This window comes from Achromobacter sp. Marseille-Q0513, from assembly GCF_018195695.1.
Classification (GTDB): domain Bacteria; phylum Pseudomonadota; class Gammaproteobacteria; order Burkholderiales; family Burkholderiaceae_B; genus Achromobacter.
On the sequence record NZ_JAGTJY010000017.1, the window covers coordinates 1 to 54,458 of the forward strand.

General features: G+C 67.7%; 58 protein-coding genes. 36 read left to right on the forward strand and 22 right to left on the reverse strand.

Going from position 1 to position 54,458, the window contains the following annotated elements:
* The coding region (locus KDH83_RS06075) for an SPOR domain-containing protein (RefSeq protein WP_212313534.1) at window positions 1-423 on the forward strand (423 nt) is incomplete at its 5' end.
* 81 nt (window positions 424-504) lie between these two features.
* Here KDH83_RS06075 and KDH83_RS06080 read toward each other — a convergent pair.
* Both KDH83_RS06080 and rsmI read right to left on the reverse strand, forming a co-directional pair.
* Window positions 505-1,089: a methylated-DNA--[protein]-cysteine S-methyltransferase gene (locus KDH83_RS06080; RefSeq protein ID WP_212313536.1), complete on the reverse strand. Its 585-nt coding sequence runs from the start codon at window positions 1,087-1,089 to the stop codon at window positions 505-507.
* Between the two features lie 23 nt (window positions 1,090-1,112).
* Window positions 1,113-2,051: a 16S rRNA (cytidine(1402)-2'-O)-methyltransferase gene (gene rsmI, locus KDH83_RS06085; RefSeq protein ID WP_212313538.1), complete on the reverse strand. Its 939-nt coding sequence runs from the start codon at window positions 2,049-2,051 to the stop codon at window positions 1,113-1,115.
* Window positions 2,052-2,121: 70 nt separating this feature from the next.
* On the opposite strand from rsmI, the gene KDH83_RS06090 reads away from it, so the two are divergent.
* The 4 genes from KDH83_RS06090 to KDH83_RS06105 all read left to right on the forward strand — a co-directional run bounded on the left by KDH83_RS06090 (window position 2,122) and on the right by KDH83_RS06105 (window position 4,558).
* Window positions 2,122-2,598, forward strand: a complete 477-nt coding sequence (locus KDH83_RS06090; RefSeq protein WP_212313540.1) for a YraN family protein — start codon at window positions 2,122-2,124, stop codon at window positions 2,596-2,598.
* Window positions 2,599-2,696: 98 nt separating this feature from the next.
* On the forward strand, window positions 2,697-3,290 hold the full coding sequence (locus KDH83_RS06095) for a phosphoheptose isomerase (RefSeq protein ID WP_199770942.1): 594 nt from the start codon (window positions 2,697-2,699) through the stop codon (window positions 3,288-3,290).
* Complete coding sequence (locus KDH83_RS06100; RefSeq protein ID WP_212313542.1) at window positions 3,287-4,039, forward strand: BON domain-containing protein; 753 nt, start codon at window positions 3,287-3,289, stop codon at window positions 4,037-4,039. Before KDH83_RS06095 ends, KDH83_RS06100 begins: the two co-directional genes overlap by 4 nt.
* 24 nt (window positions 4,040-4,063) lie before the next feature.
* Entirely contained in the window at window positions 4,064-4,558 is a 495-nt protein-coding gene (locus tag KDH83_RS06105; protein ID WP_212313545.1) for a TlpA disulfide reductase family protein, read from the forward strand.
* 85 nt (window positions 4,559-4,643) lie between these two features.
* On the opposite strand, the gene KDH83_RS06110 is transcribed toward KDH83_RS06105, so the two are convergent.
* A complete protein-coding gene (locus tag KDH83_RS06110; RefSeq protein WP_212313547.1) occupies window positions 4,644-5,435 on the reverse strand; it encodes a MetQ/NlpA family ABC transporter substrate-binding protein in 792 nt (263 codons plus the stop codon).
* A gap of 312 nt (window positions 5,436-5,747) precedes the next feature.
* On the opposite strand from KDH83_RS06110, the gene argB reads away from it, so the two are divergent.
* The 3 genes from argB to slmA all read left to right on the forward strand — a co-directional run bounded on the left by argB (window position 5,748) and on the right by slmA (window position 8,222).
* Complete coding sequence (gene argB, locus KDH83_RS06115; protein ID WP_006216311.1) at window positions 5,748-6,650, forward strand: acetylglutamate kinase; 903 nt, start codon at window positions 5,748-5,750, stop codon at window positions 6,648-6,650.
* Between the two features lie 196 nt (window positions 6,651-6,846).
* On the forward strand, window positions 6,847-7,593 hold the full coding sequence (locus KDH83_RS06120) for a pyrimidine 5'-nucleotidase (RefSeq protein ID WP_212313549.1): 747 nt from the start codon (window positions 6,847-6,849) through the stop codon (window positions 7,591-7,593).
* Between the two features lie 53 nt (window positions 7,594-7,646).
* Window positions 7,647-8,222: a nucleoid occlusion factor SlmA gene (gene slmA, locus KDH83_RS06125; RefSeq protein ID WP_212313551.1), complete on the forward strand. Its 576-nt coding sequence runs from the start codon at window positions 7,647-7,649 to the stop codon at window positions 8,220-8,222.
* A 24-nt stretch (window positions 8,223-8,246) separates the two neighbouring features.
* On the opposite strand, the gene KDH83_RS06130 is transcribed toward slmA, so the two are convergent.
* The gene (locus KDH83_RS06130; protein ID WP_212313553.1) at window positions 8,247-8,420 is read right to left on the reverse strand and encodes a hypothetical protein; all 174 of its coding nucleotides are present in this window, start codon (window positions 8,418-8,420) and stop codon (window positions 8,247-8,249) included.
* An 83-nt stretch (window positions 8,421-8,503) separates the two neighbouring features.
* Here KDH83_RS06130 and KDH83_RS06135 point away from each other — a divergent pair, with 83 nt between their 5' ends.
* From KDH83_RS06135 to KDH83_RS06150, 4 genes are all read left to right on the forward strand, one after another.
* A complete protein-coding gene (locus KDH83_RS06135) occupies window positions 8,504-9,991 on the forward strand; it encodes a DASS family sodium-coupled anion symporter (RefSeq protein ID WP_212313555.1) in 1,488 nt (495 codons plus the stop codon).
* Window positions 9,992-10,003: 12 nt separating this feature from the next.
* On the forward strand, window positions 10,004-11,056 hold the full coding sequence (locus KDH83_RS06140; RefSeq protein ID WP_212313557.1) for an Ldh family oxidoreductase: 1,053 nt from the start codon (window positions 10,004-10,006) through the stop codon (window positions 11,054-11,056).
* Between the two features lie 248 nt (window positions 11,057-11,304).
* Window positions 11,305-11,601 (forward strand): type II toxin-antitoxin system MqsR family toxin, encoded by a 297-nt coding sequence (locus KDH83_RS06145; RefSeq protein WP_212313559.1) that lies wholly within the window; start codon window positions 11,305-11,307, stop codon window positions 11,599-11,601.
* A gap of 2 nt (window positions 11,602-11,603) precedes the next feature.
* A complete protein-coding gene (locus KDH83_RS06150) occupies window positions 11,604-12,005 on the forward strand; it encodes a type II toxin-antitoxin system MqsA family antitoxin (protein WP_212313561.1) in 402 nt (133 codons plus the stop codon).
* Between the two features lie 12 nt (window positions 12,006-12,017).
* On the opposite strand, the gene rodA is transcribed toward KDH83_RS06150, so the two are convergent.
* From rodA to KDH83_RS06175, 5 genes are all read right to left on the reverse strand, one after another.
* Window positions 12,018-13,154 carry a rod shape-determining protein RodA gene (gene rodA, locus KDH83_RS06155; protein ID WP_212313563.1) on the reverse strand — a complete coding sequence of 379 codons (1,137 nt, stop codon included), beginning with the start codon at window positions 13,152-13,154 and terminating at the stop codon, window positions 12,018-12,020.
* Window positions 13,151-15,079: a penicillin-binding protein 2 gene (gene mrdA, locus KDH83_RS06160; RefSeq protein ID WP_212313565.1), complete on the reverse strand. Its 1,929-nt coding sequence runs from the start codon at window positions 15,077-15,079 to the stop codon at window positions 13,151-13,153. Before mrdA ends, rodA begins: the two co-directional genes overlap by 4 nt.
* Window positions 15,080-15,098: 19 nt before the next feature.
* Window positions 15,099-15,659 carry a rod shape-determining protein MreD gene (gene mreD / locus KDH83_RS06165; protein ID WP_212313567.1) on the reverse strand — a complete coding sequence of 187 codons (561 nt, stop codon included), beginning with the start codon at window positions 15,657-15,659 and terminating at the stop codon, window positions 15,099-15,101.
* The gene (gene mreC / locus KDH83_RS06170; protein ID WP_103271510.1) at window positions 15,646-16,530 is read right to left on the reverse strand and encodes a rod shape-determining protein MreC; all 885 of its coding nucleotides are present in this window, start codon (window positions 16,528-16,530) and stop codon (window positions 15,646-15,648) included. The genes mreD and mreC overlap by 14 nt, the downstream gene beginning before the upstream one ends.
* 84 nt (window positions 16,531-16,614) lie before the next feature.
* Window positions 16,615-17,658, reverse strand: a complete 1,044-nt coding sequence (locus KDH83_RS06175) for a rod shape-determining protein (RefSeq protein ID WP_006216320.1) — start codon at window positions 17,656-17,658, stop codon at window positions 16,615-16,617.
* A 228-nt stretch (window positions 17,659-17,886) separates the two neighbouring features.
* Here KDH83_RS06175 and gatC point away from each other — a divergent pair, with 228 nt between their 5' ends.
* The 5 genes from gatC (at window position 17,887) to KDH83_RS32475 (ending at window position 22,481) form a co-directional block, all read left to right on the forward strand.
* Window positions 17,887-18,195, forward strand: a complete 309-nt coding sequence (gatC, locus tag KDH83_RS06180) for an Asp-tRNA(Asn)/Glu-tRNA(Gln) amidotransferase subunit GatC (RefSeq protein ID WP_103271511.1) — start codon at window positions 17,887-17,889, stop codon at window positions 18,193-18,195.
* Between the two features lie 3 nt (window positions 18,196-18,198).
* Window positions 18,199-19,734, forward strand: a complete 1,536-nt coding sequence (gene gatA / locus KDH83_RS06185; protein ID WP_212313569.1) for an Asp-tRNA(Asn)/Glu-tRNA(Gln) amidotransferase subunit GatA — start codon at window positions 18,199-18,201, stop codon at window positions 19,732-19,734.
* Window positions 19,735-19,873: 139 nt separating this feature from the next.
* Window positions 19,874-21,331 carry an Asp-tRNA(Asn)/Glu-tRNA(Gln) amidotransferase subunit GatB gene (gene gatB, locus KDH83_RS06190; protein WP_212313571.1) on the forward strand — a complete coding sequence of 486 codons (1,458 nt, stop codon included), beginning with the start codon at window positions 19,874-19,876 and terminating at the stop codon, window positions 21,329-21,331.
* A 104-nt stretch (window positions 21,332-21,435) separates the two neighbouring features.
* Window positions 21,436-21,687 carry a hypothetical protein gene (locus KDH83_RS06195; protein ID WP_212313573.1) on the forward strand — a complete coding sequence of 84 codons (252 nt, stop codon included), beginning with the start codon at window positions 21,436-21,438 and terminating at the stop codon, window positions 21,685-21,687.
* Window positions 21,684-22,481, forward strand: a complete 798-nt coding sequence (locus KDH83_RS32475) for a type II toxin-antitoxin system VapC family toxin (RefSeq protein WP_249204885.1) — start codon at window positions 21,684-21,686, stop codon at window positions 22,479-22,481. Before KDH83_RS06195 ends, KDH83_RS32475 begins: the two co-directional genes overlap by 4 nt.
* A gap of 151 nt (window positions 22,482-22,632) precedes the next feature.
* Here the strand turns inward: KDH83_RS32475 and pyrE are convergent, their stop codons facing one another.
* Window positions 22,633-23,316 (reverse strand): orotate phosphoribosyltransferase, encoded by a 684-nt coding sequence (gene pyrE / locus KDH83_RS06210; protein ID WP_212313575.1) that lies wholly within the window; start codon window positions 23,314-23,316, stop codon window positions 22,633-22,635.
* A 300-nt stretch (window positions 23,317-23,616) separates the two neighbouring features.
* Here pyrE and KDH83_RS06215 point away from each other — a divergent pair, with 300 nt between their 5' ends.
* Window positions 23,617-24,405, forward strand: a complete 789-nt coding sequence (locus KDH83_RS06215; protein WP_212313577.1) for an exodeoxyribonuclease III — start codon at window positions 23,617-23,619, stop codon at window positions 24,403-24,405.
* A gap of 493 nt (window positions 24,406-24,898) precedes the next feature.
* Window positions 24,899-26,245, forward strand: coding sequence for an NADP-specific glutamate dehydrogenase (gene gdhA, locus KDH83_RS06220; RefSeq protein WP_212313579.1), 1,347 nt, complete (start codon window positions 24,899-24,901; stop codon window positions 26,243-26,245).
* A 230-nt stretch (window positions 26,246-26,475) separates the two neighbouring features.
* On the opposite strand, the gene KDH83_RS06225 is transcribed toward gdhA, so the two are convergent.
* From KDH83_RS06225 to KDH83_RS06235, 3 genes are read right to left on the reverse strand one after another with little or no spacing between them, the layout of a single operon-like run.
* Window positions 26,476-26,967 (reverse strand): copper chaperone PCu(A)C, encoded by a 492-nt coding sequence (locus KDH83_RS06225; protein ID WP_212313581.1) that lies wholly within the window; start codon window positions 26,965-26,967, stop codon window positions 26,476-26,478.
* 19 nt (window positions 26,968-26,986) lie between these two features.
* On the reverse strand, window positions 26,987-27,886 hold the full coding sequence (locus tag KDH83_RS06230; protein WP_103271521.1) for a LysR family transcriptional regulator ArgP: 900 nt from the start codon (window positions 27,884-27,886) through the stop codon (window positions 26,987-26,989).
* A gap of 36 nt (window positions 27,887-27,922) precedes the next feature.
* On the reverse strand, window positions 27,923-28,084 hold the full coding sequence (locus tag KDH83_RS06235) for a hypothetical protein (protein ID WP_212313583.1): 162 nt from the start codon (window positions 28,082-28,084) through the stop codon (window positions 27,923-27,925).
* A gap of 132 nt (window positions 28,085-28,216) precedes the next feature.
* Here KDH83_RS06235 and KDH83_RS06240 point away from each other — a divergent pair, with 132 nt between their 5' ends.
* The 6 genes from KDH83_RS06240 to KDH83_RS06265 all read left to right on the forward strand — a co-directional run bounded on the left by KDH83_RS06240 (window position 28,217) and on the right by KDH83_RS06265 (window position 34,618).
* Window positions 28,217-28,849 carry a LysE family transporter gene (locus KDH83_RS06240; RefSeq protein WP_212313585.1) on the forward strand — a complete coding sequence of 211 codons (633 nt, stop codon included), beginning with the start codon at window positions 28,217-28,219 and terminating at the stop codon, window positions 28,847-28,849.
* A 73-nt stretch (window positions 28,850-28,922) separates the two neighbouring features.
* Complete coding sequence (locus KDH83_RS06245) at window positions 28,923-29,261, forward strand: antibiotic biosynthesis monooxygenase (protein WP_212313587.1); 339 nt, start codon at window positions 28,923-28,925, stop codon at window positions 29,259-29,261.
* A 252-nt stretch (window positions 29,262-29,513) separates the two neighbouring features.
* Entirely contained in the window at window positions 29,514-30,677 is a 1,164-nt protein-coding gene (locus tag KDH83_RS06250; RefSeq protein ID WP_212313589.1) for an ABC transporter substrate-binding protein, read from the forward strand.
* A 398-nt stretch (window positions 30,678-31,075) separates the two neighbouring features.
* The gene (locus KDH83_RS06255) at window positions 31,076-31,948 is read left to right on the forward strand and encodes a branched-chain amino acid ABC transporter permease (protein WP_212313591.1); all 873 of its coding nucleotides are present in this window, start codon (window positions 31,076-31,078) and stop codon (window positions 31,946-31,948) included.
* A 5-nt stretch (window positions 31,949-31,953) separates the two neighbouring features.
* Window positions 31,954-33,876, forward strand: a complete 1,923-nt coding sequence (locus KDH83_RS06260) for a branched-chain amino acid ABC transporter ATP-binding protein/permease (RefSeq protein ID WP_212313593.1) — start codon at window positions 31,954-31,956, stop codon at window positions 33,874-33,876.
* Window positions 33,877-33,895: 19 nt separating this feature from the next.
* Window positions 33,896-34,618, forward strand: coding sequence for an ABC transporter ATP-binding protein (locus KDH83_RS06265; protein ID WP_103271527.1), 723 nt, complete (start codon window positions 33,896-33,898; stop codon window positions 34,616-34,618).
* 289 nt (window positions 34,619-34,907) lie between these two features.
* Here the strand turns inward: KDH83_RS06265 and KDH83_RS06270 are convergent, their stop codons facing one another.
* The 3 genes from KDH83_RS06270 to KDH83_RS06280 all read right to left on the reverse strand — a co-directional run bounded on the left by KDH83_RS06270 (window position 34,908) and on the right by KDH83_RS06280 (window position 36,872).
* Window positions 34,908-35,333, reverse strand: a complete 426-nt coding sequence (locus KDH83_RS06270; protein ID WP_103276239.1) for an organic hydroperoxide resistance protein — start codon at window positions 35,331-35,333, stop codon at window positions 34,908-34,910.
* A 195-nt stretch (window positions 35,334-35,528) separates the two neighbouring features.
* Window positions 35,529-36,005: a MarR family transcriptional regulator gene (locus tag KDH83_RS06275; RefSeq protein WP_103271528.1), complete on the reverse strand. Its 477-nt coding sequence runs from the start codon at window positions 36,003-36,005 to the stop codon at window positions 35,529-35,531.
* Window positions 36,006-36,164: 159 nt separating this feature from the next.
* A complete protein-coding gene (locus tag KDH83_RS06280) occupies window positions 36,165-36,872 on the reverse strand; it encodes a Crp/Fnr family transcriptional regulator (RefSeq protein WP_212313596.1) in 708 nt (235 codons plus the stop codon).
* 164 nt (window positions 36,873-37,036) lie between these two features.
* Between KDH83_RS06280 and KDH83_RS06285 the strand changes: the two genes are divergently transcribed.
* From KDH83_RS06285 to KDH83_RS06315, 7 genes are all read left to right on the forward strand, one after another.
* A complete protein-coding gene (locus KDH83_RS06285) occupies window positions 37,037-39,013 on the forward strand; it encodes an AMP-binding protein (RefSeq protein WP_212313597.1) in 1,977 nt (658 codons plus the stop codon).
* 11 nt (window positions 39,014-39,024) lie between these two features.
* Window positions 39,025-39,822, forward strand: coding sequence for an ABC transporter ATP-binding protein (locus KDH83_RS06290; RefSeq protein ID WP_212313598.1), 798 nt, complete (start codon window positions 39,025-39,027; stop codon window positions 39,820-39,822).
* 11 nt (window positions 39,823-39,833) lie between these two features.
* Window positions 39,834-40,763, forward strand: coding sequence for a branched-chain amino acid ABC transporter permease (locus KDH83_RS06295; RefSeq protein WP_103271532.1), 930 nt, complete (start codon window positions 39,834-39,836; stop codon window positions 40,761-40,763).
* Window positions 40,764-40,787: 24 nt separating this feature from the next.
* Window positions 40,788-41,852, forward strand: a complete 1,065-nt coding sequence (locus tag KDH83_RS06300) for a branched-chain amino acid ABC transporter permease (RefSeq protein ID WP_212313599.1) — start codon at window positions 40,788-40,790, stop codon at window positions 41,850-41,852.
* Between the two features lie 164 nt (window positions 41,853-42,016).
* Window positions 42,017-43,357, forward strand: coding sequence for an ABC transporter substrate-binding protein (locus KDH83_RS06305; protein ID WP_212313600.1), 1,341 nt, complete (start codon window positions 42,017-42,019; stop codon window positions 43,355-43,357).
* 268 nt (window positions 43,358-43,625) lie between these two features.
* On the forward strand, window positions 43,626-44,471 hold the full coding sequence (locus KDH83_RS06310; protein ID WP_103271535.1) for an ABC transporter ATP-binding protein: 846 nt from the start codon (window positions 43,626-43,628) through the stop codon (window positions 44,469-44,471).
* 86 nt (window positions 44,472-44,557) lie between these two features.
* A complete protein-coding gene (locus KDH83_RS06315; protein ID WP_212313601.1) occupies window positions 44,558-45,826 on the forward strand; it encodes an AMP-binding protein in 1,269 nt (422 codons plus the stop codon).
* Window positions 45,827-45,861: 35 nt separating this feature from the next.
* Here the strand turns inward: KDH83_RS06315 and KDH83_RS06320 are convergent, their stop codons facing one another.
* The 5 genes from KDH83_RS06320 to KDH83_RS06340 are packed head-to-tail and all read right to left on the reverse strand — an operon-like array spanning window position 45,862 to window position 49,164.
* Entirely contained in the window at window positions 45,862-46,677 is an 816-nt protein-coding gene (locus tag KDH83_RS06320; protein ID WP_212313602.1) for a sulfite exporter TauE/SafE family protein, read from the reverse strand.
* Between the two features lie 14 nt (window positions 46,678-46,691).
* Window positions 46,692-47,930, reverse strand: a complete 1,239-nt coding sequence (locus KDH83_RS06325) for an FAD/NAD(P)-binding oxidoreductase (RefSeq protein ID WP_212313604.1) — start codon at window positions 47,928-47,930, stop codon at window positions 46,692-46,694.
* 31 nt (window positions 47,931-47,961) lie between these two features.
* The gene (locus tag KDH83_RS06330) at window positions 47,962-48,384 is read right to left on the reverse strand and encodes a YeeE/YedE family protein (RefSeq protein ID WP_212313605.1); all 423 of its coding nucleotides are present in this window, start codon (window positions 48,382-48,384) and stop codon (window positions 47,962-47,964) included.
* 1 nt (window position 48,385) lies between these two features.
* Window positions 48,386-48,817, reverse strand: a complete 432-nt coding sequence (locus KDH83_RS06335; protein ID WP_212313606.1) for a YeeE/YedE family protein — start codon at window positions 48,815-48,817, stop codon at window positions 48,386-48,388.
* On the reverse strand, window positions 48,814-49,164 hold the full coding sequence (locus KDH83_RS06340) for a metalloregulator ArsR/SmtB family transcription factor (protein ID WP_212313607.1): 351 nt from the start codon (window positions 49,162-49,164) through the stop codon (window positions 48,814-48,816). The genes KDH83_RS06335 and KDH83_RS06340 overlap by 4 nt, the downstream gene beginning before the upstream one ends.
* A gap of 150 nt (window positions 49,165-49,314) precedes the next feature.
* Between KDH83_RS06340 and KDH83_RS06345 the strand changes: the two genes are divergently transcribed.
* The 4 genes from KDH83_RS06345 (at window position 49,315) to KDH83_RS06360 (ending at window position 52,753) form a co-directional block, all read left to right on the forward strand.
* Window positions 49,315-50,178, forward strand: a complete 864-nt coding sequence (locus KDH83_RS06345) for an MBL fold metallo-hydrolase (protein WP_212313608.1) — start codon at window positions 49,315-49,317, stop codon at window positions 50,176-50,178.
* A gap of 122 nt (window positions 50,179-50,300) precedes the next feature.
* Window positions 50,301-51,767: a polyphosphate:AMP phosphotransferase gene (pap, locus tag KDH83_RS06350; RefSeq protein WP_212313609.1), complete on the forward strand. Its 1,467-nt coding sequence runs from the start codon at window positions 50,301-50,303 to the stop codon at window positions 51,765-51,767.
* Between the two features lie 22 nt (window positions 51,768-51,789).
* Window positions 51,790-52,239 (forward strand): GNAT family N-acetyltransferase, encoded by a 450-nt coding sequence (locus KDH83_RS06355; protein WP_103271544.1) that lies wholly within the window; start codon window positions 51,790-51,792, stop codon window positions 52,237-52,239.
* Window positions 52,240-52,288: 49 nt separating this feature from the next.
* The gene (locus tag KDH83_RS06360; RefSeq protein ID WP_212313610.1) at window positions 52,289-52,753 is read left to right on the forward strand and encodes an HIT family protein; all 465 of its coding nucleotides are present in this window, start codon (window positions 52,289-52,291) and stop codon (window positions 52,751-52,753) included.
* Between the two features lie 24 nt (window positions 52,754-52,777).
* Here KDH83_RS06360 and KDH83_RS06365 read toward each other — a convergent pair whose 3' ends face one another.
* A complete protein-coding gene (locus KDH83_RS06365) occupies window positions 52,778-53,884 on the reverse strand; it encodes a glycosyltransferase (protein ID WP_249204888.1) in 1,107 nt (368 codons plus the stop codon).
* Window positions 53,885-54,458: the final 574 nt, after the last annotated feature.

A 54,458-nucleotide genomic window follows, 5' to 3' on the forward strand; every position in this document is an offset into this window, starting at 1 on the left:
GTGGTGGAAAGCATCGGCGCCGACGAGATCCGGCGCCTGGCCTCGCAAGGCCCCGCCGTCCCGCCGCCCCAGCCGTCGTCGGCCACGGGTTCGCAGCCGGTGGCCGAGCCAGTCGCCGCGGCCCCGGCCGCGCTGACGCCGGTGGCGCTGCCGGCCACGCCGCAGCCGGCCCGACCCGCCGGCGGCATCGGCAACGTCTATCTGCAGGTGGGCGCGTTCAGCCAGCCGGCCAATGCGCAGACGCTGGTCAGCCGCATCAATGCGCAGCTGAGCGCGGAAGGCGCGCCGCCCGCCATGATGGAGCAGGCCAACAACCTGTACCGCGTCAAGATCGGCCCCTACCCCGACCGCCAGAGCGCGCTGAACGCCGTGCAGCAGGTGTCGGATCGCATCGGCATCCTGCCCAGCATCGCCGCCCAGTAGGCGCGGCGGTCCGGCGGGCGCGCGTCGCGCCCGTCATCCTCGACGATCCCAAAAAGCCGTCAGGCTACGCAACGCCCGGCGCTACCAGGGCAGTTCGGCCTGCCCGTCGCAGACGCGGCGCGCCCGCGGGCTGCGGCTCACGTACAGATTGCCCTCGTGCGCCAGCAGCGCCTGCTTGCGCGGCAGCCCGCCGCCAAAACCGGTCAGCGAGGTGTCGCTGCCGATCACGCGATGACAGGGAATGATGATGATGAGCGGATTGCGACCCACCGCGCCGCCGATGGCCTGCGCGCCCTTGGGCCGGCCCACGGTCCGCGCCAGTTCGCCATAGCTCGTCAGCACGCCGAAATCCAGCGCGCACAGCGCGCGCCAGACTTCATGCTGGAACGGCGTGCCGACCGGATCCAGCGCCACGTCGAACGTGCGCCGGCCGCCGGCGAACCACTCGTCCAGCTCGCGCCGCCCCTGTTCCAGGATCGGATTCGATTCGTCGCGCAGCCAGCCTTCGGACGAAGGCAGCAACGCCTGGTCGGTGAACCACGCCCCGCGCAGGCCCTTGGCGCTGGCGATCAGGCGCATCTCGCCCAGCGGCGTGGGCATGTCCCGGTAGACCAGCTGTTCGTTGGGGTCGCCGTGCTTGCCGGACGCGACCGTTGCATAGACCATGCCAATTACTCCATCTATCCCGCTTACTGCCCGTCGCCGGCGGCCGTCTTGCGCAGCGCCCGGCTGTACAGCGCGTCCTTGGGCAGGCCCGTGACCTTGGCCGCCACCTTGGCCGCGTCGCGCACGGACAGGGTTTCCAGCAAGGCGTCGAGCAGCGCGTCAGCGCGCGCGTCGACCTCGCCCTCGTCCTCTCCGGCCTCGTCGGCGTGCGCGATCAGCACGAACTCGCCCTGCTCGCGGTGCGGGTCGGCGGCCAGCCAGGCCGCGCCCTCGCCCAACGCGAAGGTGGCGATTTCCTCGAAGCGCTTGGTCAGCTCGCGCGCCACGGTCAGCTTGCGAGCCGGGCCGCAGACCTCCAGCAGGTCCGCCAGCGTGGCGGCCAGCCGGTGCGGCGACTCGAACATCACCACTGGCGCCGGCAGCGCGCACCAGGTGCGCAGCCAACGCTGGCGCGCGGCCGCCTTGGGCGGCGCGAAACCGGCGAAGGCGAAGGCGGGATTCTCGTCGGACGTAACGCCGCTGCCCATCAGTGCCGCGATGACGGCGCTGGGGCCGGGCACCGGCACCACCGCGTAGCCGGCCTCGCGCACCGCGCGGACCACGCGCGCGCCCGGATCGCTGACGGCCGGCGCGCCGGCGTCGGACACCAGCGCCACGCGCTGGCCCTGGGCCAGGCGCTCGCAGATCGCCTGCGCGGCCGAGGCTTCGTTGTGCCGATGGGCGGCCATGAGCGGCGTGCCCACGCCCCAGGCGTCCAGCAGCTTGCGGCTGGCGCGGGTGTCCTCGGCGGCGATCACGTCCGCGCGCTGCAGGGCATGCCAGGCCCTCAGGCCCAGGTCGCCCAGGTTGCCGATGGGCGTGGCCACCACGTACAGCGTCGCGGCGGGCCAGTGCTGGCCGGCGACGCTCTCGGCGACCCGGCTCCAGGCATCGCCGGCGGCGGGTGAGACATTTTGATTCATTGCGGGCAGCTCAGGCGGAAAACCATGCCAGTGTAGCCGCCTGGCGCATCCCTTCCGCCCTGGAGCCCGCATGAACGACGAGATCCTGCCCCTGGCCCTGGCGCTCGCGCAGGCCGCGCGGCGCCGCGCCCGGCGCAAACGGCGCGCGACGACGCGCCAGCCCGTCCCCGCACCGCGCCGCTCGCCCACCCAGCGCGTCGGCGACGCCCACGAGGACGCCGCGCTGCGCCTGCTGCAGGCGCGCGGCCTGATCCTGCTGGCGCGCAACCTGGCCTGCCGTCATGGCGAGATCGACCTGGCCATGCGCGACGGCGCGGTGCTGGTCTTCGTCGAGGTCCGCGCCCGCCGCGACGCGCGCTTCGGCGGCGCGGCAGCCAGCATCGGCGCGGCCAAGCAGCGGCGGCTGGCCCGGGCGGCCGCGTACTGGCTGCCGCGCCTGGCCGCCCGCCACTGGCGCGGCGTCCCGCCGGCCGCGCGTTTCGACGTGGTCGCCTTCGAATCCGGCGTTGCCCGGTGGCTGCGCGATGCCTTCCTGGTCGCGGGCTGAACGGTCCGGCGCGCCCGGCGACAGGCCGGTTACGACAAGGCGAAAAGCCGTTACGCCTGGTCAGGCCGGCGTCACGGCCCCATGAGATAATCGCGCCCATGGATATGACCTCTCGTATGACGTCGCACTTTCGCGATGCCGCGGCCACGCTCGAGCAAAGCATGAACGAGCTGGCCGAACCGCTGGCGGTGGCGGTGGACGTGCTGTTTGGCGCCCTGGCGAACAATGGCAGGATTCTGGCTTGCGGCAATGGCGGCTCGGCCGCCGACGCGCAACATTTCGTCGCCGAACTGGTGGGCCGCTTCGAGCGCGAACGCCTGCCCCTGGCCGGCATCGCGCTCAATACCGACACCTCGATCATGACGGCGGTCGGCAACGACTACGGCTTCGACGAGATCTACGAGCGCCAGGTCAACGCGCTGGGCCAGCCCGGCGACGTGCTGGTGGCCATTTCCACCAGCGGCAACTCGCCCAACGTGGTGCGCGCCATGGAAGCGGCCAGCGCCCGGGAAATGCATGTGCTGGCCCTGACCGGCAAGGGCGGCGGCGTCATGGGGGAACTCATTACGCCAATGGACGTCCATCTATGCGTGCCCAGTGATCGCACGATGCGCATCCAGGAAGTCCACATCTTGCTGCTGCACGCCCTTTGTGACGGCATTGACGCTCTTCTGCTAGGAGACACCGAATGATTTCTGACGCCAGGACCGCGGTCCGCCCGCTGCTGCTCGCCGCCTTGCTCTCGACCGCCGCCCTGTCGCTGTCGGCCTGCGCGCCCCTGATCGTCGGCGGCGCCGCCGCCACCACGGCGGTGGTCGTGACCGACCGCCGCACGTCGGGCACCCAGCTCGAAGACCAGAACATGGCCTTCAAGGCGCAGCACCAGATTTCCCAGAAGCTGGGCGAGACCGCGCGGGTCAACGCCATGGCCTATGGCGGCATCCTGCTGCTGACCGGCGACGTGGCCACGGACGAGGCCAAGAACCAGGCCACCGCCATGGCCCGCGGCGTCGAGAACGTCAAGCAGGTGGTGAACCAGCTGACCGTGGGCCCGATCGCCTCGCTGGGCGTGCGCTCGAACGACACCTGGCTGACCTCCAAGGTCAAGACGGCCCTGATCAACACCAAGTACGTGCCGTCGGGCACCATCGCCGTCACCACCGACCACAGCGTGGTGTACCTGATGGGCAAGCTGACCCAGGCCGAGGGCGACTACGCCGCCAACGCGGCGGCCGACGTGGGCGGCGTGACCAAGGTTGTTAAACTGTTCGAGACCATCAGCCGCGAGGAAGCCGTGCGGCTGTCCAGCAGCGGATCCAAGTCCTCGCAGTCCGGCTCCTCCGCCGACGCCAAGGCGCCCATCGAAAGCAGCGCCGGCGCCCAGGGCGACAGCAACGCCTCCGGCGGCAGCAGCGGCGTGCAGGCCATACCGATCAAATAACGCCCTACTCCACGCGGCCCAGCGATGAAAAAAGCCCTTCTAGCCCTGACCCTCCTGGTGGCCGCCGGCATCGGCGGCTGGTTCCTGCTGCGCCCGGCGCAGACTGCGCCGGACGTGCAATTCACCACGCTGGAAGGCAAGTCCTTCTCCATGCAGGACCTGCGCGGCAAGGTCGTGCTGGTGAAGTTCTGGGCGACCAGCTGCGTCACCTGCGTCAAGCAGATGCCGGAGACCATCTCGGCCTACAACGAGTACGCGGCCAAGGGCTACGAAGCCATCGCGGTCGCGATGAACTACGACCCGCCCAACTTCGTGCTGAACTTCGCCGAGACCCGCAAGCTGCCCTTCCCGGTGGCGCTGGACACCAAGGGCGACATCGCCCGCGCCTTCGGCGACATCCGCCTGACGCCCACGGCCTTCCTGATCGACAAGCAGGGCCGCATCATCAAGCGCTATCTGGGCGAATACGACGTGGCCGAATTCCACGCCACCGTGGAAAAGGCGCTGGCCGCGGGTTGAACCGCATTCGATCCCGGTTCCGCCCAAAGAAAAACCGCTCTGAGAAGAGCGGTTTTCTTTTGCCCGGCTGGCAAGCCTGCCCGGCTTAGAACGCCGGCACCACGGCGCCCTTGTACTTTTCCTGGATGAACTTCTTCACCTCGGGCGTGTGCAGCGCGTTGACCAGCTTCTTGATGGCCGGCGCGTCCTTGTTGTCGGCACGGGTCACCAGCACGTTGGCATAGGGCGAATCGGAGCCTTCGATGAACAGCGCGTCCTTGGTCGGGACCAGGCCGGCTTCCAGCGCGTAGTTGGTATTGATCAGCGCCAGGTCCACGTCGTCCAGCGAACGCGGCAGCATCGCGGCTTCCAGTTCGCGGAACTTCAGCTTCTTGGGGTTCTCGACCACGTCGGCGGCGGTCGCCAGGATGTTGGACGGATCCTTCAGCTTGACCAGGCCCTGCTTCTGCAGCAGCACCAGGGCGCGGCCACCGTTGGACGGATCGTTCGGGATGGCGATCGTGGCGCCGTCCTTGAGTTCGGAAATGTTCTTGATCTTCTTGGAGTAGCCGCCGAAGGGCTCGACGTGCACCAGGGCCACCGGCACCAGCGTGGCCTTGCGGTCCTTGTTGAACGACTCCAGGTAAGGCTTGTGCTGGAAGAAGTTGGCGTCGAGCTGCTTGTCGTTCAGTTGCAGGTTGGGCTGCACGTAGTCGCTGAACACCTTGATGTCCAGTTCCACGCCTTCCTTGGCCAACTGCGGCTTCACCACTTCCAGGATTTCGGCATGCGGCACCTGGGTCGCGCCCACCACGATTTTTTCAGCATGGGCGGCGCCTGCGGCCGCCAGGAAGAAAGCCGAGGCCGCCAGGGCCGACCGGACGAAGTTCAAACGCATGTATTGCCTCTTTTATAGGTAGGAAATCGGGGGCTGATGCCCGGCCGGTTGGGGTTCCGCCCTCTCGTGGAGCGCGGCGCCGTTGTGAAAACGCCCCCAATTTACCTGAATGCCGGTTATTTGTCGGGCATATGAACATGGGTTTTGGATATAAGCCGGTAGCGGGTACTACAATCCGTCGTATGCTTGCGCTGGCGCGGTTCCTGTGCCTTATCGCGCAGGCATTTTCATGCCGCCGCCTCCCAGGAAGCGAAGGCTTTCCCCTCTCATGACCCACGCTTTTTCAATCATCTATTTACCGACTTAGCTGCCATGACCGACACCCCCGACCCTGCTGCCGTCTCGTCTCCCGCCGTCAAAGCCGCCGTGCTGTCCGAGGCCTTGCCGTACATTCGACGATTTCACGGCAAGACCATCGTGGTGAAGTACGGCGGCAACGCCATGACGGAAGAGCGGTTGCAGCGCAGCTTCGCGCACGACGTGGTGCTGCTCAAGCTGGTCGGCCTGAACCCCGTGGTGGTCCACGGCGGCGGTCCGCAGATCGATGACGCGCTGCGCCGCATCGGCAAGCAGGGCACCTTCATCCAGGGCATGCGCGTCACCGACGCCGAGACCATGGAAGTCGTCGAATGGGTGCTGGGCGGCCAGGTCCAGCAGGACATCGTCATGATGATCAACGAAGTCGGCGGCAAGGCCGTGGGCCTGACCGGCAAGGACGGCGGACTGATCCAGGCCCAGAAGAAGCTGATGGCCAACAAGGACAACCCCGCCGAGCCCATCGACATCGGCTTCGTCGGCGACATCACGCTGGTCGAGCCGGCCGTGGTCAAGGCGCTGCAGGACGACCAGTTCATCCCGGTCATCTCGCCCATCGGCTATGGCGAGGATGGCACCGCCTACAACATCAACGCCGACGTGGTCGCCGGCAAGATGGCCGAAGTGCTGGGCGCCGAAAAGCTGCTGATGCTGACCAACACCCCGGGCGTGCTGGACAAGGCGGGCAAGCTGCTGCGCAGCCTGTCGGCCCAGACCATCGACGAGCTGTTCGCCGACGGCACCATCTCGGGCGGCATGCTGCCCAAGATCTCGTCGGCGCTGGACGCCGCCAAGAACGGCGTGAACTCGGTCCACATCGTCGACGGCCGCGTGCCGCACTGCCTGCTGCTGGAAATCCTCACGGACCAAGGCGTCGGCACCATGATCAGCTCGCATTGATGCCCACCCCCGAAGCGCTGCGCGCTTCCCCCTCAAGGGGGCGCTGCTGCGGACCGGAAGGATGCTCCCACCCCGAAGCGCTGCGCGCCTCCCCCTCAAGGGGGCGCTGCTGCGGACCGGCAAAGCCGGCTCCGCGCAGCCCCTGTCGGGGTCGTATAGCCTCAACTTGGACGGTGCCTAGCGCCATGGGCAACTGATGCGAAGCCTGCGCCAATTGCAGCGGCCCGCGGTGCGCGTGCGGCGGTCTCGCAGGACCGCCGCGCACGACGACGGGCTGTTGTGGCTGTTCGACCTGGACAACACGCTGCACGACACGTCGCACGCGATCTTCCCGCGCATCGACCACGGCATGACCATGGCCGTGGCCGAGACGCTGGGCGTGGACATCGACACGGCCAACCACCTGCGCCGCAAGTACTGGAAGCGCTACGGCGCCACCATGATCGGCCTGGTGCGCCACCATGGCGTGGACCCGCACGAGTTCCTGCACCGCAGCCACGACTTCGACGTGAACCCGCTGGTGCGCGCCGAGAAGGCGCTGGCCTACAAGCTGCGCCAGCTGCCCGGACGCAAGGTGCTGCTGACCAACGCGCCGCTCGAGTCCGCGCGCGCGGTGCTGCGCCGCCGGGGCATCCTGCGCCAGTTCGACAGCCTCTGGGCCATCGAGCACATGCGCCTGCATGGCGAGTTCCGCCCCAAGCCATCGCCGGCCCTGCTGCGCTACGTGCTGGCGCGCGAGGGCGCATCGCCCCGCCGCACCGTGCTGGTCGAGGACACGCTGGCCAACCTGCGCGGCGCGCGCCGCGCCGGCCTGCGCACGGTCCACGTCTATCATCCCGGCACGCCGTTCGGACGCGGCCGCTCGCAACGGCCGTCCTACGTCGACTTGCGGGTAAACTCGGTCAGTGATTTGCTGTTGCGCCGACGTCCCCTGCGAGGATAGCGGCGGGTCTTACCCCCCACCCTTCCGTCAGCCTGCGTGGACCAGACACTTTCATGGCGAGCAAACCCGGCGAACGCAAGACCCAGATACTGCAGACCCTGGCCGAAATGCTGGAGCAGCCGCACGCCTCCCGCATCACCACGGCCGCGCTGGCCGCGCGCCTGTCGGTATCCGAGGCCGCGCTGTACCGCCACTTCGCCAGCAAGGCGCAGATGTTCGAAGGGCTGATCGAATTCATCGAGACCAGCATCTTCACGCTGGTCAACCAGATCGCCGCCGCCGAGCCGCTGGGCGTGACCCAGGCGCGCCAGACCGTGGCCATGCTGCTCACCTTCTCCGAACGCAACAAGGGCATGACCCGCGTGCTGACCGGCGACGCGCTGGTCACCGAGGACAACCGGCTGCAGGAACGCATCAACCACATCAACGACCGCATCGAGGCCTCGCTGCGACAGTCGCTGCGCACCGCCGTGACCGACGGCGGCCTGCCGCCCGAGGCCAACATCAGCGCCCATGCCAGCCTGCTGACGCACTTGGTGCTGGGTCGCTGGCTGCGCTATGCGCAAAGCGGCTGGCGCGTCACGCCCACGCTGCACCTGGACGAACAGCTGCGCCTGGCGCTGGGCTGAGCGCCCGCAAGAAGCCCCTCCGATCTACTCGCGCAGCCGCTGCGCGCGCCGCTTGCCGCGCGTGCGCGCAACCCGTTGGCGGGCTTGCGATTTTTCGGGGCCGACGAGCATAATGCCGCGGATGGGTTCCCACAAGCGCGATTTCCAGGTGGCTTGACCCATATCAATACGGGTTTTCCTGAATGCCGTCACGATCATACTGTAGCGTCGACATGCCGAATTGATTCATCCCGTGCTCGCGGGGCGGCGTGTCGTCAGTTTGACCTCAACCGGAGATGGATATGACCGCGCCAGCCGCCGTCCCTGCCCCACAAAACAAAACCAAGATCCCCATCGGACTCATCGCCGGCTTTGTCGCGCTGATCGCAGTGCTGCTGATGCCCCTGCCGGCGGACCTGCCGGTCGCTGGCCATCGCATGCTGGCCATCCTGGCCTTCGCCGTGGTCGTGTGGATCACCGAAGCCGTGTCGTACGAAGCCAGCGCCATCATGATCACGACGCTGATGGCCTTCCTGCTCGGCACTGCGCCGACCATCAAGGATCCTCAGGTGCTGTACGGCACCTCCGCCGCCATCAGCATGGCGCTGACAGGCTTCGCCAACTCGGCGCTGGCGCTGGTGACCGGCGCGCTGTTCATCGCCGCCGCCATGACCTTCACCGGACTGGACCGACGCATCGCGCTGGTCACGCTGTCCAAGGTCGGCACCAGCACGCGCCGCATCCTGATCGGCGCGATCGCCGTGACCATCGTGCTGAGCCTGGTCGTGCCCAGCGCCACGGCGCGCAGCGCCGCGGTGGTGCCCATCATGATGGGCGTGATCGCGGCCTTCGGCGTGGACAAGCGCTCGAACATCGCCGCCGGCATCATGATCATCGTGGCGCAGGCCACCAGCATCTGGAACGTCGGCATCCAGACCGCCGCCGCGCAGAACCTGCTGACGGTCGGCTTCATGGAAAAGATGCTGGGCCAGCGCGTGGCCTGGTCCGACTGGCTGATCGCGGGCGCCCCCTGGTCGCTGATCATGTCGGCCGTGCTGGTCGTCGTGGTGCTCAAGATGCTGCCGCCGGAAAGCAACAGCATCGCCGGCGGCAAGGAAGCCGTCGAGAAGTCGCTGCGTGATCTCGGTCCCATGACCGGCGCGCAGAAGCGCCTGATGGCCGTGTCCGTGCTGCTGCTGCTGTTCTGGGCCACCGAAGGCAAGCTGCACAAGTTCGACACCACCTCCACCACCTACTTCGGCCTGGTGCTGCTGATGCTGCCGCGCTTCGGCGTGATGACCTGGAAAGACGTGCAATCGCGCATACCGTGGGGCACCGTGATCGTGTTCGGCGTCGGCATCAGCCTGGGCACCGCGCTGCTCACCACGCAGGCCGGCCAATGGCTGGGCAACCAGGTGGTCGCGCACACCGGCCTGGACCACCTCGGACCGCTGGCGATCTTCGCCATCCTGTCGGCCTTCCTGATCATCATCCACCTCGGTTTCGCCAGCGCCACCGCGCTGACCTCGGCCATGCTGCCCATCCTGATCTCGGTGCTGGCCACGCTGCCGGGCGAGTTCAGCCGCCTGGGCATGACCATGCTGCTGGGCTTCGTGGTCAGCTATGGCTTCATCCTGCCCATCAACGCGCCGCAGAACATGGTGTGCCTGGGCACGGAAACGTTCAACGCCCGCCAGTTCGCCAAGGTCGGCATCGTCATCACCATCGTCGGCTACCTGCTGATGCTGCTGTTCGGCATGACCTACTGGCGCTGGCTGGGCTGGCTGTAAGGAGAAGCGCGCATGAAAATCTCGCTTGAACAGGCACGGGAATACGGGCGGCGCGTGCTGGCCGCCCAGGGCGTGCCGGAAGACATCGCGCGCGACGTGGCCGATCACCTGGTGGAGTCCGACCGCGTCGGCTACACCAGCCACGGCCTGTCCATCCTCACCAACTACCGCCGCGTGCTGGCCGACGGGCTGGCGCAGGCCGACGGCCGGCCCGAGCTGGTCAACGACCGTGGCGCCATGCTGGCCTATGACGGCCACAACGGCCTGGGCCAGCACGTGGGCAAGGTGGTCATCGAAAAGGCCATCGAGCGGACGCAGCAACATGGCCAATGCATCCTGACGCTGCGCCGCAGCCACCACCTGGGCCGCATGGGCCACTACGGGGAAATGGTGGCGGCGCAGGGGCTGATCCTGCTGGCCTTCACCAACGTGATCAACCGCGCGCCCACCGTGGCGCCGTTCGGCGGCGCCCAGGCCTGCATGACCACCAATCCGCTGTGCTTCGCCGGGCCGCTGCCTGGCGGGCGGCCGCCCTTCATCGTGGACATGGCCACCAGCTCCATCGCCGTCAACAAGGCGCGCGTGCTGGCCGCCAAGGGCGAACAGGCGCCGCCGGGATCGCTGATCGACGCCCAGGGCAACCCCACCACCGACCCGAACGCGCTGTTCGCCGATCCGCCGGGCGCGCTGCTGCCCTTCGGCGGCCACAAGGGCTACGCCATGGGCCTGGTGGCCGAGCTGCTGGCCGGCGTGCTGTCGGGCGGCGGCACCATCCAGCCCGAACACCCGCGCAACGGCGTGGCCACCAACAACATGTTCGCCATCCTGCTGAACCCGCAGGTCGACTTCAACACCGACTGGCGCTCGCTGGAAGTCGGCGCCTTCATCGACTACCTGCAAGCCTGCCCGCCGCAACCCGGCGTGGACCGGGTGCAGTATCCCGGCGAGTACGAAGCCGCCAACCGCGCGCTGAACGCGGATTCGCTGACCTTCGATGCGCGTATCTGGGACGGCATGAAGCAGCTGGCGACGGATCTGGGCGTGGCGGACGCGTTGCCTCGATAGCGCATTCGTTCCCGTCCTGGCTGGTTTTACAGGAAGCCCCCTTTTCTTGCGAAAGGGGGGCTTTTTTCATTCCCAGGCCACCCCCCACGCGAGTTCCTACGCTTGGCGCACGCATGGATAAAACCGCCCCGGTTCGCGCAACGTGCCGGCATTCGCACGCTATGGTCCCATCCATCCGTCTACGCCAGGCCGGCAACGTCACGGCAGCTGCCGATTTGCCGGTTTTAACCAACTAGGTTAGTATTTTCATGGAAAAACATACACCGCATTGCAAGCTGCAGGTGGTCAGGATGCTGCTGGAAGCGGGGCGGTTCCGTGCGACGGGTTCAGCGCTTCACGGCGCGGCAAGCCTGGGGCTGGATCTGAATGGCATGGTCGACATCATCCGGGCGCTGACGCCCAGGGATTTCCACAAGAGCATGACGACATCCCAGGATCACCGCATTTGGCAAGATGTCTATCGTCCGCGAACCCCGCTGGGCGACGTCTACTTGAAATTGACGGTCATCGATGACGTGCTCATCGTGTCCTTCAAGGAGCTGTGAACATGAAGTGTCCGAATTGCGGCGCCGCCGCGCTGGCTCACGGCACCCGCGCCCTGCCCTACACCTACAAGGGCCAGACAACCATGATTCCGTCCGCGACCGGCGACTACTGCGCGGCCTGCGGCGAAGCCGTGTTCGACGCCGGCGAATCGGCTCGCCTGAGCGCGGCAATGCTCGCTTTCAATCGCGAGGTCAACGCCCGCGCCGTCGATCCCGCCTACATCGCGAGCGTGCGCAAGAAGCTGGCGCTGGACCAGCGTGAAGCGGCCGAGATATTCGGCGGCGGCATCAATGCCTTCTCGCGCTACGAAACCGGCAAGACCAAGCCGCCGCTGGCGCTGATCAAGCTGCTCAGGGTGCTGGACCGTCACCCCGAGCTCTTGAGCGAAGTCCGCGCGGCGTAGATGCCGCGATCGCTAGGACTTCACCGACCGATACCGGCTGATGCTCATCATGATGCCGAATGCGATGCCCATGGTGAACAGCGCCGTCCCGCCATAGCTCATGAAGGGCAGCGGCACGCCCACCACGGGCAGGATGCCCGTGACCATGCCCACGTTCACGAACACGTAGATGAACAGCATCATGGTCATCGCCCCCGCCAGCAATCGTCCGAACTGCGACGAGGCGCGCGAGGCGATGGTCAGCCCGCGCGCCATCAGCAGCGCGTACAGCACCAGGATGGCGATGCCGCCGTACAGGCCGAATTCCTCGGCGTAGACGGCGAAGATGAAGTCGGTGGTGCGCTCGGGGATGAAATCCAGGTGGGTCTGCGTGCCCTTCATGTAGCCCTTGCCGTACACGCCGCCCGAGCCCACCGCGATCATGGACTGGATGGTGTGGAAGCCCTTGCCCAGCGGATCGGAGCTGGGATTGAGCAGTGTGCAGACGCGGTGCTTCTGGTAGTCGTGCAGCACCACCCAGCTCACGTCCGGCTCGCACAGCTGGTCTTCGTAGTAGATCAGAGTGCCGATGCCGATGATGCCGGCCAGCAAGGCCGGGATCAGCAGCTTGAACGACAGGCCGGCGAAGTAGATCACGAAGAAGCCCGCGCCGAACACCAGCAGCGCCGTGCCCAGGTCGGGCTGCAGCACGATCAGGCCGAACGGCGCGGCCAGCATGGCGGCCGCGGCCAGGAAGTCGCGGATGCGCACCGCGCCCTCGTGGCGCTGGAAGTACCAGGCCAGCATCATGGGCACGCCGATCTTCATCATCTCGGACGGCTGGATGCGGGTCACGCCCAGGTTGAGCCAGCGGGTCGCGCCCTTGCTGGTCTCGCCGAAGAACTCCACGCCCAGCAGCAGCACCACGCCCACCACGTAGAACGGCAGCGCCAGTTTCATCAGCCACTTGGGCGGGATCAGCGCCATGATCCACATGGCGAAGAAGGCGATGACGAAATTGCGCGACTGGTCGGCGAAGCGCCAGTCGGTGCCGCCCACGGCCGAATGCATGACCGTCAGGCCCAGCGCCGCGAACATCAGCAGGATGGCGAGCAGCGGCCAATCAAAGGCCGTGAACACGCGCAGGAGGATCAGGCCGAAACGCTTCATGGCTTGCGCACCACGTCAGAGGCGATGGACTCGACCGAGGCCAGCGGATCGGCGCGGTCCGGCCGCACGATCTTGTCCTTGCGTTCCTTGGCCAGCCAATAGTCGAACACCTTGCGCGCCACCGGCGCGGCCACGCTGGCGCCCCAGCCGGCGTTCTCGACGATCAGCGCCACGGCGATGCGCGGGTGCTCCAGCGGCGCGAAGCCCATGAACAGGGCATGGTCGCGCAGGCGCTCGTCGATGGCGCTGGCGCGGTAGCGCGCGCCGCGCAGGCTGAACACCTGCGCCGTGCCGGTCTTGCCGGCCGCCTGGTAGGGCGTGTTGGCGAACGCGCGCCGCGCCGTGCCGGCGCGCACCACGTCGGCCATCGCGTTCTTGATCACGTCCACGTTGGCCTGCTTCAGGGGAATACGATAGTCGGGCACCGAATCGGTGGGCTTGGCCTGGCCCGTGCGCGGATCACGCACCGCGTGCACCAGGTGCGGACGGCGGTACAGGCCGTCGTTGGCCAGTGTCGACGTGCCCTGTGCCAACTGCAGCAGCGTGAACGAGTTGTAGCCCTGGCCCACGGCGACCGAGATGGTCTCGCCCGCGTACCAGCGCTGGCGTTCCTTTTCCTTGTAGGCCGAGCGCTTCCAGTCGGTGGACGGCAGCACGCCGCGCTTCTCGCCTTCCAGGTCGATGCCGGTGATCTGGCCAAAGCCGAACTGCTTGGTGAAGTCATGCAGCGCGTTCACGCCGATCTCGGGGCCCAGCGAATAGAAGTAGGTGTCCGACGACACCACGATGGCCTTGTGCATGTCGGTCATGCCATAGGCGGCGCCGCCGGCGTTGCGGAACTTCTGGCCGCCGAATTCGTAGAAACCGGGATCGGAGATGCGGTCGGTGGCGCGGCGCTTGCCCAGTTCCAGCGCGGCCAGGCCCACGAAGGGCTTGTAGGTCGAACCGATGGGATAGGTGCCGTACAGCGGGCGGTTGATCAGCGGATGGTCGGGCGACTCGTTCAGCATGCGCCAGTTGTCCACGTCGATGCCGTCGACGAAGAGATTGGGATCGAACGAGGGCTGCGACACGAAGGCCAGCACCTCGCCGGTATCGGGATCCAGCGCCACCAGCGCGCCGCGCTGCCCCTCGAAAGCCTGTTCGGCCACCTTCTGCAGGCCCATGTCGATGGACAGCATGATGTCCGAGCCGGGCACCGGGTCGATGCGTCGCAGCGTGCGCATGGGGCGTCCGCCGGCCGTCACCTCGACCTCTTCCAGGCCGGTGCGTCCATGCAGCGCTTCTTCCCAGGTCTTCTCGATGCCCTTCTTGCCGATCACGTCGGTGCCGCGGTAGTTGCCCAGCTGGCCGGCGCGTTCCAGGTCCTCGATGTCGCCGTCGGCGATGCGGCCGATGTAGCCGACCACGTGGGCGGCCGACAGGCCCTGCGGATACTCGCGCACCCAGCGGGCGCGCAGTTCGACGCCGGGAAACTGGAAGGCATGGGCGGCGAACCAGGCCGCCTCGGTTTCATTCAGGTTGTTGCGCAGCTGCAGGCTGGCGTAGCGACTGGACTCGGCCGCGCGGCGCTTGAAGCGGCGCTGGTCGGTCGGGCTGATGTACACCACTTCGTTGAGCCGCTCGAACAGCGCCGTCAGGTTGCCGGCGTGGGCCGGCACGACTTCCAGCGTGTAGGTGCGGTAGTTGCGCGCCAGCACCTCGCCGTTGCGGTCCAGGATCTCGCCGCGGCGCGGCGGGATCGGCACCACCGCGATGCGGTTGCGGTCGGCGCGTTCGGACAGGCCCTCGTAGCGGTCCACCTGCAGATACCAGAAGCGGCCGATCAGCACGCCGAAGCACAGCAGCGCGAACACGCCTCCCACCCAGGCGCGCAGCAGGAAGCGCTGCTTTTGCTGCTGGCCGGTTTTCTTGAACTCGAACATCGCTTGCGCCCGCCCGCCGTCAGGCGGACGAGGACTCGGCGTCGTCGGCGCCGCGCTGGGGCAGGTGCAGCACCCAGCCGGCCAGGGGCCACAGGGCGGCGGTCAGGCCGGCGCTGACGGCCCAGTCCCAGCCCGGCCACTTGCCCGCCAGCCATGCGTGGATGATCTGCACCAGCAGCCGCGCGGCGAAGAACACCGGCAGCATGTGCATGGCCTGGCTCCACAGGTCGAAGCGCTGCAGGCGGCGCTGCAGGGCCACGGCGCCATAGGCGATCAGCGTGTAGGACAGCGCGTGCTCGCCCAGCAGGCCGGCGTCGTGCACGTCCATCAGCAGGCCGAAGGTGAAGGCGGTGAACAGGCCGATGCGGCGCGGCTCGTGCGCGCACCAGAAGGCGATGATCAGGATCAGCACGTCGGGCGCGCCCTGCCACAGCCGCCAGGGCAGCAGCGACACCAGCCACACCAGGATGATGGAGGCCCAGACGAAGACGCCGTGCGCCGGCCCGTCCAGCCGCTCGGGCTGGACGTTGCTGGGCGTGCCCAGGCGTCGCCGGGGCGACGAAGCGTTAGTCCGATCCACCGGAATCGACCTCCTGACGGTTGGATTCGGCGCGGGCCACATCCACCTGCAGGACCAGGAAGTGGCGATAGCGTTCGGGATGGGCCAGCGGCTCGCAGACGGCGCGCGCGAAGCCCGAGGCGGTGTCACGCTCGACCGAAGTGACCTTGGCCACCGGCAGGCCGGCCGGGAACAGCCCGCCCACGCCGCTGGTGACTATGGTATCGCCTTCCTTGATGTCGGCGTTGGCCGCCAGGTAACGGACTTCCATCTTGCCGGGAGAGTTCCCGCCGAAGGCGATCAGCCGCAGGCCGTTGCGCAGCAGCTGGACCGGGATGGACACCTGCTCGTCGGTCACCAGGGCCGCCTCGGCGGTCATCGGGGTGACGCGCACGATCTGGCCGACCACGCCGCCTTCGTCGATGACCGGCATGCCCGGCGCCAGGCCGGCCTTGCTGCCCTTGTTGAAGACCAGGCGCTGGTTGAAGGCGCTGGTGGGCTCGTACAGCACCTCGACCACCACCGCCGACTGCGCCACCGTATCGGTCACGCCCAGCAGGCGGCGCAGTTGCGCGTTCTCGGCGGCGAGCTGCGCGCCATGGGACGCCACCTGGGCCAGCTCGATGCGCTGGCGCTGCAGGGCTTCATTCTCGCTGCGGATGAGGTTGGCCGCGTTGACCCATTCATTGACCTGCTGGACCAGGTCGCGCGGCGCCATGACGGCGCGCTGGAAGGGGTAGATGGCCACGGACACCGCCCTGCGCACCGGCTCCAGCACGCGCAGTTGCGAATCCATGATGATCAGGGCCACGGCCAGGACGACCAGAACGACCAGCCGCACCTCTGCCGGCGGGCCGCGCCTGAATAGGGGAGGAGTCCCTTGTCGTTGCATGAATCTCAGCCCGGGCGGTCGCGCCCGGAGCCCCCGCCGCGGCCGGAGCCGCAAGACAACAGGGCTCCGGGCTGGCGCAAGGAATTAGTCGTTGATGAAGATGGCGCCGAGTTTCTCAAGATGTTCCAGCGCTTCGCCGCAACCGCGCACCACGCAGGTCAGGGGATCGTCGGCCACCACCACGGGCAGGCCGGTTTCCTCTTGGAGCAGGCGGTCCAGGTCGCGCAGCAGCGCGCCGCCGCCGGTCAGGGCGATACCCTTGTCGGTGATGTCGGCGCCCAGCTCGGGCGGCGTCTGTTCCAGGGCGATCTTCACGGCGGACACGATCTGGTTCAGCGGATCGGTCAGCGATTCCAGGATCTCGTTGGACGAGACCGTGAAGCTGCGCGGCACGCCTTCGGCCAGGTTGCGGCCCTTGACCTCGATCTCGCGGACTTCGGAGCCGGGGAAGGCCGAGCCGATTTCCTTCTTGATGAGTTCGGCGGTGGGCTCGCCGATCAGCATGCCGTAGTTGCGGCGGATGTAGTTGACGATGGCCTCGTCGAACTTGTCGCCGCCGACGCGGACCGAGCCCTTGTAGACCATGCCGCCCAGCGAGATCACCGCCACTTCGGTGGTGCCGCCGCCGATGTCGACGACCATGGAGCCGCTGGCGTCGGACACGGCCAGGCCGGCGCCGATGGCGGCGGCCATGGGTTCCTCGATCAGGAACACGTGCGAGGCGCCCGCGCCCAGCGCGGATTCGCGGATGGCGCGGCGTTCAACCTGGGTGGAGCCGCAGGGCACGCAGACGATGATGCGCGGGCTGGGCGCCAGCATGTTGCGGGGGTGCACCATGCGGATGAACTGCTTGAGCATCTGCTCGGTGACGGTGAAGTCGGCGATCACGCCGTCCTTCATGGGCCGGATGGCCTCGATGTTGCCGGGGACGCGGCCAAGCATCTGCTTGGCTTCGTGGCCGACGGCCTGGATGATCTTCTTGCCGTGGGGACCGCCTTCATGACGGATAGCGACCACGGAGGGCTCATCGAGCACGATGCCCTTGCCGCGGACGTAGATCAGCGTATTGGCGGTACCGAGGTCGATCGCCATATCGCTGGAAAAATAACTGCGCAGGAATCCGAACATGGGAGCTCAGCAAATTCTGGGGGGGGAATTGGGTCAGGCCGCGGGGCGCACGGTCCGGATACACTCGAACCCGCCTGTCGTCACGGCGATTAAACCGTGAATCATAACTTATAATTTCCGTGGAAATAGCGCATAAATGCAGGCTATTCAAGCTTTGTAACGGGTTGGGCGTATGCATACTGTCCCGGCCCTCCCCCGGCCTTCCGTTATTCGAATTTCGAAATCCCCATGGCGCTCAACGACAAAGATGTGGCCCGCATAGCCCGGCTGGCCAGAATCGAACTGACCCCGGAACAGCGCGCCCACGCGCAGACCGAACTGAACGGCATCCTCCACCTGATCGAGCGGCTGCAGTCGGTCGACACGCAAGGCGTCGAGCCGCTGGCCCATCCGCTGTCGGCCCACGAGGACATCACCCTGCGCCTGCGCGAGGACGCCGTCACCGAGCCCAGCTCGGAAACCCGCCGCCAGGAACTGCTGGCCAACGCCCCGGACGCCCAGGACGGCCTGTTCCTGGTTCCCAAGGTCATCGAGTAAGCCATGACGAAACCCGCCCTGCATACCCAATTCGAGGGGATCGCCGGCCTGCGCGCGGCCCTCGCCCAGCGCCAGGTCAGCGCCGTCGACCTGGCGCAAAGCGCGCTGGCCGCCGCCGAGGCCGCCAGCGGCCTGAACAGCTTCTTACATATTGACGCCGAATTGACGCTGGCCCAGGCCCGCGCCGCCGACGCCGCCCTGGCCGCCGGCACCGCCGGCGCCCTGGCCGGCATCCCCATCGCCCACAAGGACGCCTTCGTCACCCGCGGCTGGCGCACCACCGCCGGCAGCAAGATGCTGGACGGCTACGTCAGCCCGTTCGACGCCACCGTGGTCGAGCGCCTGCAGGCGGCCGGCGCCGTGTCGCTGGGCAAGCTCAACTGCGACGAATTCGCCATGGGCTCGGGCAACGAGAACTCCGCCTACGGCCCTGTCCGGAACCCCTGGGACACGACTGCCGTGCCCGGCGGCTCCTCGGGCGGCTCGGCCGCCGCCGTGGCCGCCCGCCTGGTGGCCGCCGCCACCGGCACCGACACCGGCGGCTCGGTGCGCCAGCCCGCCGCCCTGTGCGGCGTCAGCGGCATCAAGCCCACCTACGGCACCGTCTCGCGTTTCGGCATGGTGGCCTTCGGCTCCAGCCTGGACCAGGCCGGCCCGCTGGCCGAGAGCGCCCGCGACCTGCTCGAGCTGCTGGACGTCATGAGCGGCTTCGACCCGCGCGACGCCACCAGCCTGGAAAAATGCGATGCCGCCGTCAACGAGCCGGGCCGCGTGCGGCGCGACTTCGACGCCGCCCAGGCTCGCCATGACGCCGCCGGCAGCCAGCCCCTGAAGGGCCTGCGCATCGGCGTGCCGGCCGAGTACTTCGGCGCCGGCCTGGCGCCGGACGTGGCCGCGGCCGTGGAAGCCGCCCTGGCGCAGTTCGAGGCGCTGGGCGCCGTGCGCGTGGCGGTGTCGCTGCCGCGCACCGAGCTGGCCATCCCCGCCTACTACGTCATCGCCCCCGCCGAAGCGTCCAGCAACCTGGCCCGCTACGACGGCGTGCGCTACGGCCACCGCGCCGCCCAGTACGACGGTCTGGAAAAAATGATCAGCATCTCGCGCGCCGAAGGCTTCGGCGACGAGGTCAAGCGCCGCATCCTGATCGGCACCTACGTGCTGTCCCACGGCTACTACGACGCCTATTACCTGCAGGCCCAGCGCCTGCGCCGCATGATCGCGCAGGATTTCCAGCGCGCCTATGCCGACCAGTGCGACGTGATCATGGGCCCGGTGACGCCGACGGTCGCCAAGAACATCGGCGACAACCGCGACGACCCCACCGCCGACTGGCTGGCCGACGTCTACACGCTGGGCGTGAGCCTGGCCGGCCTGCCGGCCATGTCGGTTCCATGCGGCTTCGGCGGCATGGACAACCGTCGCCCCATCGGCCTGCAGATCATCGGCAACTACTTCGACGAAGGCCGCCTCCTGGCCATCGCCGACCGCTATCAACAAGTCACCGACTGGCACAAGAAAGTGCCGGCTCCGCAGGCATGAAGCCCACCCCCGGAAGCGCTGCGCGCTTCCCCCTCAAGGGGGCATGCCTGCGGACCGGCAAAGCCGGCTCCGCGGCATCCCGCTGGGCAAGGCCTGCTTCATGCAAGACAAGCGGCTCACAACGCAATGGATTACTGACATGAACTGGGAAATCGTCATCGGCCTGGAAACGCACACGCAGCTTTCCACCGACTCCAAGATCTTTTCGGGCAGCAGCACCCGCTTCGGCTCGGCCGCCAACACCCAGGCCAACGTGGTCGACCTGGCGCTGCCGGGCAGCCTGCCGGTCATGAACCGCGGCGCCGCCGAGCGCGCCATCCGCTTCGGCCTGGCCGTGGGCGCCGAGATCGCGCCGCGCTCGGTGTTCGCGCGCAAGAACTACTTCTACCCCGACCTGCCCAAGGGCTACCAGATCAGCCAGTACGAACTGCCGGTGGTGGTGGGCGGCTCGCTCTCCTTCTTCGTCGGCGAAGAAGAAAAGACCATCAACCTGACCCGCGCGCACCTGGAAGAGGACGCCGGCAAGTCGCTGCACGACGCCTTTCACCTAGCCAACGGCGCCGCCGCCAGCGGCATCGACCTGAACCGCGCCGGCACGCCGCTGCTGGAAATCGTGACCGAGCCGGAAATGCGTTCGGCCGCCGAGGCCGTGGCCTACGCCCGCGCGCTGCACAGCCTGGTCGTGTGGCTGGGCATCTGCGACGGCAACATGCAGGAAGGCTCGTTCCGCTGCGACGCCAACGTGTCCGTGCGTCCGGTCGGCCAGAAGGAATTCGGCACCCGCACCGAGATCAAGAACGTCAACTCGTTCCGCTTCCTGGAACGCGCCATCCAGTACGAGGCGCGCCGCCAGATCGAACTGATCGAGGACGGCGGCACGGTGGTGCAGGAAACCCGCCTGTACGACGCCGACCGCGACCAAACCCGTAGCATGCGCAGCAAGGAAGACGCGCACGACTACCGCTACTTCCCCGACCCCGACCTGCCGCCGCTGGTGATCTCGCGCGCCTGGGTCGACGAGGTCCGCGCCGCCATGCCCGAGCTGCCCGCCGCGCTGCGCGCCCGCTTCGAGTCCGACTACGGCCTGACCGCCTACGACGCCGCCCAGCTCAGCGCCAGCCGCGGCCTGGCCGCCTACTTCGAGGCCGTGTCCCAGGCGCTGCCCGCCGGCCAGGCCAAGCTGGCCGCCAACTGGATCATGGGCGAGGTCGCCGCCACGCTCAACAAGGAAGAAAAGGACATCGCCGACGCCCCGGTGCAGGCGCCCGCCCTGGCCGCGCTGATCAACCGCATCATCGACGGCACCATCTCCAACAAGATCGCCCGCGAAGTGTTCGGCGCCATGTGGGCCGGCGAGAACGGCGGCCAGCCCGACGCCATCATCGAGGCGCGCGGCCTCAAGCAGATCAGCGACACGGGCGCCATCGGCGCCATGATCGACGAGGTGCTGGCGGCCAACGCGGCCATCGTCGAGGAATACCGCGCCGGCAAGCAGAAGGCTTTCAATTCCCTGGTCGGCCAGATCATGAAGGCCGCCCGCGGCAAGGCCAACCCGCAACAGGTCAACGACCTGCTCAAGCAGAAGCTGGACGGCTGACAGGGTCAGCGCTTTATCAGACCGACTCAGGGCCGCGGCGTATTGCCGCGGCCTTTTTGTTGGCCAAGAATGAACGGGTCGATATTCGATTGGAGACCCGAGCCATGACGATGCCCTATCTGTCCGTCCCGCTGGAGCAGGTTGCCGCGCGGCTTGATGAAATGATCCAGGCGGCCCGGGATGGCGCTTGCGTGGTCATTACGCATGATGGCCAGGCGCATGCCCGGATCTGCGAGGTCAATCCCCTGCTGACCGAAGAGGCGCATCAGGCGATCGAGGATCTCAAGAACTTCCCCCAGCGCCCACCCATCGACGAAGCCACCTGGTGGTATCTCGTCAAAGGCATACACGGATGAAGCTCGTGCTTGATGCCTCCGTCGCACTAAGCTGGCTGAAACTACCCAGCCAGCCCTTCCATACGCAGGCCATGGATATCCTGAACGACCTGCAGGGCAGTTCGGCCCTCGTTCCGGCGATATGGTCGCTGGAGGTCGCCCAAGGCGCACTGCGCGTAGAACGTTCCAAGGCGGCAACCACCGACGAATTGGCACGATTCACACGACTCGTACGCAGCGCACCCGTCGTCCACGACTCGCGCCCGCCGGATCGATGGCTTGCCTCCAGCGTATCGCTAGCCCGCACGCATGGGCTGACCGTCTATGACGCGTCCTATCTCGAACTCGCGTTGACCTCTCGCGTGCCTCTCGCCACGTTCGATCGAAAACTGGCATCCGTGGCACGCGCGCTGGACCTGGAACTCGCGGCACAGACCAGCGGGCTGGCGGAGCCCATCGTCGGATATGACGTGCCAGCAAGCGTAATTCATTGCGCGACAAGCGACCTCGGCCCCTGTGTTGGCCGGGAATGGACGGCCCGACATCCGAACAGAGGCCAGACCATGACGATGCCCTATGTATCAGTCCCGCTGGAACAAGTCGCCGAGCGGCTTGATGACATGATCCAGGCCGCCAGGGACGGCGCCCGCGTGGTCATTGCTCATGACGGCCTGGCGCATGCACAGATATGCCAGGCCAATCCCTTGCTGACCGAAGAGGCGCATCAGGCGATTGAAGGCCTGAAGAACGGCCCCAAGATCCCCTACACCGACGAAGCCACCTGGTGGTACATGGTCAAGGGCATCTGCGAATGAAGCACTGGAACAGGAGCCTCGAAATGCCCCGCTACCTCGAAGTCCCTCAGGAGAAAGTCGGCGAACGGCTCGACACATTGATCCGCCTGGCGCATGAAGGCGCGCCTGGATGCAAGAGGACCGCAGGTGTAGCGGTGCTGACCACCCCGCCTTACTTCACCCCGTACTTGGTCCTATAAGCCAGCACTGCCTCGCGATGCTCGGCGAACGCCGCGTCGTCCTGCAGCAAGGCCAGGATGTCCGCCAGCGACGCAATCGACACCACCGGAATGCCATAGGTCTTGGCCACGTCCTGCACGGCCGAGTGCGCCGACAGCGCATCGTCCGGGCCGGCGCGTTCCATGCGGTCCATGGCGATCAGCACGGCGGCCGGCTCGGCGCCGGCGGCGCGGATGATCTCCACCGATTCGCGCACCGAGGTGCCGGCGGTGATCACGTCGTCGATGATCACGACCTTGCCCTTGAGCGGCGCGCCGACCAGCGTGCCGCCCTCGCCGTGGTCCTTGGCTTCCTTGCGGTTGTAGGCGAACGGCACGTCGCTCTTGCCCTGCATGGCCGGGTGGCCGGCCAGGGCCACGGCGGTGGCGGTGGCCAGCGGGATGCCCTTGTAGGCCGGACCGAACAGCATGTCGAAGCCCACGCCCGAGTCCAGCAGCGCCTGGGCATAGAAACCGGCCAGCTTGCCGACGGAAGCGCCGGAATTGAACAGGCCGGCGTTGAAGAAGTACGGGCTGATGCGTCCCGATTTCACCTTGAAGCTGCCGAAGCGCAGCACGCCTTCATTCAGGGCGAAACGGACGAAATCGAGGGCGGTGGACGTTTGGGCGGCAGGCATGCGGGCATTCCAGATAGGTGGCGAACGCCAGCATTTTATCCGCTGCGCCGGCCGCGAGAGATCGCCGGCAGTCCGGGCGCGGGCCAGTGCGCGCCGGACTGGCTGCCCGCGCACGCCCGACGCACAATCCTGCACTCGCCCGAGGTGCACGCCCATTTGCCTCCTCACGCGCACCGTGCCCGCCCCCCGACACGCAGCGCGTGCAAGCGGGCCCCAAGCCGCGCGGCCCGCCCGAGTCGGTTAAATTCCAGGCATAGTCCGGCCCCATACGGGGGCCGCCGCCTTATTGGGAGTACCGCCTTGCTGCGCATCACGTCGCTCAACCTCAACGGCATCCGTTCCGCCTTCCGCAAGGGCCTGCAGCCCTGGATGGACAAGCACGGCGCCGACATCCTGTGCCTGCAGGAAATCAAGATCGCGGACGCCGACCTGACCGACGATCTGCGTCACCCGCCCGGCTACACCGGCCATTTCCACCACGCCGAGAAGAAGGGCTACAGCGGCGTCGGCCTGTACCTGCGCGACGCCGCCGAGCGCGTCAACATCGGCCTGGACTGCGAGGAGTTCGATCCCGAGGGCCGCATCATCCGCGCCGACTGGAAAGACCTGTCGGTCATCAGCGCCTACCTGCCGTCCGGTTCCAGCGGCGACGAGCGCCAGCAGGCCAAGTACCGCTTCCTGGACCGCTTCGGCCCGTGGCTGGACGGCCTGATGAAGGAACACAAGAAGAGCGGCCGCGAGTTCGTGGTCTGCGGCGACTGGAACATCGCCCACAAGGAAATCGACCTGAAGAACTGGAAGGGCAACCTGAAGAACTCCGGTTTCCTGCCCGAGGAACGGGCCTGGCTGACCGAGGTCTTCGACAAGCGCGGCTTCGTCGACGTGTTCCGCACGCTGGACGACCGCGCCGAGCAATACACCTGGTGGAGCAATCGCGGCCAGGCCTGGGCCAAGAACGTGGGGTGGCGCATCGATTACCAGATCGCCACGCCCGGCATCGCGGCCCGCGCCCGCGCCGCCTCGATCTACAAGGACGAGCGCTTCTCCGACCACGCGCCGCTCACCATCGACTACGACGTCAAGCTCTGAACCCCAGCCGGGCCGGACCCGGACCCGGCCTCAGCGCCGCTCCGGACGGGTTTGCGCCCGTCCGGCACGCCGCCATCCGACTGATATCCGTCAAAAATAAAATAGGGACACATAAATGGAAAATTGTCGGCGGACTCTCCCTCACAGCGTCCGATTTCAGCGTCTTTCCCCTATGGGAACCCCTTCCGGCTGCTTGGGAGGCTTTTCCAATAAAACGGGGACATAATAAATATCAAGAAAATACAAAGACCTACGTGTTCCCCAAGTAGCGGCGCGCGGGAGCAGCCCCGTCCCAACAATAATATGTCCCCGTTTATTGGGGTAATATTTCCCTTTCATATCAAGGGGATGGAGCACACCCAGGCTTTGCGCAGGGCAACAATTTGCCCCTACAATTCTTCGCACCAGGGCGGTGCGTACGCGCACCAAAACAAGCCCAAGCGCCCCATGACGGCGCACCTTGCACCCTTTTGAAGCAGCCCCCAAGGAGATCATGTTGAAAGTGCAGAGTCTGGACGACTTCCTGCGCGGCGTCGCCGCGCGCGATCCGCAACAGCCGGAATTCATGCAAGCCGTCCAGGAGGTGATGCTGAGCCTGTGGCCGTTCATCGAAAAGCACCCCCACTACGCCGAGCACGCCATCCTCGAGCGCCTGGTGGAGCCCGAGCGCGTGATCCAGTTCCGCGTGTGCTGGACCGATGACCAGGGCCAGGCCCGCGTCAACCGCGCTTTCCGCATCCAGCACAGCTCGGCCATCGGCCCCTTCAAGGGCGGCATGCGCTTCCATCCCTCGGTGAACCTGTCGATCCTGAAGTTCCTGGCGTTCGAACAGACGCTGAAGAACGCGTTGACCACGCTGCCCATGGGCGGCGGCAAGGGCGGCTCGGACTTCGACCCCAAGGGCAAGTCCGACGCCGAAGTCATGCGCTTCTGCCAGGCCCTGATGATCGAGCTGTACCGCCACCTGGGCCCGGACACCGACGTGCCGGCCGGCGACATCGGCGTGGGCGCGCGTGAAGTCGGCTTCATGGCCGGCATGATGAAGAAGCTGTCCAATTCCACCGCCAGCGTGTTCACCGGCAAGGGCCTGACCTTCGGCGGCAGCCTGATCCGCCCCGAGGCCACCGGCTACGGCACCGTGTACTTCGCCGAGGAAATGCTCAAGCGCATCGGCCGCTCGTTCGATGGCCTGCGCGTGTCGGTGTCCGGCTCGGGCAACGTGGCGCAATACGCCATCGAGAAGGCCATGGCGCTGGGCGCCAAGGTCGTGACGGTGTCCGATTCCAACGGCACGGTGGTCGACGAGGCCGGCTTCACGCACGAGAAGCTGCTGGCCCTGATGCACATCAAGAACGACCTGCGCGGCCGCCTTGACGCCTACGCCAGCCAGTTCGGCCTGAAGTACGAAACCGGCAAGCGCCCCTGGCACGTGCCGGTCGACGTGGCCCTGCCCTGCGCCACGCAGAACGAGCTGGAACTGGCCGACGCCCAGACGCTGATCAAGAACGGCGTGCTGTGCGTGGCCGAGGGCGCCAACATGCCCGCCACGCTGGAAGCCGCCAAGGCCTTCATCGCCGCGCGCGTGCTGTACGCGCCGGGCAAGGCCAGCAACGCCGGCGGCGTGGCCGTGTCGGGCCTGGAAATGAGCCAGAACGCGGCCCGCCTGGCCTGGACCCGCGAGGAAGTGGACGCCCGCCTGCACGCCATCATGCGCGACATCCATGAGAACTGCGTGCGCCACGGCCACAGCGAGCGCGAATACGTGAACTACCTGGACGGCGCCAACATCGCCGGTTTCGTCAAGGTTGCCGACGCGATGCGTCAGCAAGGGCTGTACTAGGCCCCCCCGAGGCGCTGCGCGCCGTCCCCCAGGGGCGCCACTGCGGACCGGCAAAGCCGGCTCCGCGTGGCCCCGGTCGGGGAGGACTTGCCGAATTGAGGCGGGTCCGCCAGTGCAGCGGGTCAGTGCTGCGGGTGTAAGACCCGCAATTCCTGTTGTTCAGATGCAGCGATGCCCGCTCCGTGGAGCGGGCATCGCGCTTGCGCCTTGCTCGACTGAGCGCCTGGCGCTCAGTGCTTCATCGAGCTGTGGTCGTGGCTCATGCCGGGGTTGTGCGCGGCGGGCTTGACCTTGAACTGGACGGCGACCTCGCCGGCCTTCTCGAACTTGAGCGTGGCGGGCACCGAAGCGCCTTCGGCGAAGGGGGCTTTCAGCTTGAGGAACATGACGTGATAGCCGCCCGGAGCCAGCTTGACCTCGCCGCCGGCGGGCAGCGCGATGCCGCCCTCGACCTGGCGCATCTTGGCCACGCCATCCTTGGTTTCCACGGTATGCAGCTCGACGCGCTCGGCGGCGCTTGAACTGACCGACAGCAGGCGGTCGGCGGCCGTGGCCTTGTTGTCGATCTCCATATAGCCCGCGCCATTGGACTGGCCCGGCGCCGAGGCGCGCACCCACAAGTCGTCGATCTCGACCTGGCCGGCCTGGTAGTCCTTGGCCCAGGCGGAACCGGCCGCGCACAGGCCCATGGCGGCGATGACTGCGAACTTGCGTAGTTTCATGCGTATGTCCTCCGGGAGATTAGCGCCGCCGCACCAGGCTGCGCGCGGCGGACAGGACCGAATCGGTCAGGGCTTCCATCGCCTCGGAGTTTACCCGCCAATGCTGCCAGTACAGCGGCACGTCTTCCCAGGCGCGGCCCCGCAGCAGCATCAGATGACCTGCGTCAAGGTGCTCCTGCACCAGCGGCAGCGGATTCATGGTCCAGCCCAGCCCGCCCAGCGTGGCCTGCACGAAGGCGCGGGTGGACGGCACCCACCAGACCGGCGGCTGCCAGGGCGCGGGATCCGAGATCTTGTGCGCGAAGCGGGCCTGCAGCGCGTCCTTGCGGTTGAACACCAGCACCGGCGCCTGCGCCAGCGTCTGGGCGTTCACGCCCTGCGAGAAATAGCGCTTGTGGAAGTCCGGCGAGCAGGTCGCCACGTAGCGCATGCTGCCCAGCGCGTGGATGCGGCAGCCCTGCACCGGATCGGCCAGCGTGGTCACCGCGCCCAGCACGGCGCCGTTGCGCAACAGCGCGGCCGTGTGATCCTGGTCCTCGGATTGCATGTCCAGCGTGGCGCGGGTGCGCGCCGAAAACTGCAGCGCCGCCTCGACGAACCAGGTTTCCAGGCTGTCGTGGTTGACGGCGATGGGGATGCTGGCGTGCGGCACGTCGTCCTCGGCCACGCCCAGGCGATTGAGCGCGTCGTGTTCCAGCAGCGCGGTCTGTTCCGCCAATTGCACCAGCACCCGGCCGTCGGCGGTGGCGGCGGCGGGCACCGTGCGCTGCACCAGCAGCCGGCCCATGCGGTCTTCCAGCGCCTTGATCCGCTGCGACACCGCCGACGGCGTCACGCTCAGCGCCAGCGCGGCGCGCTCGAAACTGCCTTCGCGCACCACCGCCGCCAGGGCCCGCAGATTGCCGTGATCGATCTTCATGGCTGAATTAGTTTTGCTTAAGATAATGAAGGAAAATTAGCTGTATTTCAGGTAGCCGGCAAGCGACAATTCATCATGCCGGCACGCCTGCGCGCGCCGACGCCCCGCTTCATCGCCAGCCTCCCCAGGACGGAAAAGCCATTCCGGCATGCGCTTGCCGCCGCCGGAACGGGCCGGCTTGACGATGAAAACACCCATGCCGCGCACCACGCGTGCGCCCGCCGTCTCCGGAGACCACCGGAAACGACCGGGCGCCGAACGCCTCGCGCGCGCCTGGGACTTGTAGCCATCGAGCGCCGGCACAGGCGCAGCAGCAGAGGTATCCGCATCATGTTCACCACCCTGTCATCTCCCCTCTTCTTCACCGCCTGGGCCAGCGGCACGGCCACCGGGCTGGGCCTGTTCGCCGTCGTGGGCGCGCAAAGCGCGTTCATCCTGCGCCAGGGCCTGATGCGCGCGCATCTGGCCAGCGTGGTCGCCATCTGCGCGCTGATCGACGCCGTCTTCATCTTCGCCAGCGTGTCCGGCCTGCAGGCCCTGACCACCTGGTTCCCCTGGCTGACCACGGCCGTGCTGTGGTTCGGCGTGGCCTTCCTGTCCTGGTACGCGCTGCAATCGGCGCGCCGCGCCTGGAGCGCGAACGGCGGCCTGGCGGCGGCGCGCGAGGCCGTGCCCTCGCGCCGCGCGGCCATGCTGGGCGCGCTGGGCTTTTCGCTGCTGAACCCGCATTTCTGGCTGGACATGGTGGTGGTCGGCTCGCTGGCGCACGGCTTCGACGACGCCCGCATGGCCTTCGCCGCCGGCGCCTTCACCGCCAGCCTGCTGTGGCTGGCCGTGCTCAGCATCGGCTCGCGGCTGTTCGCCCCGTTCTTCGCCAGCGCCTCGGCCTGGCGCGTGCTGGACGGCATCATCGCCGTGATCATGGCCGCGCTGGCGGTCAGCCTGGCGCTCAAGGGCATCTGAGCCGCCTGGCGCCCGCACGGCGGGGGTCCTCCCCGCCGCCTTCCTCACCCGCCCCTTGCCCAGGAGCGCCGCCATGTACACCGCCACCTTCATCTTCGCCAAGAAGCAATACGACGAGGATTTCCACCTGCTGGACGGCCAGATCGCCGAGGCCGCGCGCGCCCTGCCCGGCTACCTGGGCGAGGAGTCCTGGGAAGACCCGGCGCGCGGACTGGTCAGCAATGTCTATTACTGGGAATCGCTGGACGCGTTGCAGGCGCTGATCCGCCTCCCGCTGCACCAGCAGGCCAAGGCCGCCCAATCCCGCTGGCTGGACGGCTACCGCGTCGTCATCGCGCAGGTGATCCGGCAATACGGCGACGACCGCCTGCCGCCCCTGGCCGCCATCCCCGGCGCCTCGCCCAGCCGCTGACCCTCGCGCCCGCCGGGCCCGGCTACCCAAGCGTTTTCCCTAGGTCTGGCCGCCATGTGCCGGGCGGCTACCCAATTCCCGTAAAAACCCTCCCTAGGGATTTCCACGGAAGTGCGCCGCCGAGTCAGATTCGCGTAAGAGATTAAGCAGACAGTCACACCACGCAACACAAGCATGCGCGCCGCACGTTGCATCCAGGCGCCGGCAACAGGTTTTCGACGCAGTTCCACCAATTACAACGGAGACACACTCATGGACTTTCGTTTGAAGCTGCTGGCAGGAACCCTTGCATTTGCCCTGTCGGCCGCGTCCCACGCCGCCGATCCCATCAAGATCGGCGTGGCCGGCCCCTATACCGGGGGTTCTTCCTCGATGGGCGTGAGCATGCGCGACGGTGTGCGCCTGGCGATCGAAGAGATCAACAAGGGCGGCGGTGTGCTGGGCCGCCAGCTGGTCGCGGTGGAGCGCGACGACGAGGCCAAGAACGAGCGCGGCGTGCAGATCGCCCAGGAGCTGATCAACAAGGAACAGGTCACCGCCACCGTCGGCTACATCAATACCGGCGTGGCCCTGGCCTCGCAGCGCTTCTACCAGGACGCCAAGATCCCGGTATTCAACAACGTGGCCACGGGCAGCGTCATCACGCACCAGTTCAAGGCGCCCGAATACCCGGACAACTACGTGTTCCGCAACGCGGCGCACGACAGCATCCAGGCGCCGATGATCGTCGAGGAAGCCATCACCCGCCGCGGCTTCAAGAAGGTCGCGATCCTGGCCGACTCCACCAACTACGGCCAGCTCGGCCGCGAGGACCTGGAAAAGGCCCTGGCCGCCAAGGGCATCAAGCCGGTGGCCGTGGAGAAGTTCAACATCAAGGACGTGGACATGACGGCCCAGCTGCTCAAGTCCAAGGAAGCCGGCGCCGAGGCGGTGCTGACCTACGGCATCGGCCCCGAGCTGGCGCAGATCGCCAACGGCATGGCCAAGCTGGGCTGGAAGGTGCCGATCATCGGCAGCTGGACGCTGTCCATGGCCAACTACATCGACAACTCGGGCACCAATGGCGAAGGCGCGCGCATGCCGCAGACCTTCATCCAGGACCCGGACACGCCCAAGCGCAAGGCCTTCATCGACGCCTACCTGGCCAAGTTCAAGCCCAAGAACAACCGCATCGACTCGCCGGTGTCGGCGGCCCAGGGCTATGACTCGATCTTCCTGCTGGCCGCGGCCATCAAGCAGGCCAACTCCACCGAGGGCCCGAAGATCCGCGAAGCGCTGGAAAACCTGCAGACGCCGGTCGAAGGCGTGGTGATGACCTACAACAAGCCGTTCAGCCACGACAACCACGACGCGATCACGGCCAAGGAAGTGGTGATCGGCGAGGTCAAGGGCGGGCGCGTGGTCAAGGCGAACTAGACCCACCCGAGAAGCGCTGCGCGCTTCTTCCCTCAAGGGCGCTGCCGCGGACCGGAAGGGGAAGCCCACCCGTGAAGCGCTGCGCGCCTCTTCCCTCAAGGGCGCTGCTGCGGACCGGCCAAGCCGGCTCCGCGCAGCCCCGATCAGGGGACGGCCTGGTCGCGTTGCGGCCTTGCTCTTCGTAGGAGATGCCTCGGGATGGCACAGCGTATTTCGGATCGGTTTGACTGAAGCAGCCTTGCGGTGCCATGGCCCTGCTCCTTGAGGGAGCTTCGCCACGGCGCGGCCGGCTGATGCCGTTGGATGTGATGCAGGTGGCGCGCAGCGCCTTGGACAACAGAGAACCGCGTTCCGGCCAAGGGATCTGGCACGGGACGCCGGCGCCACGAAGACACACCATGATTCTTCTACAGCTTATCTATAGCGGTATCGCGCTGGGCATGATCTATGCCGTCATCGCGTTCGGATACCAGCTCACCTTCGCCACGTCGGGCACGCTCAATTTCGGTCAGGGCGAAGCCCTGATGCTGGGCGCGCTGGTCGGCCTCACGCTGGTGGGGCTGGGCGTGAACTACTGGGTCATGATCCCCATCGTCTGCATATTCGGCTTCGCGCAGGGCGCGCTGGTCGAGCGGGTCGGCGTGCGGCCGGCCATCAAGACGCGGTCGGAATTCGGCTGGATCATGGCCACCATCGCGCTGGGCATCATCTTCAAGAACGTGGCCGAGAACGTCTGGGGCCGCGACGACCTGCGCTTTCCCTCGCCGCTGCCCGAGGCGCCGATCCAGGTGCTGGGCGCCAACGTGCTGCCCATGGAGCTGCTGGTGGTGCTCGGCGCGCTGGCCATGATGCTGCTGGTGGAAGTGTTCAACCGCAAGTCCATCTACGGCAAGGCCTTCGTCGCCACGTCCAATGACCGCGACGCCGCCGGACTGATGGGCATCAACACCGGCATGGTGATCACGTTTTCCTATGCGCTGTCGTCGCTGACGGCGGCCTTCGCCGGCGTGCTGGTGGCGCCGCTGACGCTGACCGGCGCCACCATGGGCGCGGTGCTGGGCCTGAAGGCCTTCGCGGTCGCCATCATCGGCGGCCTGTCCAGCGGCATGGGCGTGGTGGTGGGCGGCCTGATCCTGGGCATCGCCGAGACCACCACCGGCTTCTATCTTTCGACGGGGTACAAGGACGTGCCTGGACTGGTGCTGCTGCTGCTCGTGCTGACCTTCAAACCCGCCGGCCTGTTCGGCAAGACCGCGATCAAGAAGGTGTGACGACGATGAAACCCCTGCATCTGCTGCTGTCCGTCGTCGCCGTCGCCTGCCTGGCCGCCGTGCCGCTGGGTGTGACCAACACCTATTACCTGCACCTGATCGAAACCATCATGATCTATGCGATCCTGCTGTTCGGGCTCGATATCGTGGTGGGCTACACCGGCCAGGTCTCGCTGGGCCATGCCGGCCTGTTCGGCATCGGCTCCTACGTGGCCGGCGTGCTGTTCTTCCATCTGCAGCTGCCCATCTGGCTGACGCTGCCGGCCGCCATCCTGATCGCGGCGGCCTTCGGCGCGGTGCTGGCGCTGCCGGCGCTGCGCGTCACCGGCCCGTACCTGGCGATGGTGACGCTGGCCTTCGGCACCATCATCCAGATCCTCATCAACGAGATGACCTTCCTGACCGAAGGACCGCTGGGCATCAAGATCCCCAAGCCGTCCATCGGCGGCCACGTGCTGAACAAGAGCGAGTACTTCTGGCTGGTCGCCGCGCTGCTGGTGCTGTCGCTGATCGTGGTGCACCGCATCCTCAAGTCGCACCTGGGGCGCTCGTTCGAGGCGCTGCGCGACAGCCCGATCGCGTCGGACTGCATGGGCGTGTCGGTCTACCGGCACAAGGTATTCGCCTTCGTCATCAGCGCCGGCTTCGCCGGCCTGGCCGGGGCGCTGTACTCCTATTCCGAACAGTACATCTCGCCCAACACCTACAACTTCGAACTCACCATCCTGTTCCTGCTGGCCATCATCATGGGCGGGCGCAAAAGCCGCACCGGCGCGCTGCTGGGCGCGGCCATCATCGTGCTGCTGCCCAAGATGCTGGACGACATCGCCACCTTCCGGCTGATCGCGCTGGGCGTGGCCGTCGTGGTGACGGTCGGCGGCGCCATGGCCGTCGCGCGCGGCCGCACCGAAGTCCGCAAGCTGGCCGTGCCGGTGGTCGGCACCATCGCGCTGGCGGTGTTCTCGTACTGGCTGGACGCGGTGACCGACTGGCGCCTGACCATCTTCGGCGCCATGATCCTGTTCGTGGTCTATTACCTGCCCGACGGCATCGTGGGCTTCGTGCGCAACCTGTTCTTCTCGGGCCGCCGCGCGGCCCTGTCGGTCAAGAAGGACCTGGTCAAGCAGCAGGAAGCCGTGCCGGATGCCGCGCGCGGCAACGGCGAGACCCTGCTCGCGGCCAAGGGCGTGCTGATGCAGTTCGGCGGCCTGAAGGCGCTGAACCAGGTGGACCTGACCGTCAAGCGCGGCACCATCCACGGCCTGATCGGCCCCAACGGCTCGGGTAAGAGCACCATGATGAACGTGCTGACCGGCATCTACGTGCCGACGGCCGGCTCGGTGGACTTCTCCGGCAAGTCGCTGGTGGGCCTGGCGCCGGCCGACATCGCCGCCTCCGGCGTGGCCCGCACCTTCCAGAACGTGCAGCTGTTCGGCGAGATGACGGCGCTGGAGAACGTGCTGGTGGGCCTGCACCATACCTTCGACACCGGGCTGGCCGGCATCGCGCTGCGCACGCCCGGCTGGAAGCGCGAGGAACAGCGCGCGCGGGCCCGCGCCCAGGCGCTGCTGGAATTCGTCGGCCTGGAGGACCTGGCCAGCGAGGAAGCGCGCAACCTGCCCTACGGCAAGCAGCGCCTGCTGGAAATCGCCCGCGCGCTGGCGCTGGACCCGCAGCTGCTGCTGCTGGACGAGCCGGCCGCCGGCCTGACCGCGCCCGACATCGTCGAGCTGCTGGCCATCATCCGCAAGGTCCGCGACCACGGCATCACGCTGATCCTGATCGAGCACCACATGGACGTGGTCATGGGCGTGTGCGACACCGTGTCCGTGCTGGACTTCGGCCAGAAGATCGCCGAGGGCCTGCCCAATGAAGTGCAGAGCAACGCCAAGGTCATCGAGGCGTATCTGGGCGGCGCGACCGCTTGACGCCAAGGGGACACACGAGATGCTATCGATCAAGAATCTGGAAGCGGGCTACGGCAAGGTCAAGGTGCTGCACGGCATCAGCATGGAGGTGCCCAAGGCCAAGGTGGTCACGCTGATCGGCTCCAACGGCGCCGGCAAGACCACCACCATGCGCGCCCTGTCCGGCATGATCCGCCCCACCGCGGGCGAGGTCACGCTGGGCGGCAAGCGCATCGACGGGCTGGAATCGCACCGCATCGCGCGGCTGGGGCTGGCGCACTCGCCGGAAGGCCGGCGCGTGTTCCCGACGCTGTCGGTCACCGACAACCTGTTGCTGGGCGCCTTTCCGCGCCTGACCGGCAGCCGCCCCAAGGGCGACGTGCAGGCCGACCTCGGCCGCGCCATGGACCTGTTCCCGCGCCTGAAGGAACGGCGCGAGCAGCTGGCGGGCACGCTGTCCGGCGGCGAGCAGCAGATGCTGGCCATGGCCCGCGCCGTCATGCTGAACCCGGAGCTGGTGCTGCTGGACGAGCCTTCCATGGGCCTGGCGCCCATCCTGGTGGAGGAAGTGTTCCGCATCATCGCGCGCCTGAAGGACGAGGGCGTGACCATGCTGCTGGTCGAGCAGTTCGCCGCCGCCGCGCTCAACGTGGCCGATTACGGGTATGTGCTGGAGAACGGGCGCATCTCGGTGCACGGCTCGGCGGACAAGCTCAAGCATGATCCGGCCGTGGTTGCAGCCTATCTCGGCGGAAGTCATTGACCCCCCCCCGAAGCGCTGCGCGCTTCCCCCCCAGGGGGGCGCCACTGCGGACCGGCAGAGCCGGCTCCGCGTAAGGACGGCCCCACCCCCGAGCGCTGCGCGCTCCCCCCTCAAGGGGGCGCCACTGCGGACCGGCAAAGCCGGCTCCGCGTGGCCTCGCTTGGGACGGGGTTGCCGGATTGGGGCGTGCCTACTTTCTTGAAGCGCATCTACTTGCGCTGACGGGCACGCTGCGCGTGCAAAGGGCGGACCCCTTGCGGGATCCGCCCTCTTTTCGTGGTTGCGGCGCTTAGACGATGGTGAGCGTCACGTCGATGTTGCCGCGCGTGGCGTTCGAGTACGGGCAGACGATGTGGGCGGCGGCCACCAGCTTTTCGGCCTGGGCGCGGTCCATGCCCGGCAGCGAGATCTTCAGCTCGACTTCGATGCCGAAGCCGGTCGGGATGGGGCCGATGCCCACGACGCCGTTGACCGACACGTCCGACGGAATGGCGATCTTGTCGCGGCCGCCGACGAACTTCATCGCGCCCAGAAAGCAGGCCGAGTAGCCCACGGCGAACAGCTGCTCGGGGTTGGTGCCGGCGTTGCCGGCGCCGCCCAGCTCGCGCGGGGTGGTCAGCTTGACGTCGAGCGCGCCGTCGTCGCTGACGCCACGGCCTTCGCGGCCTCCGGTGGCGGTGGCGCTGGCACGGTAGAGGACTTTTTCGATGGACATGATGGATTCCCTGTTCAAGTGGAAAACGAAGCCGCCGGGGAAGGATTCCACATCGGCGGAGCACTGCCTGGACCGCAAGGCGCCAGACCGGCTTTGCGGCCTGGCGCGATCAAATCAGTAGCAAACGACTATATCGCGCGCTACTTATAAAACGAAATCGAACACCTGTTGTACCTCCCTTTCACTGCAACGTCATCACAGGCTGGCGACCAGCTTCTCGCGCAGGCCGTGCAGCGCACGCATCGTGTCCTGCGCCTCGTCCAGCGAGCATTGCGCGGCGGCGGCGATGGCATGCGGCACGGCCTCGGCGCGCTCGCGCAGCTCGCGGCCCTGGCGCGTCAGCGCCACGATCACCTGGCGCTCGTCGGCCTGGGCGCGCGTGCGGCTCACCAGCCCTGCGGCTTCCAGCCGCTTGAGCAGCGGCGTCAGCGTGGCGGAATCCAGAAACAGGCGTTCGCCGATGTCCGTGACCGTGATCCCGTCGCCTTCCCACAGCACCAGCATCACCAGGTACTGGGGATAGGTCAGGTCCAGCCCGCCCAGCAGCTTGCGGTAGACCTTGTTCATCGCCAGCGAGGTCGAATACAACGCGAAGCACAGCTGGCTGTCGAGCAGCAGCGGGTTGAACGCGCCTTTGGCCGGCTTGGCGAGGGACTTGGATCGGGATTTCATGGCGCAATATTAAATAGCGCACTATTTAATGTCAACACCCGTCCGCGTCATTTTTCTTTCATGGCCTGGCGTATCGCGACACGGGCCTCGTCCGCGCCAACCCCGAAGCCACTTCAGCCTGCCATCGCCAGGCCGTCGCTGCCTCGCGGCGCCATCGCGTCAGGCCGCCGTCTCGCCCTCGACCGCCTCGCGGTCCGAACCGTACTGTTTCAAGCCATCCAGGTCCAGCACCCGCACCGCACCATACTCCACGGTGAGCAGCCCCGCCTCTTCCAGCTTGCGCAAGGCCTGGTTGGCGCGCTGGCGCGACACGCGCGCCAGGTAGCCGACTTCTTCCTGGGTGATGGCCAGCCGCATGCCCATGCCCGGATACAGCAGCGGGTTGAACAGCTCGGCCAGGCAGCGCGCCACGCGCGCGTCCGGATCCAGCAGGCGGTCGTACTCGGCCTTGCCGATGAACTGCGCCACGCGCTCGTTCAATTGATGCAGCAGATAACGGTTGAACGGGATGCTGGTGTCCAGCAGCCAGTCGAACGTGGCCGCCGGCAGCCGCGCCACCACCGAATCGCGCAGCGCGACGATGTCATATTTGCGGACTTCGCGCTTGAGCAGCGAGCCCTCGCCGATCCAGCCGCCGGCCGGCACGCCGGTCAGCGAAGCGACCTTGCCCTCGGCATTGCCCACCGACACTTTCACCAGGCCGCCCAGCACGCCGATCCAGGCCTGGGCGAGTTCGCCCTTGCGCTCTATGATCGATCCGGCGCTCGCCTGCTGCACGGTAAGGTCCCGCTCGACCCGCGACTTCTGCTCGCCGTCGAGCACGCGGAACCAGGCCGCGGCGAGTTGCAGGGAGTCTGATAGCTGCATCGGGAATACCCTAAAAGTTCCTTGAATGTCGCGATGGTGACAGTTGGCGGCAACCCAACCTTATACCTTAACTCCTGCCGTAAATCTAAAACCAACTGGTCAAGCGCTCTGCCCCGGTCGCCTACTCGGTATCCGGCCCTTGCGCCCAAACCGGAGGAGACAACGTGGCACATTCTTCGCCCGCATCCGCATCGATGCCGGCCGCGTCGGACACTTTCCCGGCGCTGCTGCTCGCGCATGCACAGCAACGCGGGACGCGGCCCGCGATACGGGAAAAAGACCTCGGCATCTGGCAGACGCTGACCTGGTCGCAGGTCGCCGAACACGTGCGCCAGGTCGCGCACGGCCTGGCAGCCTCCGGCATTCGGCCCGGCATGCACGTGGCCGTCATCGGCGAGAACCGCCCGCGTCTCTACATGGCCATGATGGCCGCGCAATCGCTGGGCGCGATTCCCGTGCCGCTGTACCAGGACGCCGTCGCGCAGGAAATGGTCTATGTGCTGCAGGACGCCGAGGTCAGCGTCGCCGTGGTCGAGGACCAGGAACAAGTCGACAAGATGCTGGAGGTGCGCGAACAGTGCCCGGCATTGCAGCGCGTGGTGTACGACGACCCACGCGGCCTGCGCCACTACGCCGACCCCATGCTGATGTCCTACGAGCAGCTGGAAGCGCTGGGCCAGGAATACGCCGCGCAGCATCCCGATTTCTTCGCCCGCGCCGTCGCCGCCGTCAAGCCGCATGATCCGGCGGCCATGTTCTATACGTCCGGCACCACCGGCAAGCCCAAGGGCGTGGTGCTCACGCATCATGCGCTGATCGACCGCGCCCGCGCGGTGTCCGACATGGAGCAGCTGACCGACCGCGAAGACGTGCTGGCCTACCTGCCGCCGGCCTGGATCGGCCAGAACATGTTCTCGTACACGCAGCTGCTGGTCACGGGCTTCACGGTCAACCATCCCGAGTCGCCCGACACCGTCTCCATCGACATGCGCGACATCGGCCCCACCTACTACTTCGCGCCGCCGCGCGTGCTGGAAGGGCTGCTGACGCATGTGATGATCCGCATGGAAGATGCCGGCGTCGTCAAGCGCAAGCTGTTCCATGCCTGCATGAAGCTGGCGCGCCGCGTCGGCACCCGGATCCTGGACGGCGAATCCGTCGGCCCCTGGGACCGGCTGCGCTACGCGCTGGGCAACGCGCTGATCTACGGCCCGCTGCGCAACGCGCTGGGCATGAGCCGCGTGCGCGTGGCCTACACGGCGGGCGAGGCCATCGGCCCGGACCTGTTCGTGTTCTACCGCTCCATCGGCATCAACCTGAAGCAGCTGTACGGTTCCACCGAGACCTCCGTGTTCGTCTGCGTGCAGCCCGACGGCCAGGTGCGCGACGACACCGTCGGCCCGCCCGTGGCCGGCGTGGAGATCCGCGTGGCCGACAACGGCGAGATCCTGGTCAAGAGCCCCGGCCTGTTCAAGGAGTACTACCGCAACAGCGCCGCCACCGAGGAAGCGCACAGCAGCGATGGCTGGTTCCGCACCGGCGACGCCGGCTACCTGGACACCGACGGCCAGCTCAAGATCATCGACCGCGCCAAGGACGTGGGCAAGCTCGCCGACGGCAGCCTGTTCGCGCCCAAGTACATCGAGAACAAGCTCAAGTTCTTCCCGCACATCAAGGAAGCCGTGGCCTTCGGCGCCGACCGCGAGGACGTCTGCGCCTTCATCAACATCGACCTGGAAGCCGTGGGCAACTGGGCCGAGCGTCGCGGCATGCCCTACGCCGGCTACACCGACCTGGCCAGCAAGGACGAGGTCTACCAATTGATCGCCGACTGCGTCGAGCAGGTCAACGCCGACCTGGCCAGCGATCCCAAGCTGTGCGCCTCGCAGGTCAGCCGCTTCCTGATCCTGCACAAGGAGCTGGACCCGGACGACGACGAGCTGACCCGCACCCGCAAGGTGCGCCGCGCCTTCATCGCGCAGAAGTATGGCGTGCTGATCGACGCGCTGTTCGACGAAAAGCCATCGCAGTTCATCGAGACCGAAGTGAAATTCGAGGACGGTCGCGTCGGCAAGATCTCGGCCGACCTGAAGATCCGTCCGGTCAAGAAGTTCCCCCCCGTCACCGCCCGAGCCGCCTGAAGGTCAGAAACATGAGCGACATCGACCGCGACCAGCGCATCGGCGACGTGATGCTGGACATGCAGAACATTTCCCTGTCCTTCGGTGGCGTGAAAGCGCTGACGGACATCTCCTTCAATGTGCGCGAGCACGAGATCCGCGCCATCATCGGCCCCAACGGCGCCGGCAAGAGCTCGATGCTCAACGTCATCAACGGCGTCTACACGCCGCAGCAGGGCGGCATCTCGTTCCGGGGCGAGCGCTTCTCGCGCATGAACCCGCGCCGCGCCGCCGAAATGGGCATCGCCCGCACCTTTCAGAACCTGGCGCTGTTCAAGGGCATGAGCGTGCTGGACAACATCATGACCGGCCGCAACCTGCGCATGAAGTGCGGGCTGCTGTCCCAGGCCTTCCGCCTGGGCCGGGCCGAGCGCGAGGAAATCCAGCACCGCGAATTCGTCGAGAACATCATCGACTTCCTGGAGATCCAGGCCTACCGCAAGACGCCGGTGGGCCGCCTGCCCTACGGCCTGCAAAAGCGGGTGGACCTGGGCCGCGCGCTGGCGATGGAGCCGCGCCTGCTGCTGCTGGACGAGCCGATGGCCGGCATGAACATCGAGGAAAAGCAGGACATGAGCCGCTTCATCCTCGACGTCAACGACGAGTTCGGCACCACCATCGTGCTGATCGAGCACGACATGGGCGTGGTCATGGACATCTCCGACCGCGTCGTGGTGCTGGACTACGGCAAGAAGATCGGCGACGGCAAGCCCGACGAGGTGCGCGCCAACGAAGACGTCATCCGCGCCTACCTCGGCGTCTCCCATTAAGGCGGACAGACATGGGATTTTTTCTAGAGACCTTATTCGGCGGCCTGATGAGCGGCATGCTGTACGCGCTGATCGGCCTGGGCTTCGTGCTGATCTTCAAGGCGTCCGGCGTCTTCAACTTCGCGCAGGGCGCGATGGTGCTGGTGGCCGCGCTATCCATGGCCCGCTTCTCGGAGTGGTTCCCGCGCTGGCTGGGCTTTGACAACATGATCCTGGCCAACGTGCTGGCCTTCATCGCCAGCGCGGCGGTCATGTTCCTGCTGGCCGTCGCCATCGAGCGCTTCGTGCTGCGCCACCTGGTCAACCAGGAAGCCACCACGCTGCTGATGGCCACGCTGGGCATCAGCTACTTCCTGGACGGCCTGGGCCAGATCACCTTCGGCAGCTCGGTGTATTCGATCAACGTGGGCATGCCCAAGGATCCGCTGATGATCCTGGACTCGATGTTCGAGGGCGGCCTGCTGATCAACCTTGAAGATCTGACGGCGGCGGTCATCGCCGCGCTGCTGGTGGCCGCGCTGGCGCTGTTCTTCCAGTTCACCTCCACCGGCCGCGCGCTGCGCGCGGTGGCCGACGACCACCAGGCGGCGCAGTCCATCGGCATCCCGCTGAACCGCATCTGGGTGATCGTGTGGAGCGTGGCCGGCCTGGTGGCGCTGGTGGCCGGCATCATCTGGGGCTCGAAGTTCGGCGTGCAGTTCACGCTGTCCACGGCCGCGCTGCGGGCGCTGCCGGTCGTGATCCTGGGCGGCCTGACGTCCGTGCCGGGCGCCATCCTGGGCGGCCTGATCATCGGCGTGGGCGAGAAGCTGTCCGAGGTCTACCTGGGGTCGCTGGTGGGCGGCGGCATCGAAATCTGGTTCGCCTATGTGCTGGCGCTGGTGTTCCTGCTGTTCCGTCCGCAAGGGCTGTTCGGCGAGAAGATCATCGACCGCGTCTAGCCGACTGGCAGAGGATAAGAAACCATGTTCTACCGCGAAAACGGCCAATTCAAGACCAGCTATCGCGCCGACCAGCAGATCTTCCCGATCCGCCAGGACCGCATCTTCATCGGGCTGCTGCTGGCGGTCGCCTTCATCGCCGTCCCGGCGCTGGCCAGCGACTACCTGCTGCGCGCCATCCTCATTCCCTTCCTGATCCTGTCGCTGGCCGCCGTCGGCCTGAACATCCTGGTGGGCTACTGCGGCCAGATCTCGCTGGGCACCGGCGCCTTCATGGCGGTGGGCGCCTACGCGGCCTGGAACTTCGGCGTGCGCTTTCCCGGCATGCCGCTGATCGTGCAGATCCTGCTGGGCGGCTGCTTCGCCACCATCGTGGGCGTGATCTTCGGCATTCCCAGCCTGCGCATACGCGGCCTGTATCTGGCGGTGGCCACGCTGGCGGCGCAGTTCTTCGTGGACTGGGCCTTCCTGCGCATCCCGTTCTTCACCAACTACTCGTCCTCGGGCAACGTCTCGGTGCCGCAGCTGACCGCCTTCGGCCTGCCGGTGCAGAGCGCCATGGAAAAGTACCTGTTCGTGCTGATCCTGGTGGCGGTGTTCAGCCTGCTGGCCAAGAACCTGGTGCGCGGCGCCATCGGCCGCCAGTGGATGGCGATCCGCGACATGGACGTGGCCGCTTCCGTCATCGGCATCCGGCCCATGTACGCCAAGCTCACCGCCTTCGCGGTCAGCTCCTTCATCGTCGGCGTGGCCGGCGCGCTGTGGGGCTACATCCACCTGGGTTCCTGGGAACCGCTGGCCTTCGACCTGAGCCGCTCGTTCCAGCTGCTGTTCATGGTCATCATCGGCGGCCTGGGCTCGATCATCGGCAGCTTCTTCGGCGCGGCCTTCATCGTGCTGGTGCCGGTGGCGCTGAGCAACATCCCGCACATGCTGGGCCTGCCGCTGTCGGTGGACACCGCCGCCCACGTCGAGCACATGGTGTTCGGCGCGCTGATCGTGTTCTTCCTCATCGCCGAGCCGCACGGGCTGGCGCGGCTGTGGAGCATCGGCAAGGAGAAACTGCGCATCTGGCCCTTCCCCCACTAGGGGCGGGCTCCGCTGCGAAATCGCAGGTATCGCATTACGTCTGTATTGATCATTGCCCGGCGCGGCGCCATGAGCCCGCGCCGAGGCAGCCTGAATACCCGGCTCCAGACCGGGCCAATCCCGGTGTCCCAGGGTCTACGCCCCAAGCACCACGCAGGAGGTAAATGGAGATGAAGCGTCTTAACCTGAAGTTGGCGGCGGCCGTGATGGCCGCGGCCGGCGCCGTCGGCGCCGTGGCCACCCCCGCGATGGCGGCGGAAGAGCAGTTCGTTCCGCTGCTGGTGTACCGCACGGGTTCCTTCGCGCCCCTGGGCATCCCCTGGGCCGACGGCAAGCTGGACTACCTGAAGCTGGTCAATGAGCGCGACGGCGGCGTCAACGGCGTCAAGATCACGTACGAAGAGTGCGAGACCGCCTACGCCACCGACCGTGGCGTGGAATGCTATGAACGCCTGAAGAGCAAGGGCACGGGCGCGTCGGGCTTCGATACGCAATCCACCGGCATCACCTTCGCGGTCAGCGACAAGGCCATCGTCGACAAGGTGCCGGTCGAGACCATGGGCTACGGCCTGTCGCAGTCGGTCGACGGCAGCGTGTTCGAGTGGAACTTCCCGCTGCTGGGCACCTACTGGACGGCGGCCGACGTGATGATCCAGGACATCGCCAAGAAAGAAGGCGGCATGGCCAAGCTCAAGGGCAAGAAGATCGCCCTGGTCTACCACGACTCGCCGTACGGCAAGGAACCGATCCCGCTCTTGCAGAAGCGCGCGGCCAAGGAAGGCTTCGAGCTGCTGCTGTATCCGGTGACGGCGCCGGGCGTGGAACAGAAGTCCACCTGGCTGCAGATCCGCCAGGCGCGTCCCGCCTACGTGCTGCTGTGGAGCGCCGGCATCATGACGCCGACCGCCATCCGCGAAGCCCAGGCCAGCGGCTATCCGCGCGACAAGATGTACGCGATCTGGTGGGCCGGCTCGGAAGGCGACGTCAAGGACCTGGGCGAAGTCGCCAAGGGCTACAACGCCATCACCATCCACAACAGCGGCGCCGACCACGACAAGGTCTATGACGATCTGAAGAAGCACGTCTACGACAAGGGCCAGGGCTCCGACAAGTCGGGCAACACCACGCTGGGCACCATCGCCCACACGCGCGGCATGATGATCTCGATGATGCAGGTCGAGGCGATCCGCACCGCGCAGGAAAAGTTCGGCAAGGGCAAGGCGCTCACGCCGGACCAGGTGCGCTGGGGCTTCGAGAACCTGAACCTGACCCAGGAACGGCTGAACCAGCTGGGCTTCGGCCAGATCATGCGTCCGGTCAAGACCTCGTGCACCAATCACAAGGGTGATGACTGGGCCCGCATCGTGCAGTGGGACGGCGCGAAGTTCAAGGTGGTCTCGGACTGGTACCAGGCCGACAAGACCATCCTGGATCCGATGGTGACGGAAGCCGCGGCGAAGTATGCCAAGGAAAAGAACATCACCGCTAGAAAGTGTGAAGGGTAAATCCCCCCCCCGAAGCGCCTTCGGCGCCTCCCCCCCAGGGGGGCGCCGCTGGGGACCGGAGGGTTGATCCCACCCCCAAGCGCCTTCGGCGCTCCCCCCTCAAGGGGGCGCTCCGCGCGGACCGGCAAAGCCGGATCCGCGGGAGCCTGGATTGAGAAGCACCCGTTGCATACGGTGCGGTGGAGTTCGAACAAGCAGTTCGCAGCTTTTGTATGAACCGGCGGCCGGCCCTACGCGGGGCGGCCGCCACCACGCAGCAGGAACGATCATGACCGCCGCCAATACTGCCAACGCCGCCGCCGCGGACACGCCCAAGGTGCTGCTCGACGTGAACGGCATCGAGGTGATCTACAACCACGTCATCCTGGTGCTCAAGGGCGTGTCCCTGCAGGTGCCGGAAGGCCGCATCGTGGCGCTGCTGGGCGCCAACGGGGCAGGCAAGACCACGACCCTGCGCGCCATTTCCAACCTGCTCAAGGGCGAGCGCGGCGATGTGACCAAGGGTCATATCCAGTACCGCGACCAGCGCATCGAGAAGCTGTCGCCCGCCGAGCTGGTCAAGCGCGGCGTGGTGCAGGTAATGGAAGGCCGGCACTGCTTCGCCCACCTGACCATCGAAGAGAACCTGCTCACCGGCGCCTATACGCGCAGCATGAGCCGTGGCGACACCGCCGCCGCGCTGGAGCGGGTGTACCAGTATTTCCCGCGCCTGAAGCAGCGCCGCGCCAGCCAGGCCGGCTACACCTCGGGCGGCGAGCAGCAGATGACCGCCATCGGCCGCGCGCTGATGGCCAATCCCAACATGATCCTGCTGGACGAGCCGTCCATGGGGCTGGCGCCGCAGATCGTGGAAGAGATCTTCGAGATCGTGCGCGACCTGAACCAGCGCGAGCGCGTCAGCTTCCTGCTGGCCGAGCAGAACACCAACATCGCGCTGCGCTACGCCGACTACGGCTACATCCTGGAAAACGGCCGCGTCATGATGGATGGCGCCGCCGCCGACCTGGCGCAGAACGAGGACGTGAAGGAGTTCTACCTGGGCATTTCCAGCGGCGAGCGCAAGAGCTTCCGCGACAACAAGTTCTACCGCCGCCGCAAGCGCTGGCTGGCCTAGCGATACCCCCACAAGGCGGCTGCCGGGCGCGTCCCGGCGCCGCCGGCAACGACACCGCAGTACGGAACACGAGAGGGTGCGATCCCATGTCCGAGTTTTTCGATGTCCTGGAAACACGAGCGCCCGAGCAACGCGAGCGCGAGCTGATGGCCGCCCTCCCCGGCGCCATCGCCCACGCGATGGCGCGCTCGCCGGCCATTGCCGAGCAGCTGCGCGGCGTCGATCCCGCCACGGTCGATTCGCGCGCGGCGCTGGCCCGGCTGCCGGTGCTGCGCAAGCACGAGCTGCTGGAACGCCAGCAACACAGCCGCGACGACGCCGCTGCGCCCGCCGGGCCGGTCAAGGCCTTTGGCGGCTTCTCGGCCATCGGCTGGGGCGAGGCGTTGCGCGTGTTCGCCTCGCCCGGCCCGATCTATGAACCGGAAAGCGCGCGCGCCGACTACTGGCGCTTCGCCCGCGCGCTGTACGCCGCCGGTTTCCGCGCCGGCGAGCTGGCCTACAACTGCTTTTCCTATCACTTCACGCCGGCCGGCTCCATGATGGAAACCGCCGCGCACGCCGTGGGCTGCACCGTCTTTCCCGGCGGCACCGGCCAGACCGAGCAGCAGGTGCGCGCCATCGCCGACCTGGCGCCTAGCGGCTATACCGGCACGCCCAGCTTCCTGAAGATCATCCTGGAAAAGGCCGACGAACTCGGCGTGCGGCTGGACTCGCTGCGGCGCGCATTGGTCTCGGGCGAGGCCTTCCCGCCGTCGCTGCGCGACTGGCTGGCCGCGCGCGGCATCGAGGGCTACCAGGCCTACGGCAGCGCCGACCTGGGCATGATCGCGTTCGAGACACCGGCACGCCAGGGGCTGGTGCTGGGCGAGGACATCATCGTCGAGATCGTGCGTCCCGGCACCGGCGAGCCCGTGCCCGACGGCGAGGTCGGCGAAGTGGTGGTGACCACGCTGAACCCGGACTATCCGCTGGTGCGCTTCGGCACGGGCGACCTGTCGGCGGTACTGCCCGGCGTGTCGCCCTGCGGCCGCACCAACACCCGCATCCGAGGCTGGATGGGCCGCGCCGACCAGACCACCAAGGTGCGCGGCATGTTCGTGCATCCCTCGCAGGTGGCCGACGTGCTGCGCCGCCATCCGGAAATCCTGCGCGCGCGCCTGGTCATCAGCGGCACCACCGGCGCCGACCGCATGGTGCTCAAGACCGAGTCGCGCGTGCGCGGCGAAGACCTGGCCAAGCGCATCGCCGACTCGCTGCGCGACGTGACCAAGCTGCGCGGCGACGTGGAATGGGTGGACGTGGGCGGCCTGCCCAACGACGGCAAGGTCATCGACGACGTGCGGACCTACGAATAGACGCGCGCGGCGGGCGCGGACGTCCCCCGGACGCCTCAGCTCGCCAGCCCGCTCAGCCCCTTGACCAGCATGGCCGCCGCCACCACGGCGGCGAACAGCGCGAAGCTCTGCTGCAACCGTCTCGGCGGAAAACGATCGGCCACCGCGCGCCCGGCCAGCATGCCGGCGACGGCCGCCAGCGTGAAGGGCAGCGCGATGCGCCATTCCAGGTGCCCGCCGGCCGCCGCCGCGATCACGCCGCTGGCCGACACCAGCGCGATCACCGCCAGCGACGTGGCCACGATGGCCTGCATGGGCAGGTCGGTGGCGCGGCGCAGCGCCGGCACGATCACGAAGCCGCCCCCCACGCCCAGCAGGCCCGACAGAAAGCCCGCCGTCACGCCGGTGCCGCCCAGCGCCCGCGCGCAAGGCGCGGTCCAGCGCAAGCGGCCGGTGTCGGCGTTGAGCAGGCAGGGCGGGCAATGCGCGGGCGCTGCCGCCGTGACGGGCTGGCCGCCGCGCCACATGCGCCAGGCCACCCAGCCCAGCACGCCCGCGAAGATCACGGCCAGCGGCGCGTTCGGCAGCCGTCGCGCGGCCCACAGGCCCAGCGGCGACACCACGATGCCGGTGGCCGCGATGAAGCCCGCCGCGCGATAGCGCACCTTGCCCGCGCGCAGCCCCAGCGCCGCGCCCAGCGCGGCAGCCAGGCCCACCGCCAGCAGCGCGATCGGCGCGGCCTGCGCCACTTGCAGATGCAGGCCGAACACCAGCAGCGGCACCGCCATGATGGCGCCGCCGGCGCCGGTCAAGCCCAGGATCAGGCCCACGCAGGCGCCCAGCGCCGCGCTGGCGGCCAATACTGCTTCCATGCTTGCCCCGCCCTTCAGTTGCCCAGCGGCCGGGCCAGCCACTCGCGGCCCTTGAGCATGCCGTTCCAGTAGATCCACGGCAGCAGCGTGGCCTTGAGGAACCACGCGCTCTTGCGCGGCACGGTCGGATCCAGCGGGAAGGTGGGCAGCAGCTTGCCGCCGTAGCCGAACTCGGCCAGCACGATGCGGCCGCGCTCGACCGTCAGCGGGCAGGAGCCATAGCCGTCGTACTTCACCGGCATGGCGTAGCCGTCCATGCAGGCGATCAGGTTCTCGGCCACCGCCACGATCTGCTTGCGCGCGGCGGCCGCCGTCTTGGCGTTGCTGGCGCTGATGGTGTCGCCCAGGCCGAAGACGTTGGCGTAGCGCGGATGGCGCAGCGTGGCCAGATCCACCTCGCACCAGCCGGCGGCGTCGGCCAGCGGGCTGTTGCGCACGAAGTCATGCGGCAATTGCGGCGGCACCGCGTGCAGCATGTCGAAGTTCTTTTCCACGCGGCTGACCTGGCCCTCGGCGTTCTTCACGTCGAACCAGGCCTTGCGCGCCGGGCCGTCCACCGCCACCAGCGTGGAGTTGAAGTTCAGCGCGATGCCGTAGCGCTCGACATAGCGCATCAGCGGCGGCACGAAGGTCGGCACGCCGAACAGCGCCGCGCCGGCCAGGTCGAACTGAACCTGGGCGCGGCCCAGCACGCCATTGCGCAGCCAGTGGTCGCAGGCCAGGTACATGGCCTTCTGCGGCGCGCCGGCGCATTTGATCGGCATGGCGGGCTGGGTGAACAGCGCCTGGCCGCCCTGGAAGCCGCGCACCAGCTCCCAGGTATAGGGCGCCAGGTCATAGCGATAGTTGGAGCTGACGCCGTGCTTGCCCAGCGTGTCGGACAGGCCCTCGACCTTGTCCCAGGCCAGCCGCAGTCCCGGGCACACGATCAGCTGGCGATAGCTGACGGCGCGGCCATCGGCCAGGCGCACGATGTCGGACTCGGGCTCGAAGCCGGCCACGGCGGCGCGCAGCCAGGTCGCGCGCGCGGGCATCACCGCCTGCGTCGGACGCACGGTCTTGGCGACATCGAACGCGCCGCCGCCGACCAGCGTCCACGCCGGCTGGTAGTAGTGATTGTCGCTGGGCTCGATCACCGCGATGCGCAGGCCGGGGCGGCGCCGCAGCAGGCTGGCCGTCACGCCGATGCCCGCCGATCCGCCTCCCACCACCACCACGTCGAAATCGCGCTGCGCCGTCTCCGTCTTCTGCATTGTTTGTCTCCTGGGCGGCCGGTTTGCGGCCTTATTGGCGGTTCTTCAGGTATTCGAGGGCCGAGAATAACGCCATGCCGGCCACCATGGCCGCCACGAAGATCAGCGCCTGCGGCAGGCCGGCGGCGGCGTTGACCAGCGCCGGCCCGGGACAGAAGCCGGCCAGCCCCCAGCCCGCGCCGAACACCAGGCTGCCGACGGCCAGCCGAACATCCACGCGCGCGGGCGGCGGCCAGTGCAGCGGTCCGCCGTCCAGCGCGCGACCGCGCCGCCGCAGCCATGCATAGCCGAGACTCGCGGCCAGCACCGCGCCGGCCATCACGAAGGCCAGCGACGGATCCCAGGCGCCGGCCAAGTCCAGAAAGCCCAGCACCTTGGCCGGGTCGGCCATGCCGGACACGATCAGCCCCAGGCCGAACAGCAATCCCGCGAGCAGGGCGCTGGTGATTTTCATGTCAGGCTCCCAGCACGTGGCGCAGCACGTAGACGACGGCGAAGCCCGCCCCCATGAACAGCGCGGTGGCCGCCAGCGAGCGACGCGAACCGCGCGACAGCCCGCAAACGCCGTGGCCGCTGGTGCAGCCCGAGGCATAGCGCGTGCCCAGCCCGACCAGCAGGCCGGCGACGACCAGGCGCAGCGGCCCGGCCTCGATCGTGGCGGGCGGCAAGGCCGCGTACAGTTGATAGAGCCAGGGGGACGCGCACAGGCCCAGCAGAAACGCGAGCCGCCAGCCGCCGCCCGGCGCGGGCGGCAGCAAATTGCCAACGATGCCGCTGATGCCGGCGATGCGCCCGGCCCCCAGCATCAGCAGCACGGCCGCCGCGCCGATCAGCAGGCCGCCGGCCGCGGCCGGTCCCGGCGTGAAGGCACTCCAATCCAGATTCATGATTGGGGCATCTGATGCAGGGCATCCATGGCCTTGCCGCAATACAGGCTGGACAAGGTCTTCATCACCTGGCTGACCTCGAAGCTGGCCATCTGGTAGTAGACGTATTTGCCGTCGCGGCGCGTCGCCACCAGGCCTTCGTCGCGCAGCACGCCCAGCTGTTGCGACAGGGTGGGCTGGCGGATGCCGGTCAGCGCCTCCAGTTCGCCCACGTTGCGTTCATGGCCGACCAGCTGGCACAGCAGCAGCAGCCGGTCTTCGTTGGCCAGCGCCTTGAGCAGCGCGCAGGCCTGGGAGGCGGATTCGCGCAGCACGGCGACTTCGCATTGGGTCAGGGAGGCATTCATTTGACGGGGGTCAATCGGTAGCGCAGGGTTTGATCATTATATTGACCGATAAAATATCAAACAATATTATTGAAAAATATAAATTGAAGCGCCGCCCCGGCGCTTCATTCCCATTCCGGTCCGCCCGCGCGGCCCATCCGAGCGTCCTCCATGCCCGCCATCATCCAGGCCTTCTTCGATCCGGTCACCGCCACCGTCACCTATGTGGTCCATGAAGACGCGCCGGGCGGCGCCTGTGCCATCATCGATTCGGTGCTGGACTACGATCCCAAGTCCGGCCGCACCAGCACCGCCGGCGCCGACCGCGTGATCGAGTATGTGCGCCAGCATGGCCTGCGGACCGACTGGCTGCTGGAGACCCACGCCCACGCCGACCATCTCTCGGCCGCCCCCTACCTGCAGAAGCAGCTGGGCGGCGTCATCGCCATCGGCGGCGCCATCCGCGCCGTGCAGGGCGTGTTCAAGCGCATCTTCAACCTGGAGCGGGGCTTCGCGCTGGACGGCTCGCAGTTCGGCCGCCTGTTCGCCGACGGCGAGACCTTCCGCATTGGCGCGCTGGAGGCCACCGCCATCCACGTGCCCGGCCACACGCCGGCCGACATGGCCTACCTGGTGGGCGACGCCGCCTTCGTCGGCGACACGCTGTTCATGCCGGACGTAGGCACGGCGCGCTGCGACTTCCCCGGCGGCGACGCACGCCAGCTGTACCGCTCCATCCGGCGGCTGCTGGACCTGCCCGCCGCCACGCGCCTGTACATGTGCCACGACTATCCGCCGGCGGGGCGCGAGGCGCGCTGGCAGACCACGGTGGCCGAGCAGCGCCAGGCCAACATCCACGTGCGCGACGGCGTCAGCGAAGACGAATTCGTCGCCATGCGCACCCGGCGCGACGCCACACTGGGCATGCCCACGCTGATCCTGCCGGCCATCCAGGTCAACATCCGCGCCGGCCATTTCCCGCCGGCCGAAGACAATGGCGTGCGCTACCTGAAGATCCCGGTCGACTCGCTCTGAGGCCGGCGCCCACCGCAGGCGCGCGGCCCGGATCCGGCGTCGCGCGCACTTGCGCGCGGCGGGGATATCCCGCAAGATCGCCCGATCGATACGCCTCTGTCCGCCCGCCGCGGACCCCAGCCATGTTCGCCGAAGCCGAAGCCGACCCCAGCCTGTCCAAAGAAGCCTTCAAGCCCATCGAGGCGCGCCTGCGCGTCGCCCTGCTGAACGCGCAGTACCAGCGCCTGCAGAAGGCGGAAAAATCCCTGCTGGTGGTGGTCGCCGGCATCGACGGCGCCGGCAAGGGCGCCACGGTCAACCTGCTCAACGAGTGGATGGACCCGCGCCACATCAAGACGCTGGCCTACGGCCCGCCCGAAGGCGAGGAGCTGGAACGCCCCTGGCTGTGGCGCTACTGGAAGGACCTGCCCGCCAAGGGCAGCACCGGCATCGTGTTCGGTTCCTGGTACGCGCAGCTGCTGCGCGAGACCTCGCGCAAGCGGCCCAACCAGGACACCATCGAGGCCCTGTCCGCCGCCATCCGCCGCTTCGAGGCCATGCTGGCCGCCGAGGGCGTGCAGATCGTCAAACTGTGGTTCCACCTGTCCGCTCAGGCGCAGAAGGCGCGCGCCGAGCGCCTGCTGAGCAGCCCTGAGACCTCGTGGCAGGTCAGCCCCGCCGACCTGAAGGTGCACAAGAAATACGACCGCCTGCGCAACGGCGGACAGATCGTCATCAACCACACCGACAGCGGCCACGCGCCCTGGGTCGTGATCCCCAGCGCCGACGAGCAATTGCGCGCCGCGCGCACGGCCGAGGCCGTGCTGGCCGCCATGCGCCAGCGCAGCGTGCCGCGCATCCCGCCCAGCTTCGTGGCGCATTCCGGGCCGGCGCGCATCGTCGACCGGCTCGGCCAGCTCGACTACGAGGCCCGCATCGACCGCGAGGACTACGAGTCCGAACTCGGCCTGCTGCAAGGCCGGCTGGCCCGCGCCGCGCGTTCGAAGAAATTCCAGGACCGCTCGCTGGTGCTGGTGTTCGAGGGCCAGGACGCCGCCGGCAAGGGCGGCGCGATCCGCCGCGTCACGCATGCGCTGGACGCGCGCCAGTTCGACATCACGCCCGTCGCCGCGCCCAACAGCTATGAACTCTCGCGCCCCTATCTGTGGCGCTTCTGGCGCCAGCTGCCGCGCCGGGGCCGCATCGCCATCTTCGACCGCTCCTGGTACGGCCGCGTGCTGGTCGAGCGCGTCGAGAAGCTGGCCCGCCCCGCCGACTGGCGTCGCGCCTATGCCGAGATCAACGACTTCGAGGAACAGCTGTCGGGCAGCGGCGCGCTGGTGCTGAAATTCTGGCTGGCGGTCACGCCCGACGTGCAGCTCGAACGCTTCAAGGAACGCGAGAAATCGCCGTTCAAGAACTTCAAGATCACGCCCGACGACTGGCGCAACCGCGACAAGTGGAAGGAATACGCCGCCGCCACCAACGAGATGCTGACGCGCACCGACGTGGCCCACGCGCCCTGGCACCTGGTATCGGCCAACGACAAGCGCTACGCCCGCCTGCAGGTGCTGCGCCACATCGTCGAGGCACTGGAAAACCCACGCTGATCCGCAACCGGAGGCATTGCCCATGAGCACCACGGAAATCCGCCCCGCCACCGCCGCCGACTTCGATGTCTGGCTGCCGCTGTGGAAGGGCTACCAGGACTTCTACCGCGTCGACATCGCCGACGCCGTCACGCGCAACACCTGGGATCGCCTGCTCGACCCGGCCGAGCCCATGCACGTGGCGCTGGCCTACGACGGCGGCAAGGCCATCGGCATGGTCCACTGGATCTTCCACCGCTCCACCTGGACCGCCGGCGACTATTGCTATCTGCAGGACCTGTACGTGACGCCCGAAGCGCGCGGCACCGGCGCGGGCCGCAAGCTAATCGAACACGTCTACGCCCAGGCCGCCGCCAACAACGCCGCGCGCGTGTACTGGCTGACCCACGAGACCAACGCCACCGCCATGCAGCTGTACGACCGCATCGCCGACCGTTCCGGCTTCATCCAATATCGCAAGGTGCTGCCGTGACCTGCATTCGCGTCCCACGCATCCCGGCCACGATCCAGAGGAAAACCCCGTGAGCGCCCGCGATCCCGACTGTCCGCTGTGCCAGGAAGAAGGCGGCGCGCTGCTGTGGCGCGGCCCGCACCTGCGCGTCATCGAGGTCAACGACCCCGACTACCCCGGCTTCACCCGCGTGATCTGGAACGGCCACCTGGCCGAGATGACCAGCCTGTCGGCGCACGGCCGCGAGCTGCTGATGAAGGCCGTGTATGTGGTCGAGGAAACCCAGCAGGCCATCCTGTCGCCCGACAAGATCAACCTGGCCTCGCTGGGCAACATGGTGCCGCACCTGCACTGGCACGTGATCCCGCGCTGGCGCGGCGACCGCCATTTCCCCGACCCGATCTGGGCCCCGGCCCGCGTCGCCAAGGGCGCCGAGCCTGCCGAGCTGAAGGCCCGGCTGGCGCGCACGCAGGCGCAGCTGCCGCGCTACCGCGACCGCCTGGTCGAGGCCATGAACGCGCTGCTCTGGCATTGAACCAGGGGTAGCGTCAGCGCGACGCTACGCCGCCGTCCCGCGCCGTTCGCTCAGCCAGCGGTGGTAGACGTTTTCCACGTCCTGCGCCACGCGCGCCGGCGTGAACAGGCCCAGGTCGCGCACGCGCGCCCGGCCCGCCTCGCCCATGCGGCGGCGCAGCGCCGCGTCGCCCAGCAGCAGGTCCAGCGCCTGCGCCAGCGCGCCCGGATCATTCGGCGGCACCAGCAGGCCGCTACGGCCCGGCATCATGGTTTCGGGCACGCCGCCCACCTGCGTGCCGATCACCGGCAGCCCCATCGCGGCGGCCTCCACGAACACCGTGCCGAAGGCCTCGCGCCGCGTCGGCAGCGCGAACACGTCGAAGGCCCGCAGCGCCGTGCCCACATCCTTGCGCCGTCCCGCGAAATGGATGCGCCGCGCCAGCGCCTGCCCCAGCGCGCGCACGCGCTCGCGCAACTGCTCCGCCAGCGGCATGCCGTCGCCCACCAGCACCAGATGCGCGTCGGCATGGCGGCGCGATACCCGGCTGAAGGCCTCGATCAGATCCTCATGCCCTTTGTCCGCCCGCATCACCGCCACGCAGCCCACCACCTTGGCCTCCGGCGGAATCGACAGCTCGCGGCGCAGGCAGGCGCCCGGCCGCTCCGGCGGCATGGACACCGGCGAATGGATCACCTCGACCGCCTCGGGCCGCGCGCCGCCTTCCAGCAACTGGCCGCGCACATAGCGGCTGACGGCGATCACGCGGTGCGCCAGCCAGGTATAGGCGTACAGCGAGTTGATCGGCTTGGCCAAGTGGCGCGTGCGCACGATCAGCGGCGTGCCGGCCAGCCGCGCGCCGATGGACGCCAGCACGGTATCGCGCCGGCTGTGCGTGTTCAGCACATCGAAGCGCCCGCCGCGCAGCACCCGCCGCAGCGCCGACACGCCGCGCAGGAAATTCACCGGCCCGTCCATCAGCAGGTTGTGGACCTTGAAGCCCGCCTCGCGCAGCCGGCCGCCCAGCTCGGCCTGCGGCTGGCACACGGCCTCCAGGTGATGGCCGCGCTCGCGCATCGCCACCATCTCCTTGTAGATGCAGAACTCCTGCCCGCCGAACGAGGTGGCCGCCTCGGTGTGCAGGATGCGCAGGCCGGAAAGGCCGGCGGATTCGGCCACGCAAGCGCGGGTCCGCGCCTGACCGCTGAGCGGATCGAACGCGCTCGCCTCGCCAGGGCCGGCGTCGATTCCGTCCTCCGCGTCGCTCCAGCGCCGTCCCTGCCACAACAGGTAGGCCTCCAGGTAGCGGGTCTCTTCCGGCTCCAGCACCGCCAGCCCCGGCTCGCCGCCGCCCGCCGCCTCGACCTCCGTGGCGGCCAGCTGGCGTCCCCATCCCACCTGGACCTGGCCGTCGCGCGACAGGCTGAACCGCGCCCCGCCCCGGGCCCAGGCCTGCAGGCGCGGACCAGGCAGCAAGGTATCCAGGCGATAGCCGCCCGGCAGTTCGGACAGCGCCCGGCCCGCCCCGGAACCGACATCTGCGCTCAACACTTCCGGGCCGGCATCCACCAGCAGCGGCGCGCCTCGCGCCCCCGGCTGCTGGTAGCTGAGCGTCTGGATCGCCGGCAGGCGGGCCAGCAGCGGCGTCCGTGACGCCTGGATGGCATGCGGGTTGCGGGAGGAGGATGACATCGGCGGCGGTCCTGAAAAAAAAGCCAGGGCGGCG

Excerpts from the sequence above, each read along its gene's own strand:
- KDH83_RS06080 (WP_212313536.1), bottom strand. The coding sequence starts at position 1,089 with ATGGTCTATGCAACGGTCGCGTCCGGCAAGCACGGCGACCCCAACGAA.
- rsmI (WP_212313538.1), bottom strand. The coding sequence starts at position 2,051 with ATGAATCAAAATGTCTCACCCGCCGCCGGCGATGCCTGGAGCCGGGTC.
- KDH83_RS06090 (WP_212313540.1), top strand. The coding sequence starts at position 2,122 with ATGAACGACGAGATCCTGCCCCTGGCCCTGGCGCTCGCGCAGGCCGCG.
- KDH83_RS06095 (WP_199770942.1), top strand. The coding sequence starts at position 2,697 with ATGGATATGACCTCTCGTATGACGTCGCACTTTCGCGATGCCGCGGCC.
- KDH83_RS06100 (WP_212313542.1), top strand. The coding sequence starts at position 3,287 with ATGATTTCTGACGCCAGGACCGCGGTCCGCCCGCTGCTGCTCGCCGCC.
- KDH83_RS06105 (WP_212313545.1), top strand. The coding sequence starts at position 4,064 with ATGAAAAAAGCCCTTCTAGCCCTGACCCTCCTGGTGGCCGCCGGCATC.
- KDH83_RS06110 (WP_212313547.1), bottom strand. The coding sequence starts at position 5,435 with ATGCGTTTGAACTTCGTCCGGTCGGCCCTGGCGGCCTCGGCTTTCTTC.
- argB (WP_006216311.1), top strand. The coding sequence starts at position 5,748 with ATGACCGACACCCCCGACCCTGCTGCCGTCTCGTCTCCCGCCGTCAAA.
- KDH83_RS06120 (WP_212313549.1), top strand. The coding sequence starts at position 6,847 with ATGCGAAGCCTGCGCCAATTGCAGCGGCCCGCGGTGCGCGTGCGGCGG.
- slmA (WP_212313551.1), top strand. The coding sequence starts at position 7,647 with ATGGCGAGCAAACCCGGCGAACGCAAGACCCAGATACTGCAGACCCTG.
- KDH83_RS06130 (WP_212313553.1), bottom strand. The coding sequence starts at position 8,420 with ATGATCGTGACGGCATTCAGGAAAACCCGTATTGATATGGGTCAAGCC.
- KDH83_RS06135 (WP_212313555.1), top strand. The coding sequence starts at position 8,504 with ATGACCGCGCCAGCCGCCGTCCCTGCCCCACAAAACAAAACCAAGATC.
- KDH83_RS06140 (WP_212313557.1), top strand. The coding sequence starts at position 10,004 with ATGAAAATCTCGCTTGAACAGGCACGGGAATACGGGCGGCGCGTGCTG.
- KDH83_RS06145 (WP_212313559.1), top strand. The coding sequence starts at position 11,305 with ATGGAAAAACATACACCGCATTGCAAGCTGCAGGTGGTCAGGATGCTG.
- KDH83_RS06150 (WP_212313561.1), top strand. The coding sequence starts at position 11,604 with ATGAAGTGTCCGAATTGCGGCGCCGCCGCGCTGGCTCACGGCACCCGC.
- rodA (WP_212313563.1), bottom strand. The coding sequence starts at position 13,154 with ATGAAGCGTTTCGGCCTGATCCTCCTGCGCGTGTTCACGGCCTTTGAT.
- mrdA (WP_212313565.1), bottom strand. The coding sequence starts at position 15,079 with ATGTTCGAGTTCAAGAAAACCGGCCAGCAGCAAAAGCAGCGCTTCCTG.
- mreC (WP_103271510.1), bottom strand. The coding sequence starts at position 16,530 with ATGCAACGACAAGGGACTCCTCCCCTATTCAGGCGCGGCCCGCCGGCA.
- KDH83_RS06175 (WP_006216320.1), bottom strand. The coding sequence starts at position 17,658 with ATGTTCGGATTCCTGCGCAGTTATTTTTCCAGCGATATGGCGATCGAC.
- gatC (WP_103271511.1), top strand. The coding sequence starts at position 17,887 with ATGGCGCTCAACGACAAAGATGTGGCCCGCATAGCCCGGCTGGCCAGA.
- gatA (WP_212313569.1), top strand. The coding sequence starts at position 18,199 with ATGACGAAACCCGCCCTGCATACCCAATTCGAGGGGATCGCCGGCCTG.
- gatB (WP_212313571.1), top strand. The coding sequence starts at position 19,874 with ATGAACTGGGAAATCGTCATCGGCCTGGAAACGCACACGCAGCTTTCC.
- KDH83_RS06195 (WP_212313573.1), top strand. The coding sequence starts at position 21,436 with ATGACGATGCCCTATCTGTCCGTCCCGCTGGAGCAGGTTGCCGCGCGG.
- KDH83_RS32475 (WP_249204885.1), top strand. The coding sequence starts at position 21,684 with ATGAAGCTCGTGCTTGATGCCTCCGTCGCACTAAGCTGGCTGAAACTA.
- pyrE (WP_212313575.1), bottom strand. The coding sequence starts at position 23,316 with ATGCCTGCCGCCCAAACGTCCACCGCCCTCGATTTCGTCCGTTTCGCC.
- gdhA (WP_212313579.1), top strand. The coding sequence starts at position 24,899 with ATGTTGAAAGTGCAGAGTCTGGACGACTTCCTGCGCGGCGTCGCCGCG.
- KDH83_RS06225 (WP_212313581.1), bottom strand. The coding sequence starts at position 26,967 with ATGAAACTACGCAAGTTCGCAGTCATCGCCGCCATGGGCCTGTGCGCG.
- KDH83_RS06230 (WP_103271521.1), bottom strand. The coding sequence starts at position 27,886 with ATGAAGATCGATCACGGCAATCTGCGGGCCCTGGCGGCGGTGGTGCGC.
- KDH83_RS06235 (WP_212313583.1), bottom strand. The coding sequence starts at position 28,084 with ATGGGTGTTTTCATCGTCAAGCCGGCCCGTTCCGGCGGCGGCAAGCGC.
- KDH83_RS06240 (WP_212313585.1), top strand. The coding sequence starts at position 28,217 with ATGTTCACCACCCTGTCATCTCCCCTCTTCTTCACCGCCTGGGCCAGC.
- KDH83_RS06245 (WP_212313587.1), top strand. The coding sequence starts at position 28,923 with ATGTACACCGCCACCTTCATCTTCGCCAAGAAGCAATACGACGAGGAT.
- KDH83_RS06250 (WP_212313589.1), top strand. The coding sequence starts at position 29,514 with ATGGACTTTCGTTTGAAGCTGCTGGCAGGAACCCTTGCATTTGCCCTG.
- KDH83_RS06255 (WP_212313591.1), top strand. The coding sequence starts at position 31,076 with ATGATTCTTCTACAGCTTATCTATAGCGGTATCGCGCTGGGCATGATC.
- KDH83_RS06260 (WP_212313593.1), top strand. The coding sequence starts at position 31,954 with ATGAAACCCCTGCATCTGCTGCTGTCCGTCGTCGCCGTCGCCTGCCTG.
- KDH83_RS06265 (WP_103271527.1), top strand. The coding sequence starts at position 33,896 with ATGCTATCGATCAAGAATCTGGAAGCGGGCTACGGCAAGGTCAAGGTG.
- KDH83_RS06270 (WP_103276239.1), bottom strand. The coding sequence starts at position 35,333 with ATGTCCATCGAAAAAGTCCTCTACCGTGCCAGCGCCACCGCCACCGGA.
- KDH83_RS06275 (WP_103271528.1), bottom strand. The coding sequence starts at position 36,005 with ATGAAATCCCGATCCAAGTCCCTCGCCAAGCCGGCCAAAGGCGCGTTC.
- KDH83_RS06280 (WP_212313596.1), bottom strand. The coding sequence starts at position 36,872 with ATGCAGCTATCAGACTCCCTGCAACTCGCCGCGGCCTGGTTCCGCGTG.
- KDH83_RS06290 (WP_212313598.1), top strand. The coding sequence starts at position 39,025 with ATGAGCGACATCGACCGCGACCAGCGCATCGGCGACGTGATGCTGGAC.
- KDH83_RS06295 (WP_103271532.1), top strand. The coding sequence starts at position 39,834 with ATGGGATTTTTTCTAGAGACCTTATTCGGCGGCCTGATGAGCGGCATG.
- KDH83_RS06300 (WP_212313599.1), top strand. The coding sequence starts at position 40,788 with ATGTTCTACCGCGAAAACGGCCAATTCAAGACCAGCTATCGCGCCGAC.
- KDH83_RS06305 (WP_212313600.1), top strand. The coding sequence starts at position 42,017 with ATGGAGATGAAGCGTCTTAACCTGAAGTTGGCGGCGGCCGTGATGGCC.
- KDH83_RS06310 (WP_103271535.1), top strand. The coding sequence starts at position 43,626 with ATGACCGCCGCCAATACTGCCAACGCCGCCGCCGCGGACACGCCCAAG.
- KDH83_RS06315 (WP_212313601.1), top strand. The coding sequence starts at position 44,558 with ATGTCCGAGTTTTTCGATGTCCTGGAAACACGAGCGCCCGAGCAACGC.
- KDH83_RS06320 (WP_212313602.1), bottom strand. The coding sequence starts at position 46,677 with ATGGAAGCAGTATTGGCCGCCAGCGCGGCGCTGGGCGCCTGCGTGGGC.
- KDH83_RS06325 (WP_212313604.1), bottom strand. The coding sequence starts at position 47,930 with ATGCAGAAGACGGAGACGGCGCAGCGCGATTTCGACGTGGTGGTGGTG.
- KDH83_RS06330 (WP_212313605.1), bottom strand. The coding sequence starts at position 48,384 with ATGAAAATCACCAGCGCCCTGCTCGCGGGATTGCTGTTCGGCCTGGGG.
- KDH83_RS06335 (WP_212313606.1), bottom strand. The coding sequence starts at position 48,817 with ATGAATCTGGATTGGAGTGCCTTCACGCCGGGACCGGCCGCGGCCGGC.
- KDH83_RS06340 (WP_212313607.1), bottom strand. The coding sequence starts at position 49,164 with ATGAATGCCTCCCTGACCCAATGCGAAGTCGCCGTGCTGCGCGAATCC.
- KDH83_RS06345 (WP_212313608.1), top strand. The coding sequence starts at position 49,315 with ATGCCCGCCATCATCCAGGCCTTCTTCGATCCGGTCACCGCCACCGTC.
- pap (WP_212313609.1), top strand. The coding sequence starts at position 50,301 with ATGTTCGCCGAAGCCGAAGCCGACCCCAGCCTGTCCAAAGAAGCCTTC.
- KDH83_RS06355 (WP_103271544.1), top strand. The coding sequence starts at position 51,790 with ATGAGCACCACGGAAATCCGCCCCGCCACCGCCGCCGACTTCGATGTC.